Below are 57,671 nucleotides of genomic sequence, written 5' to 3' on the forward strand. Positions count from 1 at the left end.
AGCCTGAGTCAGCTATTTGAGCATACAAAAGATAAGGTATTTGGACTGGCTAACCTGGCCAAATGGCATGAAAAAGTTAGACAAACAGGTTTTAAAGCATTCAAAACTATTTCCAGGTCTATACAGAGTCATTATCAAACGATATTAAACTACTTTGACCGCAGATCTACCAATGCATCAGCAGAATCTTTTAATGCCAAAATCAAGGCATTCAGATCGCAATTCAGGGGAGTCAAAAACATTGAATTCTTCCTTTTTAGGTTAACGCAACTCTATGCGTAAAATCCAAAAATATCCAATTGCTCCACAACTTTTGGCATTGATCCATTTATTGCATATTTTGATATATCCCGTAAAAGAAAAAACCCTGCAATCAATTGATTTGCAGGGTTTTAGTTCCTTTTGATACTATTCTCTGTGATCCCGCTGGGATTCGAACCCAGGACCACTACATTAAAAGTGTAATGCTCTACCAGCTGAGCTACGGAATCAATTAATTCCCTTTGTTTAAGGAGGTGCAAAGATAGAAATTAAATATTAAGATGCAATTAAATCTGAAAATAAATTTAATAAAATCACTCATCTATTTATCCGATTCAACCTAATCACTTGTAAATCAGAAAGGCGGAACAATTCCGCCTTTCAAAATAAAAATACAATAAACTAATCTATCAGCTTACTATTTTAAAATGTACATGATACCATTAATATCATCATTTCCACTATACTGACTCTGTATAGCAATCTGGTAATTTGCAGCATTTGCGGTACGTTCATACTCATGATACTGAAAGCGGCTTGCAATACGGCCACCATTTCCGGTACCCGGACCAGTAGTAAAAGCGGGGATACCCGTACGGCGATAAGTAAAATAAGACTCCAGTCCCGAATGACGGAATAAAGCAAGGTATTTTTGCTGTACAATTTGTGTAAGCGCATTTGCTGTATTATACTTTACAGCAGGCTGATTATAATAAGTATCCCAATTTACATTGATAGTATAAGTATCATAATTGGCAGCCAAAGCAACATTTGTTGAACCCGGGCGGTAGAAATAAGCAGTAAACGTTCCTGTGCCCGTAGGGATCTTATAAGAATCCATAGAACTTTTGATACCTGCAGTATAATAAGTCTCTGCATCACCAGCCGCCCATCCGCGGGAAATCCCTTCAGCAATGTTGAACATCAGCTCGGCATAACCAATCTGGATGCTTGGCTCACCAGTATACGTTGAATAATAACGCTTTCTGTTTAAGAATGAATACTTCTGTAAACCTGCATTGTTATACATAATACCAAGATCCTGCCCGGCATCAGCACCAATAAAAGAAGAGAAATCTGTAGGGCTCTGTTTTAAAGAATCCACCAGGTAACGTGAAGGTTCGGCAGTTACAAATACCCTTGGATCTTTTAGCGTCGTTAATAAGCTGATATAAGTAGCAGAAGTGTTTTTCCTAGACCCGCTCTGCCCGAAGTTATCAGGAGTCTGCGGATAATAGTTCGTCGGAGATATATAAACATATTGCATGTTATCAGCAGCGCTTTCCATGATAGGATACTTAGTATTATTGCTGACAATATCAGAGAATTGTTTCTTTACATTTAGCTGCGTATCATCATCAGCTCTTTTACTTAACTGGATCAGCAAACGGATTCTAAAAGTATTTACAACTTTTTGCCATTTCAGCAAATCACCATTAAAGAAGATGTCTCCCGCAAGTATATTCTCTTTTGCCGCGATTAAAGCTGTTAAATCTGTGTTCGCACTTTCCAATAGCGCCAGAGACTGTAACATCACATTTTTCTGCGTATCGTAAACAGGAGTAAGGTTTGCTATTCCGGCCAGTGCATCAGTCATAGGAATATCTCCCATTTCCATGCTCATTTTAGTGAAGAGATAAGCCTTGAAGAACTTACCGAGCGCAGCATAAGAATTAACAGCAGATCCTGCCTTGGCAGCCTGTTTTTCCATTTCAACCACGTTTTTTAACACCGTATAATAATCATCACCATATTTAAAATCATAGCGGTTATTGCCATAATAATCGTAATTGTTCAGATAATACTGGCTATTTGTTTCTTTAGAACCATCAGGGCCCTCTACCAGGCCCTTGCCAGTTAAGATTCCATTTAATAGCAGAGAAGCCTGTACGGCAGTTGGTTTATTATTATTTATCGTTTTCTCTTCGAAGTCCTTCTTGCAGCCCGAAATGGTAACTACAAGTAAAAGAGGGAGCAGAGAATAAAATTTGAATATCTTTTTCATCAGTATATTTTTTTTAAGAGGTTATGATGCGATCATGATTTTATATCAATTTCATGGTGTGATTTGAAAAATCATGATGATTTCATATTGAAAATTATAAGGTAACGTTGATGTTGAAACCATAACTACGTACTGTAGGTGACTGTAAACCAGTTGCAGGAGTCTCTCCGTTATACTGATCTAAATCAACATCCTTAAATCTTTTGTCTTTGTAGAAGTACAATAAATTACGGCCTACTAAAGAGAAGGAAGCCTTTTGGATGAATGTACCTGCAAGCAATTTCTTCGGAAGGTCAAACCCAATGGTCACTTCACGCAGTTTGGCGAAAGTTTTGCTCATCAGGTTCGCTTCATCGAAATTATAATATTTACTTACATAATCCTGAACGAATACCTTATTCGTATTAGGAGCAAAAGCAAGATCTCCGTAATTCAGGATCGCACCAGTTTTAGAGTCATAATTAATAGAAGCCCCATTTGAGATCACTACACCTTCACCAACATAGGTACCTGTATAACCTTTTTTGCCATAATTAGCCCAGTCCTGGTAACGTGCATCACCCAAAGCACCTTGAGCAGTTTCAATATTTGAACCACCACGCATCGTTTTATTGTGCATATAATCCGTAGTTTTTCCACCTACACTACCATCAAACTGGAAACCTAAACTCCAGCTTTTATAATGGAACTTGTTGTAAATACTCCATGAATAATCAGAATTCAGATTTCCCAGGTATTGATTCGCACCACCATTTACGAGTGGCTTTCCAGCCGCATCATTAATAATCTGCCCTTCTTTAGTTCTTACGAAAGCTGTTCCGTATAACTTATCGGTGCGATCACCTTCCTTGAAAAACGTTTGGTATACATCTTGTCCTTTAGGAAGCTCTTTGTAAACTCTCTTGTAAGTTGACCAGTTCACCAAAACATCCCAGCCAAAACCACCCATATCTTTAATCGGCGTGCCGCTCAGGGAAACTTCATAACCAGTTTTTTTAGTTTTTAAAGCATTCAGATATAATATGTCATAACCTGTAGCAGTAGAAATCTGGTTGGCTAAAACCTGTGGTCCATCTATGTACTGGAAAGCTGTAGCACTTAAGCCTAATCTGTTTCCTAAGAATTTAATATCAAAACCTTCTTCATAATTTACACGTGTCGTAGTTTTAATACCGTTTTGATACAAATAATCCGGGCCATAACCGGCAGCTTGATTATTGTAGGGTTTATTGATATTAAAGGCCGTATTCAAAGAATAGTTTGGCCCATTGTAAGGAGACATATAGGTATTACCATAACCCAGCGGATTGTTCGTCAGGTTAGATCCTGTTTGTCCGCCAAAAGCTGTGATTGAGCTGAAAGGAGCAGGACCGATAGTTGCGCTGGTTGCATCAGTACGCACATTGGAAAACGATGCCCTTGCTTTCAGGAATGAAATGAAATCTGGCATTTTGATATAATCAGAAACTACAGTCGCTAATGATACACTTGGATAATAATAAGTTGTCGGTGTCTGGAAAGCAGACGACTTATCTATTCTGCTTGTTGTTGATAGTGTTGCATACTTACCGAAGGATGCGTCCAAAGAGAAATAACCACTCAACACCATCATGCTCGAGTTAAAACTGGTAGACTGTACTGGATTTTTAGAGTTACTGAAAGAATAAACTTCAGGAACATTCAGGTAATCAGTAGAAGTCCAGCTTGAATTATAAGATAAGGTACGAAGATTCGTTCCCACCAAACCAGAAAGGTTGACAAAGTTTTTGACGTTATAGTTGAAGTTTAATAACAACTCATTGTTGTTTTCAAATAAATTACGTCTGTCTTCCCGATAGTCACCCTGATTTCCTTCACGTCCGTAAGGGTGAGCAGAGAATGGCAGTTTTTCTGTCCTTAAAATGCTGTAAGTATCAAATTGTGAACGAAGTGTTGCGTTTAAATGGTTATCAATTTTGAAGTTTGCAGAAAGATAACCGTACACATCATTTTTATAATGTCCGCGCAACCACTTTTCTGTCATTAGATAAGGGTTATGATAACGTTGATATTCTGCAAATTGTGATTGAATACCTTCCTTACCTGGCTGCCAGATTGCTTTAATGTCCGGGGCATTGACATCCCAGTCTGCTCCGGTCCAGATTGCGGTACTATAGATTAAACTGGAAGGGCCGTAATCTGCATCAGGAAAGTTATCAGTAAACTGTCTGTTGAAATCCAGGTTACCTTCAATTTTCAACCTTGGCGTTGGATTGAAGGAGCCATACATATTGAAATTGACAATGTTAAGGCCGCTATTCGGGATATAGCTTGATTGTTTTGATTGTGAAACTGAAAACCTTGTGGTATAGGTTTCACCATTAGCGCTTAAAGAGACGTTATTATTGGTTTGATAACCAGTTTTTAAGAAGTTCTTTAAATTGTTTTTACCTCTGGCTGTATATGGAGTGGCTTGTCTTACGCCATTAATTACCGGGCTGTCATATTGAGGGATTAGTTGTCCGTTGAAATAAGGGCCCCAGATGTCATAATCTCCATCCACACCGCCTGGTGCGCCACCTTTACCATCAACAAATATATACTGTGTATTTTCACCAGCGCCATATGAACTCTGTAAACGCGGGAAAGTCAAAAATCCACTGTTAACGACCGTACTGCTATTAAAATCAACAGTTAATCCCTTTTTATTCTTATCACCTTTTTTAGTCGTAATCAATATTGCACCATTTACCGCGCGGCTACCATATAAAGCGGCAGCGGCCGGACCTTTTAAAACAGTATAAGTTTCAATGTCGTCGGGACTGATATTCCAGGTATCTGTATTAATAGGAAATCCGTCAATAACATATAAGGTTAACTTATCACCGCGGATCATCACGTTAGGTTCTCTCAATACTTCAGGAGAAGGGCCAACTGATAAACCAGCCACTTTTCCTACTAAACCACCGATTGGATTAGGGTCGCGCGCTTTTAACAAATCCTCACCGTCAACGGTCTGTAAGGCATAACCAATTCTTTTGGTGTCTTTCTTAATCCCTAAAGCGGTAACAACGACTTCAGAAAGTGCTTTGCTGTCACTTTTTAAAACTACATTGATAAGAGCTTCATCACCAACAACGATTTGTGTTTTTTCGTACCCAAGATATTGGAAGGATACAGTTTGCCCTTTCTTTGCTGTGATCAGAAAGTGGCCGTTCATGTCTGTTACTGTACCTTGTTTGGTACCATCAACCAAAACACTTACCCCGGGCAGGGATTGCTTGGTTTCATCACTAACTGTACCGGATATTTTAATTTGCGCCGCTAAGGTCATCGGGGCAAGCAAAAATAACACAACAGTTATTACCTGTTTTAATTGCTTGTAAAGCTGTTTCATTGTTATGGATTTAGGTTGTTATGTGTTTTGATTTCACACAGCAATACTAAACTTTGTTTATTAAAACTAAACCAATTTAGTATTATGTATACTTAAACTTTTATTGGTTTTTTGATATTAAATTATGTCTTTAGCAACAGGTTCGTTACATATCGTTAATGGCATGTTAATGAAGAGTTTACCTTTTGTTGTTAGGATAGCTGAAAAAACCTTTTATCTCTTTGTAAAATGATCAAATGATAACGTTTGATTGATATTATAAGTGGGTGGAAAGAGTGTTTGAGCTGCTTCAGCAAAAAGAAGTTTATTTAAGCATCCTGTAAAAAATAATGTTCACATTTGTCGTTTAATTATAGCGTTATGGACATACTGGTTATTGAAGATGAACAAAGAGTAGCTGAACTGATCAAAAAAGGATTGGAAGAACTCGGATTTCATATCACACTTGCCTTTGATGGAGAAATGGGGAAGAAGCTTGCCTTAACGAAAACTTATGACCTGATTCTCATGGATTTAATTCTTCCAAAGATTAATGGAATTGATCTCTGTAAGGAAGTGCGTGTTGCCCGGCCTGATATTCCTATCATTATGCTCACTGCTTTAGGGACTACAGATGATAAGGTGGAAGGTTTTGATGCGGGCGCAGATGATTATTTAGTTAAGCCTTTTGATTTTAGGGAATTACATGCGAGGATACGTGCTTTAATTAAAAGAAATCAGACGCAGAATAATACTTTCAACCAGGGATTTATTTTACGTTTCGCGGATTTGGAAATGAACTTGGAGACTAAACTGGTTAAAAGAAGTGATGTGCCGATAGATCTCACGCCTAAAGAGTTTCGTTTGCTTGAATATATGATGGGGAATTCTGAACGGGTATTGTCAAGGACGGAAATCGCGGAAAAGGTTTGGGATACGTTTGACTCAGGAACGAATTTCATCGATGTGTATATCAATTATTTAAGGAAAAAGATAGATAAGAATTACGAGGTGAAACTAATTCATACGAAACCAGGAATGGGTTTTATATTTAAAGAAGGATGAAGATAAGAGCGAAACTTTTGTTGTTGTTTTTAACGCTTTTTGGGGCTTTGCTTTTAGCATTTGCGGTGTTTATTTATATTTCTACGGCGCAGAGCAGAAAGGATCAGTATTATAAGCATCTTAAAAGAGAGGCGATTACGAAAGCAAATTTGCTTTTTGATGCGAAAGTCCCTCCAACGGTATTGCAGTTGATTTATAAAAATTCTATAAATTCTTTGTTTGAGGAAGAGGTCGCTGTTTATGATACTTCATTCAATTTACTTTATCATGATGCGGTGCAGATTGATAAGGTTAAAGAGACAAGGGAAATGATCAATCAGATTATTGCGCAGAAGGAAATAACGTTTGAGCAGGGGTCTTTACAGGTTGTAGGTCTTTTATATCTGCATAAGGGGAAAATTTATGTGATTACTGCGGCAGCAAATGATAAGTATGGGTTGACGCGTTTGGAGGAGTTTAAGTATACTTTGATAATTTCTTTTATCATTATTATCAGTTTGACGATTGCTGCGGGTTATTATTTTGTAGGCAAAGCGCTAAATCCGGTTGCTGAGATTGTGGATAGGGTGGAGGAGATTACAGCAACTAATTTGTATAAACGGGTACATGTGAAGAATGAGAAGGATGAGATTGGTGAGTTAGCGATTACTTTTAATAATATGCTGGATAGGATTGAACAGTCTTTTGATGGCCAGAAAAGTTTTGTAAGTAATATTTCTCATGAGCTGAGAACTCCGCTGGCAACTATTGTAGGAGAGTTACAGTTAGCGTTAATCAGAGAAAGAAGTGTTGCTGAGTATAAGGAAGTGATCAGGTTGTCGTTAAGTGATGCGCAAAGGTTGGTGAGGTTATCTAATGGGTTGCTTGATTTAGCGAAAGCAAGTTATGATCAGACTACGGTTAGTATGAAGGTTTTAAGGACGGATGAGTTGTTGATGGATGCCAGGGAGGCTGTGCTTAAGACTTCTGAGGATTATAAGATTGATATTGTTTTTGATAAGGAGATTGAGGATGATAATGAGATTTCTGTGAGGGGAAATGAGTATTTGCTGAAGGTGGCGTTTATTAATTTGATGGAGAACGCGTGTAAGTTTTCTACTGATCATCGGTGTGTGGTCAGTATCAATTTTGATAAGGGGTTGGTTATGCTTGGGTTCAGGGATGAAGGGATTGGGATTGAATTGGAAGAGATTGGTAATATATTTTCTGCTTTTTACAGGGGAAAGAATAAGGGGTTTAGCCCGGGGAATGGGATTGGGTTATCGCTGACGGAAAAGATTGTAGGGATGCACCAGGGGGAGATTAAGGTCGAGTCGGTTGTAGGGGTAGGGAGTGAGTTTACTATTGTTATGGCACATGTTGTTTAGTTAGTTAACTGGCTTTTTAATTATCCGGCTTTTTTGTTACCGGATTTCTTAGTTACCAGGCTTCTTAATAATCCGGCTTCGCGAAAAAAACCGAAACTGTATATTTGACTGGCGCGCCAGAAGAAGGCGCAAGGTCTGCATATACAAGTTTTGGTTTTTTTTCCTTTATCCACCATGTTTGAGGTGTTAATTGGAGGAGAATTAGTTAGTTGCCTTTGCAGATACCTTTTGGAGGAGCTTGTTAATTCCCTCACAAAATCAACTTTTTTATGATTTCTATACTTTTGGCCAGATCTTCCGCAGGAGAAGATGCAAAGCCTAAACGGATGCCATTGGCGTTGTAGTTTGCATATTGATGTGCTTTTCCATCAGGTAAATGTAATCCACGCTGGTAGGCTTTTTTTGCGAGTTCTTCCAGGTTTATTGATTTGTCAAATGTCGTCCATATTGACATACCGCCTTCGGGAATAGTAAATTTTACGGCTTCTTTGAGCTCATTGCCGAGCAGATCGCAAAGGATGTCACGGCGTTGCTGATATATCGGAAGTGTTTTTCTGAGGTAACGCTGAATGGTGCCGTCATTTAACAAATCAGCCATCGCATTGTCCAGAACGTGGTCGCCTTGTCTGTCCAGTAAGATCCGGACTTTTGCCAGGTGTTCAATGACGTTTTCGGAAGCAACCAAATAACCCATGCGGAAAGCGGGAGAAAAAGTTTTGCTGAAAGAACCGCAATAAATGACCATCCCGTTTTCATCAGCACTGGCCAGTGGTAATAGGGGACGGTGTTTGAAATGGAAATCAAAATCGTAGTCATCTTCAAAGATGATGAAGCCGTATTCATTTGCGAGCCTGAGCAATTCTAAACGCCGGTCAATTCTTAGAGAAACTGTTGTAGGATATTGGTGATGGGGAGTTACGTAGACCATCCTTACTTTTTGTTTTCTGCAGATCTTGCGGAGCTCATCTACCATTAGCCCATGTTCGTCTACTGGAACACCAATCCATTTGGCCCCTGCATGCTTAAAATTATGTTCGGCACGCCTCCATCCTGGTATTTCAGAAACGACAATATCGCCGGGACTGATCAGGGCGTTGCAGATCAGGTTAATACCCATTAGGGTGCCTCTTACTGAAAGAATGTTCTCGGCGGTGGTTTTGAGCCCTCTTGTCGCATTGAGATATTCGGCTATGGCTTGTCGATAGGGATAAGGGCCGGCAGGGTTTCCGTAATTACCAAATTTTGGATATAATCCGCTTCTGGTGAGTTGATTGCGGTAAGCGCGGTAAAATTCTTTTAAGGGTGAAAGTTTGGGGTCGGGGTAACCGTCGTCTAGGTGTAAGCCGGGTATGGGTTTTTCTAAAATACTGGTGGGGTAATCCCTGGGATGGAAAATGAAACCTGCAATCTTTGAGGAGGTTGATGTTGTTGCTTTTAAGGTTTCGGGGGGATGGTCTGCCACATGGGCGGAAATAAAAGTACCACGGCCTATTGAACTTTCGAGCCAGCCTTGCATCTGCAGTTCTTCGTAAGCTTTAGCTGCTGTAATCCGATTGATTTTTAAAAGAGCAGCCAGCTCACGGCTGCCGGGCAGCTTTTGACCTGAATGCAGTTGATTACTCCTGATCAATGATAACAGGGCATCTGATAGCTGAAGATATACAGCGCGTTCTGCTGAACGATCAAATGATAGGTTCGCAAATAATTGAGTGATAATCGGACTATTCATTATCTTGTAATTGGACTACAAAGATAATCCAATTGTCATATACTTTTGTTCAGCCAAACTATTAATCAGTTATCCTTATAAAAGTTATGTATATACCTAAACAATTTGAATTTGAGGATGAAGCAGAAAAGATAGCCTTCATGAAGCAATATAGTTTTGCAACTATGGTGACCACGAAGGCAGGAGTTCCGATTGCTACGCAGCTTCCGTTTTTGGTTACACAAAATTCTGGTAAGCTGGTGCTTAGTGCGCATTTTGCTTTAGCTAACGAGCAGGTTGGGTATATTGAGGATAATATCTCCCTGGTCATTTTCTCGGAGCCTCATGCTTACATTTCTCCGGTTCATTATGATAAAAGGGAAAGTGTACCGACCTGGGATTACGTAACTTTACATGCTTACGGCAAGGCGAAAATTGTTCATGATGAGCTTGAAAAAATGAAAGCATTGGAAAACATGATCGTATTTTATGAGCCTGGTTATCTGGAACAGTGGAGCCAGCTGACAGAAAAGTTTAAAAAAGGAATGATGAGGGGAATTGTAGCTTTCGAACTGGAAGTAACCGATTTACAGGCTCAGAAAAAAGTAAGCCAGAATAAAACTGAAACGGAACGGCAAAGGATAGCTGACTATTTAGACAAAAGTGATAGCAGCACTGAAAAAGCAATAGCAGATTTTATCAGAAAAATATAATATGAATCAAATCGAAATCACTGAAGTATCTCTTGATAGTTTTGAGATCCTGCAGACCTTAGGACGGCAAACTTATACAGAGACATTTGCAAATAGCAACACAGAGGCAGATATGGCCAGGTATCTGGAAGAGAGTTTTAGTGCGCAAAAAATAAAAACTGAATTGGCTAATCCGGATTCTATGTTCTTTATTGCCTGGGAAAATGAAAATCCTATAGGTTACTTAAAGGTAAATTCTGGTCAGGCACAAACTGAATTACAGGATGATAGCTCCCTGGAGATTGAACGTATTTATGTGAAAAGTAGTCATTATGGTAAAATGATTGGTCAGCTGCTTTATAATAAGGCACTGGATATAGCCAGACTTGAAAACAAAGCCTATCTGTGGCTGGGGGTGTGGGAAGAAAATCCGCGGGCGATAAGATTTTATGAAAAGAATGGCTTTATCGCCTTTGATAAACACATTTTCAAAATGGGTAATGACGAGCAAACAGATATTATGATGAAAAAGATATTATAATGAAAAAAATACTAACCCCTGCCTTATGAATTTTAGCATCCAACCTCAGTTAGCAAATGAACGGGTAGCGCTCTTGCCGCTGAAAGAAACTGATTTTGAAGAATTATACGCTGTAGCTTCCGATCCAAAGATATGGGAACAGCACCCCAATAAAGACCGCTGGAAGAAGGAAGTATTCCGAAACTTTTTCGATGGGGCGATAAAAATTGGGGGCGCATTTAAAATCATTGACCAAACTACCGGAGCAGTCATGGGAAGCACCAGATTTTATGATTATAATGAAAACGAGAATGAGCTATTAATAGGCTATACGTTTTATGGTACTGCTTACTGGGGAATGGGCATCAATCTTTCTGTTAAAAAGATGATGCTGGATTATATATTTCAGTTCGTATCCAAAGTCCTGTTCCATATTGGAGCAGAAAACATTCGTTCCCAAATTGCTATCGCCCGTATTGGAGCCGTTAAAATCAGCGAGCAGGAAGTTACTTATTTCGGCGAAACTCCGAAACTCAACTTCGTGTATGTCATCGACCGGAATTTATATTAGTTATACTTGTTTGATTTTTTAAACTCCTGATTGTAAATTTTCAAGTTGCTTTTTAACAGTTGGCGTGCCACATGAATTCTCGTTTTAACAGTGCCAATAGGTATATTTAGTATATCTGCAATTTCATGATATTTATAACCTTCAAAGTATTTGATAAATGGGGTGTAATATTCTACGCCCAGCTTTGCCAATGCTTTATTTAAATCGTCACTGATAAATTTATTATCGGCCTGGTTATGAGACGCACTTGTATATAACTGGGCAGAACTGATCTCCTCGGTCGTATCTATAATGCTACGTTGCTTTACAGTCCTTCTATAATCATTTATAAACGTATTTCTCATTATCGTATACAGCCATCCTTTTAGGTTTGTTCCTTCAACATAAAGTTTTGAATAACGAATAGCTTTTAATAATGTTTCCTGAACTAAGTCATCAGCATCGTCTATATTTTTTGTGAAATTCAGCGCGAAACTTTTTAAAGAAGACTTGTGGTCATTAACTTGGTAAGGGAAAGAATTACTGATCATAAGTTATAGAATTAAAGGATAAATGCTGTTGGTTAATTACATTTTTTTTATTCCAACTCTTATACCAATTAATTTATTAATAATAAAAAAAGGTGCTCATCAGAAAGATTATTAAACTGCTGGATTATTGTTTTTGTAAAACTAAAAGATACTTATTTATTCTTTAGGATATTATTTTTGTTTTTTGACTGTTTTTTCTGTCGTTTAAATTGATGGACGGCCTTGTTATGGTCATCGCTTTAAATTAATTCAGTTTGTAAATCCACCATTAATTTGATTTGAAATTCAAATTATACCTTCTTAATAGTGTACTGTTTTTAGTACTATTTATTTTGAAAGGAGTTCCGGAAATCCTGATGACCGATAGCTTTAGGAGTAACGTTATGCTTAATTATGTGCAGAGCGATTTGCTATTGTGTGCAGGGCAATTCTCCCTCGCTGTCTCTAATGAATTTCTAATGAATTTCTGTTTGTCCTCTAACGGCCTTTTCAAAGTGGCCGTTTTATATTTGCAGCAGATTAAGAAAAAGCAAATTATGGACTCAGGCCCCAATTCAAAGGTACTATCAATAGTACCGTCGAAAGCAACATTATCAATTAATTATTTAACCGTCCGCTAACGCTCATAACTTCTGTTATGCCGCTAGTGGCATAAAACAGCGTTATGTTCAATTTTTCAAAAACACAGACAAAATATACCCGCTATATTGTAGATTATGATTATCCAGTGGGTATGGATACCAGACCAACGATTACGTTTGGGGTAGCTGATAATATCTTCAGCAGACAAAATTATTATCAATCTCTTTCTTTCAGACAGCTTTTGTTCAGAGTATATACTTTGATACTAAATGTGATCAGACGAGCTTTCCAGCAAGTCAAAATGTGGGGGGCTCGCTATGACAATATTTGAGTTTACATTAAGGCTTGCCATTGCTTTTACACTGGGTGCAGCAATTGGTACTGAGCGCCAATGGAGACAACGTATGGCCGGATTAAGGACAAATATGCTGGTTTGCTTAGGCGCTTGTATGTTCGTTGCTCTGGGGGTTAAAGTTGGCGGTGATGCTTCGGGAAGAGTGATTTCTTATGTAGTTAGTGGAATTGGTTTCCTGGGTGCAGGTGTGATTATGAAAGATGGCCTGAACGTAAGAGGGCTAAATACAGCAGCCACTTTATGGTGTTCTGCTGCGGTTGGTGCTTCTTGTGGCCTTGGGTTTCTTCCCGAAGCAGCAATTGTGACGGCTTTTGTAATCCTGACCCATGTTCTAATGCGCCCGGTTGGCGTAAAGTTAAGCCGTCTTCCATTGAAGAGCAGTAGAATTCCTGTGGCTTATCTGCTGATTATTAAATGCAGACAAGATGTGGAGAATCATTTGAGAGTGCTGCTGCTCCAGTTTACAAGTAACGATGATAAACTATTGCTCAGATCTCTTAAAAGTACGGATGATGGTGACCCAAGCAAAGCTGTAATTACCGCCGAGATACTCGCTAACAGCAATGAAGATGCAATTATGGAACGGATCGCCGGACGATTAACCATCGAACACGAAGTTTCTGAAGTCAGCTGGAATAAAGCCGGGGATGAAAACGACCTGTAACTGCAGGCAGGCGAAGGTTGTACTCCTTTTCAAATTGATATAATTAATAATTTCCGCTTATCAGTATAGATATAATATCATGACTATTGTAAAAAAAGGCCTGAAAATCAGGGCCCTCACAGACAGCAAAAAAATGATGTCTAATGGCAGCGATGAAGCTGCTGCAACTAAACTTCAGAACGTTTCCCGCTCAGATCAGGATTTTTACCTGGCCATGCTCGATAGTTCTATGGAAGGACTGTCCGCCATGCAAGCTAAAGAGAGGCTAGGCAAGTTTGGACTGAATGAAGTTCATCATGAAAAAGCTCCGGCATGGATTAAACAATTGATTCAAGCCTTTATCAACCCATTTATCGGCATCCTTTTAATTATTGCCGTTATCTCTTTTATACTCGATGTCTGGCTTGCTGGTCCGGGAGAAGCTGATTATAAAACTGTGACCATGGTCGGTATTATGGTGATGGTCAGTTCTTTATTGAGGTTTTTTCAGGAGTACAGAAGCAATAAAGCCGCTGAACAGCTTAAAAGCATGGTGAAAACCACGGCAACTGTGGTGCGGAAAATTACAGGAAAGAAAGAGCTTGATATTAAAAAATTAGTACCCGGAGATCTGATTATGCTGTCGGCAGGAGATATGATCCCTGCAGATTGCCGGATTGTACAATCTAAAGACCTGTTTGTAAGCCAGTCTATGCTCACCGGAGAATCTTTACCTGTAGAAAAAAGAAGTCTCGCAGTACGGGATGCAGAAGAGAAACCACTGGTAGAACTCGATAATATCTGCTTTATGGGAACCAATGTAGTGAGTGGGTATGCAACCGCCATTGTTGTCAATACAGGGAATCAAACCTATTTCGGCTCACTTAGTAAAGTTATTGTAGGCAAACGTGCGGAAACGAATTTCGATAAAGGCGTTAATAAAGTGAGTTACCTGCTCATCAGCTTTATGGTCGTAATGGTGCCTTTAATCTTCCTGATCAATGGATTTGTTAAAGGAAACTGGTGGGATGCACTGCTTTTTGCCATTGCCGTTGCCGTAGGCCTGACTCCCGAAATGCTGCCTATGATCGTTACTGCTAACCTTGCAAAAGGGGCTGTGAATATGAGTAAGCACAAAGTGATTATCAAAAGGCTCAATGCTATACAGAATATTGGGGCCATGGACGTGCTGTGTACCGATAAAACAGGAACGCTGACCATGGATAAAATCGTATTGGAAAGGCACCTGAATATCTTCGGACAAGAAGATGAAGAAGTACTCAAATGGGCCTACCTGAATAGTTTTCACCAGACAGGACTTAAAAACCTGCTTGATGTTGCCGTGCTTGAACATGTTGAATTACATGATTATCTGAAAGTTGAAGAGTACTTTTTAAAAGTTGATGAGATTCCTTTTGATTTTCAAAGACGCAGAATGTCTGTGGTATTAAAACAACGCAACGGAAAACACCTGCTGATTTGTAAAGGGGCTGTAGAGGAAATGCTCGATCTGTGCAGTCACGCTTTTGATCCCGGAGACGATAAAGAATTACATATCGAATCTGATAAAGTGATCCCTATGGATGAAACTATGCGGAATATGATCCTTCAGACCTCGAAAAAACTCAACGCAGAAGGGTTGCGGGTGCTGCTTGTTGCAATCCGGGAATTTGACGACCGTGCATTGAATTACGCGGTTGAAGATGAGAAAAATATGATCCTTACCGGTTTTATCGGCTTTCTTGATCCCGCTAAACCATCAGCCAAAATAGCGATTGAAGCATTGCAGAAATTAGGTGTGAGCATCAAAGTCCTGACCGGGGATAATGAAATTGTCACTAAAAAAATCTGCCGTGATGTAGGTATTGCTTTCGATAAAATTCTGCTCGGTGCGGAAGTAGAGAAAATGACCGATGCGGAATTACAAGAACAAGTAGGAGAGGTTTCTATTCTGGCCAAACTAAGCCCGGTTCAAAAATCACGCGTCGTTAAAATGCTGCAGGCAAAAGGCCATACCGTAGGTTTTATGGGGGATGGGATCAATGATGCCGTAGCCCTCAGGGATGCCGATGTAGGGATTAGCGTAGACACAGCAGTGGATATTGCTAAAGAAAGTGCCGATATTATTTTGCTCGAAAAAGACCTGATGGTTTTGAGAAAAGGGGTGATCTATGGCCGCAGGACCTTTGGTAATATTATCAAATATATCAAAATGACTGCCAGCAGTAATTTCGGTAATATGTTCAGCATGTTGGGTGCAAGTGCCTTTCTGCCGTTTTTACCAATGCTGCCTGTTCAGATCCTGGTTCAGAATCTATTATATGATGTTTCGCAAATCTCCATCCCATGGGACAGAATGGATGAAGACTTTATTGAGCAACCTAAAAAATGGGATGCCTCAGGAATTAAAAGGTTCATGCTTTATATAGGCCCGATCAGCTCGGTATTTGACTATGCCATGTTCGCTGTGATGTTCTTCGTTTTTAAAGCGAACAGTCCCGAACATCAAAGCCTGTTTCAAAGTGGGTGGTTTATCGAAGGATTACTGTCTCAGACACTGATTGTACACATGATCAGGACGCGTAAAATCCCATTTATTCAGAGCTGGGCAACCACACCGGTAGTCGCTTTAACCTCACTGATTATGGTGATCGGGATTTTTATACCGTTTTCTCCCTTCGCTGGTGCGTTAAAGATGGAGCAATTGCCATTAAGTTATTTTCCATGGCTGATTGGAATACTGGCCTGCTACTGCCTGCTCACCCAATATGTTAAAGGATGGTACATTAAAAGATTTAACCAATGGCTATAATCCGGGCAAGCAGAAAATGGATACTGGCCATCGTATTAATTATACTGGTGGTCGTATTCGCAGAATGGTTGGAATACCATTTTCATACCCTATCTAATTTCTCAAACAAAGACAAAGCACAATATGAACTTCAAAAATAACCGTCAGTCGTATCTGACTGGCATTGCCATGGTCGTTATCGGAATGACTGCTTCCTGCAAACAGCAAATCGCTAAAGAGCCCGCCGCTGATTTTACCCTGAAAGGGGATGTGATCACTGTACCAGAAAATTCAGTATTGAAAGGTAAACTGAAGCTGATGACTGTAGACACCGAGCCTTACCGGATGCAAATGATGACTGCCGGAACAGTTAAGGCTATCCCTACGCAGTTTGCAGAAATTGCACCGCCTTTTCAAGGCCGGGTAACTAAAAGTTATATCAAGCTGGGGATGAAGACAACTGCTGAAACCCCCTTATTTGAAATCAGTTCTCCGGATTTTATTGCTGCACAAAAAGTGTTTTTTCAGGAGAAATCTCAAATGCAGCAGGCAGAGAGAACATTGAAACGCCAGAAAGATCTGATGGCTAATGGAGTCGGTACGCAGAAAGATCTGGAAGAAGCACAAACTGGTTATGATGTAGAAAAAAAGGAATATGAAAATGCAGTTATAGGCATCAGAATATTTAAGGCCAATCCAGAGAAATTATCCTTAGGACAAGCGCTTGTTGTATATGCTCCAATTACTGGTGAAGTAATCGAAAATAAAGTGGTTTTAGGGCAGTTTATCAAAGATGATGCTGCCAGTGTAGCCACTGTAGCCAATCTCAATAAAGTATGGGTTGCCGGGCAGGTCAAAGAAAAAGACATTCGTTATATCCACGAAAAGGACGAATGTGAGCTGGAAGTAGCCGCATTACCCGGTAAAAAAATCCAGGGAAAAGTTTACCATGTCAATGAAATTGTTGACGAAGATACCCGCAGTGTACAAGTTTTGATCGAATGTGACAATAGCGACCATACCCTTAAACCGGGAATGTACGTCTCTGTGAATTTTATCGACGCGCCAACATCAGCCGTGCTCATTCCACTGAAAGCCATTCTGCAAATGAATGACGCGAATTTTGTTTTCGTGGTTACCCCGGAAGGTAAATATGTCAAAAGAAAAGTAGAAACAGGCGGTACAGTAGCAGACCGCGTAGTGATTAAAAGTGGTCTGGCCAAAGGCGAAAAGATCGTATCAGAAGGTGGTTTCTATCTATTAGAAGCTAAATAATTACACTATAAGCCAATCATTTATGAAGCAATTAATTTTTACTGCAATTAAAAAACGCTGGCTCTTTGCGGCGCTCTTTATACTCCTGGCTGTATTCGGGTTTTATTCCTGGAAACAGCTCTCTATCGAAGCTTACCCGGATATTGCAGATGTAACTTCTCAGGTTGTTACCCAGGTGCCGGGCCTGGCTGCTGAAGAAGTAGAACAGCAGATTTCTATTCCTATAGAACGTGCACTCAATGGTTTACCGGGAATGCACGTGATGAGGAGCCGTAGTTTATTCGGTTTGTCACTGATCACAATGGTCTTTGAAGATGGTGTCGATGATTATTGGGCCAGGCAAAGGATTCAGGAACGGTTAACCGATGTTAAACTTCCTTTTGGCGCAGTCCCCGGACTTGACCCGCTCACTTCCCCGACTGGCGAAATCTACCGCTATATTATAGAAAGCAAAAATCATGACTTAAGAAAACTTACTGATTTACAGAACTGGACGATTATTCCACGAATTAAACAGGTGCAGGGCGTAGCCGATGTAACGAATTTTGGAGGGATCACTACTCAATATCAAATAGAAATTGACCCTGCTAAATTAGCACAGTATCGTATTACACTAGCCGACGTGCAAACTGCGATCAGTAACAATAACACCAATGCAGGCGGTAGTATTTTAAACCGCGGAGAGCAAGGATATGTAGTCAGGGGAATAGGCCTGGTTAAAGATTTAGCCGCTTTAGGTGATGTGGTTGTCAAATCTGTCAATGGAGTCCCTGTATTTGTCAAAGATTTAGGTGAACTGAAATACGGTACGCTGGAACGTAAAGGTGTATTAGGTTATACCGATCGTAACGTGAATTATTCGGACGGAATTGAAGGAATTGTAGTCATGCTGAAAGGGCAAAATCCTTCGGTCGTGCTCGATGGGATCCATAAAGCGGTGGCGGATCTGAACAAAGGTATTTTACCTGAAGGGGTAACTATTCGTGCTTATCTGGATCGGACAAATTTAGTCAATACCACGCTGGAAACTGTTTCACATACGCTTTTAGAAGGAATGGCGCTGGTGATTGTCGTGTTAATTGTTTTCCTGGGAAGTTGGAGAGGCGCATTAATTGTGGCCATTACAATACCAATCGCCCTGCTGATTGCATTTATCCTGATGCACTTTACAAAGATCCCGGCAAATTTGCTTTCTCTGGGGGCAATTGATTTTGGGATTATTGTCGATGGGGCCATTGTGATGCTCGAAACGATCCTGAAAAAAAGAGAGGCTAACCCGGAAGAGGAACTGGAAGAAGTTTCCATAGGAAAAAGAGCTTTAAGCGTTGCTAAGCCTATTCTTTTTTCTACGATTATCATTATTACCGCCTATCTGCCATTATTCTCTTTCGAAAGGGTGGAGAAAAAGCTGTTTACACCCATGGCTTTCACTGTAGGTTATGCTCTTTTGGGAGCCTTGGCTGTTGCGCTTTTATTGATACCGGGCCTCGCTTATGCCGTTTATAAGAAACCAGGCAAAATCTATCACAATACCTGGCTGGAGAAACTGACAGCATGGTATGAAGGGCGTTTAAGCAAGATCATGGACAAACCGAAGAAAGTTTTTATGCCCTTGGTTTTAGTCCTGATCAGTGCTATTATCTTATCTGTTACTGTCGGAAAGGACTTTTTACCACCGTTAGATGAAGGTTCTATTTGGCTGCAGGTTTCTCTGCCACCGGGAGTGACTTTAGAAAAGTCAAAAGAAATGAGTGATTCGCTGAGAGCAGTGACCATGAAACATCCGGAAATCACCTATGTGAATGTTCAGGCGGGTCGTAATGATGATGGAACGGATTATTTTACGCCTTCACATTTTGAAGTTTCCGTAGGCTTAAAACCTTATAAAGAATGGACGAGCGGCCGGAATAAAGCAGCACTGATCGAAGATTTGTCTAAGGAATATGCCGCTATGCCAGGTTATACCGTCGCTTTTACGCAGCCGATGATTGATGGAGTGATGGATAAAATTGCTGGTGCACATAGTGAACTGGTGGTTAAAGTGTACGGTAATGATTTTAAAGAAACCAGAAGGATTACTGAAAATGTGGTGTCAACTTTAAGAAAAGTGAAGGGTGCTGTTGATATTGCCATCGATCAGGAACCTCCTTTGCCGCAATTACAGATCAGGGTAAACCGGGATGCTGTAGCCAAATACGGGCTGAATATGAGCGATGTAGCTGAACTGGTCGAGGTAGCCATTGGTGGTAAAGCGGTTTCACAGGTCTTTGCAGGAGATAAAGTTTATGATGTGATTTGCCGTTATAAAGAAGAAAGCCGGAATACGCCTGAAAAAATAGCGAACCTCTTGCTGACTTCTTCAACCGGGGCCAGAATTCCATTGTCACAGATTGCTGAAGTGAAAACTGATTTAGGAGAAAGTTCGATTTCCAGGGAAATGAACCGCAGACAATTGACGGTCAGGTTAAACTTAAGAGGGACAGATTTAAGTTCATTTCTGAAGGATGCACAGGCAAAGATAGCGCAGCAGGTAAAATATGACCCGGAAAAATACAAAATAGAGTGGGGTGGCCAGTTTGAAAATCAAAATCGGGCTTATGCTAAATTAGCCGTTGTAGTGCCTTTAGCTTTAGCGATTATGTTCTTGTTGCTTTACGGCGCATTTGGGAAATTCAGACAGGCGGGCTTGATTTTAGGTATTGTTCCACTTGCTTTATTTGGTGGAATGTTAGCGTTGAATGTCAGAGGGATGACTTTGAATGTGTCTTCAGCGGTAGGTTTTATCGCGCTGTTTGGTGTCGCTATTCAAAACGGTGTGATCCTGATTTCCCATATTAACGAGCTTCGCAAAAAAGGATATGATTTGCTTAAAGCAGTTGTAGATGGCGCAAAACATCGTTTCAGGCCCGTTCTGATGACCGCAACCGTGGCTGCATTAGGTCTTTTACCGGCTTCTTTAACTACAGGGATCGGTTCTGATGTTCAAAGACCGCTGGCTACAGTAATAGTTTATGGCCTTTTTGCCGCAACAGCAATTACGCTATTTGTTTTGCCGGCACTTTATTATCTGCTGGAAAGTAAATGGGGAAAGCATGATTTTCAGCCATCAGAAACAGTTAATCAATAAATCCATTGCAATTCAATACTAAATAGATGAAACTAACAAAATATATTTTGTCCTGGTGCCTGCTTACAGGTATAGCCTTGAATGGACAAGCGCAGGTAGATACGCTGTCTTTAAAATCAAAAATATCTGTGCTTCAATTTTTGAATCGTGTAGGGAAAGAAAATCTGGGTTATGCTGCAGCGCAATACGATGTGAGTATTGCGCAGGCAGGTATCGAAACGGCAAAGATCTTTCCTGATCCTGAGTTTTCGGCAGGTGCATTTGATAACCAGCAAGCTAAATTGAAACTGGGACAGGGCGTAACGCTGGGTCTGGGAACGACAATTGAGCTGGGCGGAAAAAGAAGAGCACGGATCAACCTGGCGAAAAGCGAAACTGAGCTGAACAAGGCATTGTTACTGGATTACTTAAGAAATCTCAGGGCAGATGCCGCACTTGCTTATTACAATGCAATTCAGCAGCACGAACTGCTGCAGGTACAGCAATATTCTTATCAAATGATGAAACAGTTGGCTGATGCAGATGCGGTCCGCTATAGATTAGGTGCAATTACGGAGACTGATGCCAGGCAATCGAAATTGGAAGCCAGTAATTTACAAAACAGTGTATATCAGAATGAGGCCGACTGGAAGGGATCTCTGGTTAAGCTGAGTGCTTATCTCGGTAAAAAAAGTGCTGATATGCTGGTCATACCAGATGGTGATTTTGAGAACCTGGTACGTGATATAAACTATCAAAGTTTAATCAGTAATGCACAAACGATCAGGGCCGATGCCGTAGCTGCATTGAACAGTAAGACAGTAGCTGAAAGAAGTCTGGCCCTGGTAAAAGCAAACAGGAAAGTAGATTTAGGAGTTAACGCAGGGCTGCAGTTCAATGGTGTTTCGACCAATGTAGATGCGCCAACGCCTTATCACCGTACTTTCAACGCCGGGTTTAGTGTTCCGCTGAAATTCTCGAATCATTACAAAGGGGATTTGAAGGCCGCACAGTTTACGATTAAACAAGCAGGAGTTCAATATGAACAGGTTCAGCAGCAGATTCAGGTAGAAGTAACACAAGCTTATTTTAATTATACCGCGGCCCAGAAACAGGTTCAGCAATATAAAAACGGGCTGCTGACTGAAGGAAAGAAGATTTTAACGGCTAAAATGTATAGCTATAAACGCGGAGAAACTTCACTGCTGGAAGTTTTAAATGCGCAAAGGACATACAATGAAGTACAACAGGGATTTTATGAATCTCAATCAAATTATGCGGCTGCACTGATTGAATTAGAGCGGGCTGCGGGGATCTGGGACATTAAATAACCGGGTAAAAAAACTAAGTTGGTTAGGTAGCAATATTCCGCCGGTTTGATTCTATATTTAAGAATCGGGCTGGCGGTTTGCTTTTTTACAAAGCAGGTAGGGATTCTGGACGGTTTTGAAAGTTATGTGTTGGAAATCAATGATTAACTGAGTAGCTTCAGTTTATCAAATCTATCTTTCATGAATTTACCCTTCAAAGAAGCAAGGAAAAAGATAATAGGCGGAGATTTTTCGGGATTATTTAAGCCGGGTCATCAAACTGGCTATATTCACCCTTCAGAGGTTGCACAGCTCTTTATTTCTATTCCCGCAGACAAAGCTATTGATGCCTATAATTCCTTCAACGCGGAGCAGCAATTAAATGTCTTACCTTATTTAGATGTACAGCTTCAAAAGAAGATTATTAAGAGTATATCAAAAGATAGTGCATCATATATCCTTAATCACCTGAAATCAGATGACCGGACTATCTTTTATTCTGCTTCTAAAGGAATGGAACTCTCCCGTTTTCTGGAATATTTAAATACAGGAAACAGGAATGAGGTTGCAAATTTATTAGGCTATTCTGCGAAAAGTGTTGCCCGGATCATCAATACAGATGTGGCTACGGTAAGTCCTGAAATGACCATTGCAGAAGCAACAGAACATTTACGTCTGCATCATAAAGATACAGAAGCAGCCAATGTTATTTATGTAGTTGATGATCAGGACAGGTTAATTGATGATGTTCCTGTTCGCAGATTGGTTTTAAATGAGCGCTCTAAAAAGATCATGGACATTGTAGATGGGTTTTGTATCACGCTAAAGATTAATGAAACTAAAGAGGATGCGGTGCAGAAGTTTAAAGAATATGACCGGGTTGTATTACCTGTAATTAACGATGACCATATTTTGCTCGGGGTAGTGACCATAGATGATGTGATGGATGTGGCTGAACAAAAAGCGACTGCAGAGATCCAGAAATTCGGAGGGATTGAAGAACTGGATTTTCCGTACGTGAAAACTCCTTTTTTCTCTTTGCTGAAAAAGAGGGCAGGTTGGTTGATTGTCCTGTTTTTAGGGGAAATGTTAACTGCTACAGCCATGGGATATTTTGATGGGGAGATCTCAAAAGCTGTAGTACTCGCATTATTTGTTCCTTTAATAATTTCCAGCGGAGGAAATAGCGGATCTCAGGCCGCTACTTTGATTATCAGGGCAATGGCACTGAAAGAACTGAACCTGAAGGATTGGTGGTATGTGATGCGGCGGGAAATTTTATCGGGATTGGTTTTAGGGATCATATTAGGGGCGATAGGTTTCATCCGGATTGCCATATGGCAGAGTTTGCATTGGTATAATTATGGGGTTCACTGGTTTTTGCTGGCAGTGACGATCTTTTTTTCATTAATCGGTATCGTCATGTGGGGTACATTGAGTGGCTCTATGGTTCCTATGGTACTGAAAAAGTGTAAGATTGACCCGGCAACATCTTCCGCACCTTTTGTCGCTACATTAGTGGATGTTACGGGGCTGATAATTTATTTTAGCATTGCAGCAATCTTTTTGAAGGGAACTTTGTTATAGTAATGTAATTTACACTACCAAATCCAAAGAAAAATGAAACCATCATGATTTTTCAAATTACAAAACGAAATATAAAATCATGATAGCTTCTTCACCATTAAAAAAAAATATATTCTTATGAAAACAACAAAACTATTTATGAGTGCGGCTGTAGCCGCAACGCTGTTTTTTGCAGCTTGTTCACCAAAGGATGGGGACATTCAAACCGCTGTAAAAGCTAAAGAAGCTGCTGAAGTTAGTGTAGCTGTCACAAAGGGTGAAGTTACTTTAACTGGTGAAGTTGCTGATGAAGCTGAAAAAGCTAAAGCCGAAACAATTGCTAAAGCTGAAAAAGGCGTAAAATCGGTAGTGAACAATCTGACTATTAAACCCGTATTGTCTTCAGCGCCTGTTGTAATCGCAGATGATTCAACGCTGATTAAAAATGTAGCTGACGCAGCTAAAGATTTCCCTACAGTTCAAACCTCAGTTAAAGACGGAGTAGTTACTTTAAAAGGTGAAATCAGCAAGTCTTCACTGGTGAAATTAATGCAACAGTTGTCTGTATTAAAACCTAAGAAAATCGATAACCAATTAACTGTTAAATAAGCTGAACCATGGCATTACAAGATAAATATAAGGCATTAACTGACGCTGCAACTGCGGCTGGAATTTCTGATCTTGCGGTACGTGAGCAGGATGGCGTATTGTATATAGATGGAACTGCGGCTGATGGCGCAACTAAAGATCATCTTTGGGATGTTTATAACCAAATCGATCCCAATTTTGCGGGTGGAGATTTAGTTTTGAATGTAAATGTTGCAGTTGATGCAGCAGTAACCCAGGCTAAAGTGATTACAGAAAGCAGTAACCTGAATATCCGTAAAGGACCAGGTACTGATCAGCCAATAGTTGGTAAGGCGGCACACGGAGAAGTGATTACACTGGTTAACAGAAGTAATGATTTATGGTGGCTGGTACGCACCAATGATGGGGAAGAGGGTTATTGCTATGCAAAATACCTGGAGCCTCAGGCTTAAGTTTTAAAAAAGGAAAGAGCCGTCTCATTTATTTGAGACGGCTCTTTTGTATAATGGGTTTTGATAGTTTATGAAATTATCACCTGTTACTGATTAAAATAATTATAATTTCTAATTAATCCATCATAACCGCTATCTAATTCTTCAATAGCATTACTGGTCAGCTTACCGCTTTCTCTGGCATCACGTAGCGTTTTCTTCGTGCGAAGTAAAAGATTATGGAAGCTTTCATAAAAGTTTTTATAATTTCCTTCCTTATTTGCCTTTTTAGCATTCTCCATGTTCAGAGTCGCATTTTTTGTCTGTGCGCTTTCTAAAGCTGCAAAATCGGCCTGTGCCTTAGCACTGATCTTTGTATAACTATTTGCATTATCTGATAACAAATCAACAAAATTGCGGATGTTCTTCATATCAGTTTTCATCGCAATAATGTATTCTTTAAGCGGGCTATCTTTTAATACAACGATTTCTGCAGCATCAGCAATTTCATTCACCTTTTTCATGAGCACTATTTTTCCGGTATATAACTCTTGTACTGTGCCTCTGATCGTATCAATTAACGCATAACCTTTAGCACCTTTATCATCTTTGTAATCCTGTGCTGTCAGGTAATCCCTCAATTGCTTATAATCGGTATTCATTTTCTCAAACTTCGTGTTGTACTGTGTTACCTGCATTTTAAAATAAGCCTGGTTTTCTTTTCCCAATTCAGGAACCGGGTTTTCAATGGTCACACCATTCATATTGTTAACTGTGAATTTTACCACATGAGGATGAATGATTCCGAGGAACCCAAATTTATCTTCCGGATTTTTTAAAGCGCTTTCGATTTTTTCTGTGTTTCCGAGAATATTTTTTAAGTAGGCATTATGGCTGTTAGCCATGTCTACCACAAGGTTCGTATACTCAATAACACGGCTTGCAGTATCTGCCGCACCAAATTTTGCAGTCTCCGATGTGGAGTCCTGGGTATTCTTGTCTTTTTTCTTTTGGTCTTTACAAGAAACTGTCGTGAGCAGTAGTGCTACACAATAGGATGTATAAATAATAGTTTTTTTCATAGGGTAAATGATTGATGAATGGCAAGGTAAAGATATTTTTCTATACCAATAAATTGGGTGGGTTAAGGAAAATGATAACTCGTCTCTAAAGTTTTTAATGTATTACAATTATAATAGCTTAATAGAATTCATGTTATTTTAATGATAGTATTATAAGCCGGACATTTGTCGTGTTAAACAAATGATATTATACAAAATGGAACGTAAAAAATTTATACAGGCAGCAACTCTTGGTGCTGCCGCAGTACTTACAGGCAGTGCAATTTCTTTAAATGCTAAAACTAAAAACATGGAAAATACATCTTCAAAAAATAAAGGATTCAGCAGAGCTAATCATGTGGGAATCGTAGTTGCAAATCTTGACCGGTCTATAGCTTTTTATGAAGCACTGACAGGTCTTAAAGTAAATAATGTCGATCAGATTGGAGGAGACAGGATGGCACAGGTACTGGGTTTGAAAAAAACATTGATTCGTTATGCTAATCTTCATCTTGAAAATATCAACATGGATTTATTGGAATATGAGCAGCCTGAACCTGTTAAAGCGCATTATGATAACAATCAAATCAGCGCGATGCACTTATGTTTTGAAGTTGATAATATTCAGGATGCAGTGAAACGTTTGAAAGATGCAGGAATAAAACTATCCGGAGAGCCTATAATTTTTGAAGCTGCTGATGGTTTGAAAGCTGGTTTTGGTACTGCAGTAGCTTATTTTGATGATCCTGATGGGACACATCTGGAGATCATTGAGCCACAAGGCCCTTTCAAAAGAGCACCAATGCAGCGTCAAATGCTATAACAGCTGGCTTTGATGGCGTAGAGCTTCATGGGGCAAATGGATATTTGATAGAGCAATTTTTGAATCCGTTCATTAATGATAGAACAGATGAGTATGGTGGTTCAATAGAGAACCGGAGCCGATTTTTACTGGAAGCGATTGATGCAAGCATTACTGAAATTGGTGCAGAAAAGGTAGCGGTACGGTTAACTCCTTATGGTGGTTTACATGAATTACCACAATATGATGAAATAGAAGAGACTTATGCCTATCTGGCTGCGGAACTTGGAAAACGTGGAATCATTTATATTCACCTGATGGATCAGAAAAGCCGGGGTAGTTTTGCTTTGCCAGATGGGTTTTTAAAACGTTTCAGAACAAATTTTAATGGGATTATTATCCTGGCAGGAGGGATGGACAAGGAGCTTTCTGAAAAATATATTAGGGAAGGTTTGATTGATCTGGCTGCTTTTGGGGAAGCATTTATTGCTAATCCTGATTTAACAGACAGGTTAAAGTATGGTTATGAACTTGCTTTACCAAACCGTGATTTACATTATGGTGGTGCGGAACACGGCTATACAGATTATCCTGTTTACGCAGGAAAAAGTTAATGCTAACAAAGCATAGTTAGTTATATAAATTCTATTTTAATATAAAATTGATAAGGGCCGGTTTTTATTGACAAAACCGGCCTTTTATAATCTTATTAGTTCTTGCAATTATAAGAAAATGAGGAAGGGGTATAGGTATTAGCAGATCCTGGATTTAAATGATATAACTTGATGATATTTCCTTTTTTATCCAGTTCATAAGTATAAATATTTATATTTTTTGGAGAGGCAATGATTTTGGATACCAGGTTTTTCGAGCTTTTCCCCATATATTTGAGTACTACAGGTGATACATCATCACCTGGTGGTATATATTCATAGGCGATAAAGAAGTTTTCTTTGAAACCCATATCATTGTATTCGATGGTGATATTTCCATCAGGAAGAACAATACCGTTTTTTTCAGTTTCAATGACTTTAGTTAAGTTCCCTCCGGTATAAACCAGTTCCCTTGAATATGCTAACTGATTTCTGACAAAATAATTAATCTTGCTAAGATACCCGTCCTTATTATAACTATAATACAATTGAAATTCTCCGGAATAGTTATTGGATTCAACGATTCTGCCTTGATTATCTAATTTGTAGATTTTGGTGAATTTTGATCCCCCGGTATTTGTGAATGTTTCAATAATCTGGCTGTTACTGTAAGTGAATGTAGCGCTGCTTTCTTTGAGAGGTGCATATTTACTGATCATCTTTATCACTCTTCCCTGATCATCTGATTCGAATGTTTTATCAGCAGGGAAATAATAATCGTAACCAATTTGATGATTGCTTTGTGTCAGGAAGCAGCTTTCTGCTTTTAAAGGTGGCTTTTCTTTTTTGCAGGAACTTATTATAAAAAAGAAAATTATAAAGATTGACAGGTGTATTTTATTCATCCGTAGTTAAAATATTTGATGCCAAAGATGCGTTTTTAAATCTTGAACTCAAATTTTCAACGATTATTTTAAGCTGGTTGCTGATTGACTTTAAAATTGTCAATTGTAATAATTTTGAGGCATTAAGTTTTTTTTAATGTGATAGAATAATCTTTTAATACACCTTTTTTCATAAGGGTAGAATTATGGTTTCTTTAAATGTCCACCAATACACTAGATTAAAGGAAATGCTTAATTTACATGAAGTTATAGCCTGATTTTTGTTTAGGTTTTTGCGTAAAAGTGTATACGGGTCAAGCTTTGTTTTTAGGAATAAAATTGGAATATTTAAGAGATATAACCAATATAAAGGACATGTGTGCTATGAAGAGATACCTAAACATGTTTCAGAATGCTCCGGTTGCTATGGCAATACTGGATGCAAAAACCCTAAGGCTCGATTCGGCAAATTCTGCTATGCTGCAACTTTTGAGGAAAGAGAAATCTGTAGTGGGCAGAAAACTGCTCGATTTTCTTCCTGAAATTGCTGAACAACCCTATCCGGAGCTAATTTATGAGGTAATCCGTACCGGGAAAGCACATAGCGAAATAGGAGCTAAGTTCTACTCTGTGCACAATGGCAAGGCCGAGACAGTTTTTGTAGATTACAGTTACACACCAATTTTGGGTAAAGATAGTAAGGTCGTCTCAGTTTTGGTGGTCGGGACAGATGTGAGTGAGCGGGAAATGAGCAAACAGTACAGGTTAGAAGCAGATCGTAATTTACGCGCACTTGTGATGTCGGCCCCTGTAGCAATGGCTGTATTCAATGGTTTTGATTTTCAGATTCAATCTATCAATGCCAGAATGCTGGATTTATGGGATAACAATCATAAAACGTGCATCAGAGAGTTAGAACATGTTTATCATAACGGTGTATCTTTTACTTCAGAAAGTAATCAAATATGCTATAGTTATACCCCTTTGAGGGATGACAAGGGTAATACAACCGGGGTGGTCATGGTTGGGAACAAAAAAGAATAAGCGGGTCCGGTGGTTATCAGATTTTGAGTAACGCTGATGTTTTTATTATCTATCAGATTTTCAATGGTTATCAGATTTTCAGTAGTTCAAGATAAGGATCACCGGTCAGCTTCAATAACCGGGCAAAGGCGGGCTCTGTTTTATAGCCTTGTTCTTTGAGTTTAATAATTTCTGCTCTGAATGATTCACCGTATTCAATCAGCAATTTATTTTCAACCAGCATATGCCGGTAGCCTGCCTGTTCACGGGTAGGTATAGTTTGTCCGAATATTTCGATTTCCCAGTCGCCAGCAATCAGTTTAGCCAGAACCACTTCCTGATTATTCACCACTTTTTCCTCCAAGCTGAAATTTTTGAATAGTGAAAAAGAATCAGCTAATAACTTCTTAAACTCTTTTTTATCCTGATAACAACAGATAATATCAAGATCGCTGCTGCTGATAGCTATGGCAATCGGAACAGTTCCAACCAGGATAGGATCATAGGATTGAAGGATTTCGAGAATCAAATGCTCTTTAAGTACCGCATAAGCATCTTTCTGCCGCACATTACCAGTTGCTAAATAAGAAATGGAATCAAACTTCATAGGAGCTGGGATTAAACTTTATAAGCTGGCTCAAAGCTATCATTAATGCGGAAGGTTTTTAAAAGGTTGCAGACATAATAGTTCGCTTAAAAGGATAAAATACCGGCGATTCTTTAAATTCCTTTCTTAATCTTGCTTTATAAGTCGCAATAAAGCTTTGCTTAATGTCTTCAGATAGCTTTTCTACATAAGGAAGCATGGCTGTCCCGGAAACCCAGTCAAATAAGGCATCTGCATCTTTTAATATATGGGGATATATCTTTTGATAAACGGTAATTTCAGTGCCTCCATGGTTGAAAAATAATTGACCGTATTTCTGGATGTCGAGCACTGGGGATACCCTTATAAAGCCGTTTAATGCGGATGCAAATGGTGGGGTGGTGGCAATATCTATTAACGTAGTATGGGTGAAATGGGTATGGTTTGAGGGGATTTGTACCACGAGCTGTCCACCTGGTTTAATACAGGAAATGATTTTCGGATACAGCTTTTCATGATCACCGACCCATTGTATAGCTGCATTGGAAAAAATCAGGTCAAATTTTTCTCCTGTGGCAAGCTGCTCCTCTATGGAACTTTTCTTAAAGCTCACCTGGTCATTTTGGAATTCGGCAGCATCGTTCAGCATTTCCTGCGAAGAGTCTATTCCGACAACTGTTGATCCTGGTAAAGCGTCTGCGAGTTTCCTGGTCAGTTCTCCGGTTCCACAACCCAGGTCTATTACTTTTAAAGCTGGCTTAACTTTGACCAACTGTATTAAATCATAAAAAGGGCCAAAGCGTTCTTGTTTGAATTTGTTGTAAACATCCGGATTCCATGCCATAATAAGTTGATTAAAATTATATAATCATAACGTAATTGATTTCTGTTTTCGTGTTGATTTGATATTATTAAATGTTTCGCCCCGTTGGGCAGGATTAAATATACCACGCATTTTAAGTAACGGATGTTAACAGGCTCTAAAATTTGACATTATCAATAGGAAGATAAAAAGCGGTGAATTGATCTTTTAAGTACCTTGGGAAACCCTTCAGGGGGAATTCTATTATACACAAACGAAATTATAATATATCATGAAATTTTTTATAAATGAACCCGATCAGATTGTAAATGAAGCTATCAATGGATTATTAACGAATCCTAAATTAGCGAGGTTAGATTCCTTTCCTGAGATACGTGTTGTCATTCGTAAAGATTGGGACAAGTCAAAAGTGGCGGTTATTTCTGGTGGTGGCTCTGGCCATGAACCAGCACATGCAGGTTTTGTAGGCAAAGGGATGCTGACTGCTGCAGTATGCGGAGATATTTTTGCTTCACCTACTGTGGATGCTGTTTTATCAGCTATTTTAGCGGCGACAGGGCCAATGGGTTGTTTGTTGATTATTAAAAATTATACAGGTGACCGTCTTAATTTTGGCCTGGCAGCAGAACAGGCGCGCGCTTTAGGTTATGAAGTGAAAACAGTCACTGTTGATGATGACATCGCCCTTGGCCAGGACGTGAAAAAGCGCGGTTTGGCAGGTACTTTATTTGTACATAAAATTGCCGGACAGTTAGCTGAGGAAGGAAAGTCATTAGCGGAAATTGCTGAAATTGCTCAGCAGGTGATTGACCGTACAGCTTCTATTGGCCTTTCGCTTACTGAATGTCAGCATTTAGGGCAGCAGACGACCTCCCGTTTAACGGATGAGCAGGTAGAATTAGGTTTGGGAATTCATGGAGAGCCAGGCATAGAGGTAATCCCTTACGCTCCGGCAGATCATTTAATGGCCCTGGCTATTGAAAAACTGGAAGCTGGTTTACCTGTTGATAACAGCAGATATGCAATGATATTTAATAACATGGGCAGTGTAAGCCCTATCGAAATGAGCTTACTGGTCAATTCTTTTAGCCATACCAAATTAGCGGCTAAAGTAGATTATATGGTAGGGCCCGCGGCTTTAATGTCTTCTATTAATATGAGTGGTTTCTCAGTTTCGGTATTGCGGTTGAATGAGGAAATTGAAAAGGCGTTACTGGCAGAGTCAGAACCTTCTGCATGGCAGATTCAAGCTTTTCAGCAGCCAGCAGAAATCAGCAGTCCTGAGCTTCCGGAAACTATTCCTTACGAAGCTTCTGCAAATGCAAAGGTTAAGCAGCTGATAGAACAGACTGGTGCTTTACTGGTTGCGATAGAGAAAGAAATTAACGGGCTGGATGCTAAAGTTGGGGATGGTGATGCAGGGTCTACTTTCGCTTTAGCGGGTAAACGTTTATTACTGGTTGCAGATAAACTTCCGCTGAATGATACAGGCAGGTTGCTGCTCACTATTGGCAGGATATTATCCAGAGAAGCTGGCGGATCAAGTGGAGTTCTATTGTCAATTTTATTTACGGCTGCGGGTAATTCTTATTCAAAAGATCCTGATTTGGGAAAAGCACTTTTGCAGGGTTTGCAGAAGGTGAAAGATTATGGTGGGGCAAAAGTAGGTGACAGGACTATGATTGATGCTTTAGAACCTGCATTTGAAGCGCTGGCTAAAAATGAATCTGTTTCCGCTGCTGCTGAGCAGGCGCGTAAAGGAACTGAATATACAAAAACGATCACGAATACTAAATTTGGAAGGTCTTCGTATCTTTCTGAGGCAGTACTGAAAAATATTCCTGATCCGGGTGCGGAAGTGATTGCCAGAGTTTTTGAAAAAATCGCTTCACTAAAATAAGACAGTATTAGAGTTTATTAAAGAATCTGATCCTGATAAGCAGGATCAGATTCTTTAATGTCTTAAATTGCGGCTGCTTTTTATAACCATTTTACCATGCACCAGATATTAAGGGAACATATAGAAAAGATCGTACCGCTGAGTGAGGATGAGTTTGCCTTTGTGTGTACCCATTTTACTGTTAAAAAATTTAAGAAACATCAATTCCTGATTCAGGAAGGTGAAGAGGTAAAGTATTCTTATTTTGTGATTTCCGGACTTTTAAAATTGGTGCATACTGATGATACGGGTAAAGAGCGCGTTGTTTCTTTTGCGATGGAAGACTGGTGGGAGAGCGATTATTATGCTTATTTCACGCAGACAAGGGCGACCATGTCTTTAGAATGTCTGGAAGATACCGAAGTCTTATGTCTTTTACTCGAAGACTATAAAAAGTTATGTGATGATTTGCCGAAGATGCAGCGTTTCTTCCTTGAAAAAGCGAATTATGGTTTTATCGGCTCACAACGGCGTATTATATCCTGGTTAACGTCTAATGCGAAAGAGCGTTATGAACAATTAACTAAACAATATCCTTCACTTATCCAACGCGTACCCAAGAGTCTTCTTGCTGGTTACCTGGGCGTTTCGCGCGAAACCTTAAGCAGGTTATCTCCTTAGTGTGACTTAGCTCACTTTTTAATCGTGAGGTTTGTCAAGAGTCAATTCCGGGTGTTATTCACAAATTTGCAGTACAGATTTAAACTGCAATGATGAAGAAAGGCAACATACTATTAGCATTTCTATTGATAACTGGTGTACCTGTATGGGCACAAACTCAAAACACAACTCAAATGGAGAAAAGAATTATTAATCCCTGGAAATGGCAGGATGAACGCAGTTATGTACAAGCTGTTGAAGTGAAAAATGTAGAAAGTACACTTTATGTTTCAGGACAGACGGCTATAAGTGCAGATGGAATATCGAGCAACGAAGACATGAAGTCTCAGTTAATTCTGGCCTTACAGAATCTGGAAAAGGTTATTGGCGAGGCCGGATACGAATGCAAGGGGATAGCCCGGTTAAATATCTATACCACTTCTACAGCAGAGCTATGGCCGCATTTTGATATTTTTCAAGATTGGATAGCCAAACATGGTGTTAAGCCTGCGCTTACGTTGTTAGAAGTGAAAAGCCTTTTTGAAACTTTAAAGGTTGAATTGGAAGCGACAGTGGTGAAATAAGAAGTTAAAATATGGATCGTAAAAAGAGGTTGTATCATTTATCTTAAAATGATACAACCTCCTTAAGATAAATGATACCATCTTTTTTATGATCTGTCATAATCATAATTGATCATCCACTGAACGCCAAACTGATCATTGAACATTCCAAAGAAAGCACCCCAGAAAGCTTTTTCCAGAGGCATGGTAACTATTCCGCCCGCTGAAAGGCCATTGAATAATTTGGTAGCTTCTTCTTCACTTTCTGCTTGAATAGCAACATAAGCATTGTCACCTTTGTTGATTGGCCCATATGATTTCGGTCTGTCACTTCCCATTAAAATACTTCCAGGACCAATTGGTAATGAAATGTGCATGATTTTATTGAGTTCGCTTTGATCAGGCTGATATTCTTGCGGCATTGCATCAAATCTGGATACGACACTAAATTCACCGCCAAATACTGATTTGTAGAAATTAAATGCTTCTTCGGTATTCCCGTCAAAGTTTAAATAAGGATTAACTGCTGCCATGGTTTATGATTTTAGATTTGTTTGTTGTATCACAAATGTAAAAGCATTTTTATGTTTTGATAGGGTATGAATTAGCCAATATTAGTGGTTGTTTGCGACTAAGAATTCAAGTATATTGTAGTTGGATCAATAACAACTACTGAGATGGAAATGACTGGTTTTTTGGAAAAGTATAGACCCACAGCTACAGAAGTGGTTAATGAAGAGTTAGTTAACCGCTATGCTCACGTCCTTCCTTCGAGTATGATTGAATTGTGGAGAACAAAAGGGTTGGGCAAATACAATGACGGATTGATTGAAGTCATCAACCCTGATGATTTTCAGGATGATCTGGAACGGACGCTGGGCAGGAAAGCTTCAAATTATGTTCCGATAGCGATCAGTGGTTTCGGGGAATTATTTTATTACAGAAAATTAACAGCTGTGGATGAGGATGTTTGTGTCTTCGATCCGCATTATAATCAGATTGAAACCTGTGTCTGGAGCCTGACGGATTTTTTTAACGGGTATTTATGTGATGATGATATTATAAAAGAGGTACTAAGGCTGGAACTGTTTAAAGCTTCACTCCAAAAAGAAGGGACGCTTGCTCAAAATGAGATCTTCTTTTTTGTTCCTGCATTAGCATTGGGCGGGGCAGAAAGCATTGAGTTTGTACAAAAGGGGAATTGCCAGGTTCATTTAAGCCTCTTATTTCAAGCTTAACCCATTAAATATAGCTACAGCTTAATATAAAGTGTAGTCAATAAAAAGAATACCTGATGTTCGTTTTGTTTCTTACATTGCGCTATTAATAATAGTTATGAGAAAATTTATTGCTGCTTTTCTGGTTGTAACCTGCGTTACTTTGTCGGCTTTTAGTCAGTCATCAGTTCCTGATGAAGCTTTTGAGCAATCTTACCAGGTTTCTATTCAATCGGTTATAGCTGCTTACAACAGGAAGGATTATGTTGCATCGAACGCAGAACTTGTTAGGTTTCTTCAAAAATTCAAGGTACTTTCTGCTGATATAAAGCAAAAGTATAAGGGGGCGCTTGTCAATCAATATTATAGTCTTTCTTGTGTCAATGCTTTGAGTGGCAATAAAAATAAGGCAATATTATATTTAGATAGTGCAGTACAGAACGGTTTTGGCAATTATAAAAATATGATGGCCGATACTGACCTCGATGGTTTGCGTGGCGATACACAATTTAAAACAGTTGTAGAGAAAATCAGGGCAAGGGGGGATTACAGTTATATCCTTCAAAAATCGGGTATGTATGACCAGAAGGATAAAAGGGTAGCACTGAAGTTTACCTATCAGGATTCGAATGCACCTGAACTGGTTAAATTCAGAAAAAATTATAAGCTGGATTCTGTTAGTGGAAATGGCGATGAAACATCCAGGTTCAAGAACCTGTTATTTTGGGTGCATAATTCAGTAAAGCATGATGGTAGTATTGATAATCCAAAAAATAAAAATGCAGTGGATCTCCTGGAGATTTGTAAAAAAGAAGACCGGGGATTGAACTGCAGGATGATGGCGACTATACTCAAAGATGCTTACCAGGCAATGGGGTATAAATCCAGAATGGTTACCTGCATGCCCAAAGATACAACCGATCTGGATTGCCATGTAATTACGATAGTCTGGTCTGAAAAGATGGATAAGTGGGTATGGATGGACCCTACATTTAATGCTTACGTGAGCGATGCTCAGGGGACGCTCCTCAATGTAGAAGAAGTAAGAACGAAATTAATTGCAGGGGAGCCACTGGTTTTAAACGAGGATGCAAACTGGAACAATAAGAAGAAGTATACCAGGGAATATTATCTGGATTATTATATGTCAAAGAATTTATACTGGATTAGTTGTGACGTTAAAAATGAGTGGGACGCAGAGACGCGGAGCGCAGGAAAACCACTTATTGAGGATATTCATTTATATCCGGGTGGATTTAGCAAGATCAAAGGAGATAAACTGAGTGACCAGACCGGGATCACTTATGCCACCAGTAATGCAGCATACTTTTGGGCTAAACCCGGCAAATAAACCGAACTGCTGTAATTGTTCCATTGTTTGATATTTGCTATGATCTGTTTGATTTGAGCAAACAGGAGCATGCCATGCTGTAGTACTTTTATGGAATTATTCCTTAAAAACAAAACAGAATGGATTTAACAAATTACAGAACCCTTGGTAAATCGGGGTTAAGAGTAAGTCCGCTTACTCTTGGAACAATGACATTTGGCGAAGAATGGGGCTGGGGTTCAACTCCCGCAACTGCTGAAGCCATCCTGTCGAAATATATAACTTCTGGTGGAAATTGTATTGATACAGCCAATATTTACACTAAAGGACATTCAGAGAAAATCATTGGTGACTATTTAAAGCAGGCAGATGTTCGCAGAGATCAGTTAGTGCTTTCCACTAAATTTTACTGTAACCTGTATCCGGGTGATCCTAATGCGGGCGGTTCAAGCAGAAAAACAATTATAAGCTCTTTGGAGAATTCACTGAGAAGGTTGCAAACTGATTATGTGGATTTATACTGGATGCACGCTTTTGACCCCTTTACGCCAATAGAGGAAACCATGTCTGCGCTAAATGACCTGGTTACCGCTGGAAAGGTTCGCTATATCGCAATTTCTGATACGCCTGCCTGGAAGGTTGCACAAGCTCAAATGATTGCCCGGTATCGCGGCTGGTCTGCGTTTACAGGATTACAAATTGAATATTCTCTGCTGGAAAGAACTGTGGAGGGTGAATTAATTCCGATGGCTCAGGATCTTGGGTTGGGAGTGATGCCGTGGTCACCTTTGAGAGGAGGTATTTTAAGTGGAAAATACACAAGGGCCAACCAGGGAGAAACCCAAAGCGGGAGAAATAGTCTGGAAGGAGGTACTGTCTTTGATGAAAATACTTACCAGATCATTGATCGTTTAATGGAGCTTGCAAAAGAAAAAGAAACTACTCCGGCCAGCGTGGCTTTAGCCTGGGTAGTGAGCAGACCCGGAGTAACTTCTACTATAATTGGTGCACGTACTATGGATCAGTTAGACCAGAATCTTCAGTCTTTAGCAGTGTTGTTATCAAATGATGAAATCACGTCGCTGGATCTGCTTTCAAAGCCTGTATTGAATTTCCCCATGGATATGATTAATAACCGTGCAGCCCATCTGGCCCAGGCAGGTACAACTGTAAATGGGGTCGGGTCTTCGGTACTTCCTTTATCACCACAAAATATTCAGGAGGTGTATTAAATTTTATAAGTTCTTTACTGTGATTATCAGCCCGTATTGTATAGTGCCCCCTAAAAGTTAAATAGGGCACTTTACAATGCAGGTCTTTCATAGGTAAAGTTAAAATATCAGTTAGAAGAGTAGTGTTTTATAGATTTGGAACAGTGGGTTTCTGAGATAATTCAAGGATAATTCCATGTTCAAAGTGTTTAGCCCAATGTGGCTCTGTGGTCATGATTCTGCAATCAAAACCTGCAAGATTAGCAAAAAATACAATGTCCTCTGTACTGTAAATACGATCTGATGAAGTGAATTCTATAGTGTCTGTCCGGTGTGAGGAGCCAATAAGAAATTGTACAGGTACTTGTGCGATGTAAGTATAAGGGTCCCACTGAATTTTACCACTTGGCCAGGCATATTTAATGAGTTCACCTTTTTCATTGGTAACCTCAGTATAAACGACCTGTGGATTAGAGATATACTCCATAATATAAGTGATGTTATGAAGTTCAATGAACATCTTCCCTTCACTGCTTAATTGTTGCTTACAGTACGTAAACAGCTGATGTACTTCTGTATTATTCAGATTACTTAATCCATGGTACAAACAAGTGATACAATCGAATTTAACATTTTCAATCTTTAACATAGCTTCAGGAAGATCTGCCACTATATACTGTGCAGGATTATGAAATCCTTCAGCCAGTGCAAGCTGCTTCATTTCGGAACTTGAATCTATTGCCCATACGTCTATGTCTGGTTTTTTTTGTGCTGCTATACTGTGCAAGGACTGTCCTGCAAACAATTCAAGTATAGATTTACAGGGACTGTCTGTGTCAAAAGCACTCAGCATAAGATCCAGCTGGCTTTTAAAATCTCTGTCATTGGTTACAGCTGCATAATAACTTGCAAACTCCTTATATAATTTATTCTTCATGCTGATAGGGTTTATATTGATCCGCGGTAATGTTTCTTAGGCAAACCTTTGAATGCGGAAGCAATTTAACTTGGATTCGCTTATTATTTTAGGGTCAAATGACCCTAAATGTCTTCAGGAATTCCAGCTGTGCAATACTTATAGCGTGTGTAGTGCTTGTTTTATAGCGCTTTCCACTTTCTGCCTAAACGGTAACCCCATTTCTTCTCATAATAAATGTCTTGTTTCCACATTAGCTCGTTGAAACGCTCTGGTTCCTGCTTGTTTAAAGTGGTATGATCCAGGTGATCTACCAGGGAAGAAGTAACCAGAACGTGGCTTAAATTTAATGCCGAGAGCAAATGCGTATAATCGTGGGAGGCATGTCTGAATATAAAATTCTCATCTAAATGACCTATTATACTAAGCATACTGCGTTTAAAAAAGAGGCACCAGCCCGAAACTTCTACACGTTCTCTATAGCCTTGCAGTAACCCAATATTCGGCTCCATACCCAATTTGGTATGATGAATAGTGCACATGGGAGAAGCGCTGAATAAGTTCCAATATTTATTAAAGGGCTTTAATATTTCTGTTGCCCATTGCGGATGGAAAAGTAAATCATTATTACATAAGCAGATATAGGGCGCTGATGTCATTGAAATACCAATGTTCATATACCGGTTATAGCCAAATGACTGATCCGGATAAACCGTTTGGCCATATTCGTATTGAAAGGGTTTCAGCTCTTTTTGAGATTCGATTACGATGATATTAAATTGAATCAATTCAGGGTCTTCAGATGCCATTAAAGAAGTGAGGCAGTTAGCGGTAACCTGCTTTAATTCATCTGTTTGCGCATAGCTTAAAATAACAATATCTATTTCCGTAATTTTTGATCCCATATTTTATGAATTAAGTTTAACTCAACCATCAGGTTCAGCCATTTTCTAAAATATGACAATCTTAGCGGATAATTCAGGGTCAATAGTCCCAATTTATAATCAGGTTAACGGACGATTTGCAGCAGGACTGGTCCTATTAATCCTGAGGATTGTAATTTCACGGCGGGATCATAACAGTCATAATAAGTGGATGTTATCCTTTTGTTTTCAGGCAATTGATGATCTCCGGTCAGCCGGTTTATCCAGTTGTTGACTACTTTAATTTCCAGTTCGTTTTTGCCCGGTTTTACTGCTTTAGTAATATCGATTTTGTAAGGAGCAGTCCATACCCCGCCAATGGCTATTCCATTTAGTTTAACTTTTGCAATAGCGATAACATTTCCCAGATCCAGCAGTACATGTTGTCCCTTTTTAACTTTTGATAATTCAAAGCTATTTTGATAGTAAGCGGCTCCGGAGTAATATTTGATAGCCTCATCTTTATTTTCGGCCCAGTCTGTTAATTGTTTAAAAACAACGGGTTTAACAGGCCCGCCAAGCTTAGGGTCGAAGTTAACCAGCCATTGACTTGTGATGGGAATACTCTTGATTATTTTCGGGTAATTTAAGCTTTCGTTTTGCTGAACAGGGCTGGATTTTCTGAAGATTACAAATGCACTTTCATAAGGGGCCAGTTTTAAGGGAACCAGGGTAGTGTTAGCTGTTTGAGTATACGCAGGAAGATCACGTACTTTACCTGTAGTAGCATCCCATAATTCAGGACTTTTCCCGGAAATACGAAATTCGGGTTTTAGCTGTATAGCCTCATTTTTTTGATTGGAGATAAAATAAATTGCACCATCCTTTAGTTCCCTGTGTATAAAAAGTGCAGAATCGGCTATAGTGGTTTTGAAATCAGGAATAACATTGATCAATTTCAACGCATCCCCGAGGCTCATGCCGTCAAGCACCATCCCTTTTCCATAATGATTAACTTTTATGGTGGACGTATTGATATTTCCCCAGAGTTCAGCTGTGAGCTGCTGAATCTCCAGATCTGCTTTTCCAAGGTTTTGTAAGCTTGGTGAGCTGGATGGTTTTGGGCCTAAAATTACTGCACCCTGAGAAACCAGTTCCTTGAGCTTTATCAGCAGTTCTGGTCGCATAGTTTCTAGTTTTGGTAAAACTAAAATCCGGTATTGCATTCCATCAGGCAGAACAAGATTACCGTCTTTGACTGTTAGCCTTGTTTTAATCACCTCGCCATTGATATAGTCAAATGAATAGCCATGCGGAAGGGCAGGCTCTTGTATTCCTGTCATTTTTGGTGCGTCTTCGCTGATGAAATAAGCAACATCAGCTACATATTTACCTTGTTGCAAGAGTAAATTACATCTTTTAATATAGCTTAAAAAATCATCCATGTCATTAAACCATGTATTTTTGCGGTTAAATTCGGTTCCGAAATAAGCGTTCATCCCTGGCATTTTATCTTCCTCAGGCTGCTGAATATAAACGTGCAACAGGGTGTTGTTAATGCCTTCAGTAAAGGAACGGTCGGCACGTTGTTTCAATGTCGCAGGATAATTCATGAAATAACGGTCTGTAGTTGTAAAAGATTCGGCAGAAACTTTAGTTTTTCCATAAATATGTGCACAGGATGAAGCTGCTCTGTTTTCCAGATTACCTTTAATTCCTTCATTCCAGAATTCGCCGCTAACTTCATCGGATTGCCCTCCATACTGTAAAAATTCTCCGGGAAAACCGTAGTGACCATAATTTTCCAGCCAGGTAGTTAATCCGTTTTTATGGCTGATCTCTCTAAGTCCGCCAACATAGTCACTGGCTACTTTATCGGCTATAAAACGCCTGAGATCCCATAAAAAGCGATCGGAATGGTCAGCACTTCCCACAACTTTCCCCTGAAATACCGGGAGATAGGGAAGCGGATCATAACCATAAGCCGATTTAAATGTTGTAATAAACTGGTCGCTCCAGTTTTGACTGCCGGTTTCATAGCTGTCTCCAACAACAATTTTCCATGTTTTACGGTCTTGTGCTGGAATACGGCGTTTAATTTCTCCTAAAAAGGCATCAAAGTGAGCTGCAATATGTGTTTTACTCATTTTATCAGTTTCAAGTCCTGTTCCTTCGGGAGCAGCATGCGCATTATGAACTTGTGTCGGTGTTATTCCGCTGCGTTGAATAATCCATTTGCCTGCGGGAACCTGCCAGGCTAATGTGCCATCAGCTAACATATACTCCGAAATATCTAAAACCTGGCCCGGATCAATCACGTAGGCTTTATCATTGATAACTGGTTGCGGTTGCCATTGATAGGCGGGCCAATAGACATATCCGTCGGGCCACATCTTGGCGAGCGTCTTTTCCAGATAGTCCTCTACTAAAGGAACAGGGGAGAGCTTGATTTCTGCAATTCCACTGTTTGCGGTAAAGTCAGTAAAGACCAGCCGGAAATCTTTGGCCGTAGTTGCAGGAATTGAAATTGTTGCAGGGCCATAAGAGAGGAATCCGTTTTTTAAATTTGGGTTTGTACGGTCTATGACAAAATGTTTGATAGTTTGATAGGTCTGGTTAATCTTTACCTGTATCTCTCCTTCTAAACGGGTAGGGCTATGTGCTGTATAAATGACCAGACTGCGGGCTGTACCTGGTTTTTCTGTAGATAAATCCAGTAAAAAAGGTTTTGCTGCGGGAAGATGGATAATTGTTTCTTCTTGATGGTCTGTTAAGTTACCGAGGTCTTTTAATGAAGGAGTAGAGTTGAGCTTCAATTTCAGTTCACCGCTGGTTGTACCGTAGTCTTTAGGCGCAGGGTAAGCGATCACTTTTACATCCTGAAAAATTGGATTTGGCTGTTCCAGTTTTTGATGAATTAATAACGGGCCATTGATAACCGTCTCTGAAGAACTGAGATAACGCATAGATTGTTCTGGTTTAACCCATGGCCCTCCAGACTGGCTCCATCCGGGGCAATTAAATATCCCGATTTCAATGCCCAGTTTCCCGGCAGTTTTTAGTGCGGTATGTAACACCTCCCACCAGGCTGCTGTAAACAATTTGATGGGACCCGCGTTTTTCTCCCCCCAGGTAACATTCGCAATAAATGCACGGTTGATTCCCACCTTTTTCATAGCCTCCAGATCTTTGATAACACCTTCTTTGGATATATTCCCAGATACCCAGTACCAGTAAACACTGGTTTGAATGCTGTCCGGAACCTGATGAAAGCCCGTTTCCAGTGCAGCCATTTGAACCGGTAGCTTAGGCTGCGCTTGTGTTTGAAATGTGGTAAAGGCAAGAAATGTGGTGAAGGCAAATAATAGCCAATAAAGGCAGGTCATTTGAAAAGTGAAAACTAATTTAGTGATCATAGAGTTTATCGCCGTTCTTTATTTTTTCAGTTCATTTTTATAAATAGTTCCACCCTTCATCACAAAAGGAATTTGCTCCAATACAGTAATATCCAGAATTGGATCATCTTTAACTGCAATCAGGTCAGCATATTTGCCTTTGCTGAGGGAACCGACTTTATTTTTCCAACCCAGCAGGTCTGCTGCATTCAGGGTCGCGGCTTGTATAGCTTGCATCGGGGTCAGCCCGAATTTGACCATATATTTAAATTGTTTGCCATTCCATCCGTGTGGATAGACTCCTGCATCTGTACCAAATGCTATTTTTACGCCTGCTTTAACTGCACGCTGAAAACTTAAGCGCTGTTCTTTACCAACCAGCTTTTCTTTATTGATAATGACCTCTGGTGTCCCGTGTTTTGCATAATCACTAAGAATATATTCATCATTGTAAATATCCGCAACAAGGTAAGTGCCGTGTGCTTTCATCAGTTGTATGGCTTCGTCATCGAGAAAACTGCCATGCTCTATGGACGCTACACCTGCTTTAACGGCCATTTTTATAGCGACTGTACCATGAGCATGGGCACAGGCTTTCAGTCCCCATAAATGGGCTTCTTCAACAATTGCATTCATTTCTTCTTGTGAGAATTGAGGTGCACCTACGCTTGTTTCTTCTGTCAGTACGCCTGCACTTGCACCAAATTTGATTACTTCTGCACCATATTTTATATTGTAACGGACTTGTGCGCGTACGCCTTCTACGCCATTGGCGACACCGGTCATTTGTTTTGGGCCTATCCAGTCTATATACGGCGAAAATCCGTTCAGATCACCATGGCTTCCGGTACTTCCGATAAATAGGGTAGCAACCAGCAGTCTGGGGCCGGGTATATCGCCCCGGTTGATTGCATTTCTTAAGGATACATCGATGAATGCGGAGGCACCCACGTCTCTGCAGGTTGTAAATCCGGCTTCTAAAGTTCGTTTTGCGTAGATGGGGGCAACCATAGCCAGGTCTACTGGTGTGCGGCGGAAAATATCTTCATAATAATTATCGCCGGGCTGGAAGGTCAGGTGGGTATGACAATCAATCAATCCGGGCAAAACAGTTGCATTGCTCAGGTCTATAATAGTTGCCCCAACTGGTATGGCCAGGTTAGGCCCAATGCTTTTTATCGTGTCATGGTCGATTAGAATGAGCTGATTGGTTAAGGTTATTCCTTTTTCTACATCAATCAGGTGTCCGGCCTTAATCACTTTTACTGAATCGTTTTGCTGTTGCGCAAAGCTATTAAATGATAAGATTAGCAAAGTTAAAGTGATGATTTTTACACGAAATTGAGTCATATATTAGCGTATTTGGTTTAGCACCAGCAATATATGAAATTATAATATCTGTAATCAACTGGATTTGACAGGTATTTTAATCAATTAAAATTGACTTTTAGCCAGCTTATCGCGGCATTGATTTTTTCATCACTGTTGATGTTATTGAAGTTATCCATGCTTTTATTCAGGATGTCTGGCTGAAGCGCCTCTTTGTATACTTTTCCATTGCTGTCTACGCCATAACCTGTAGAAAGGTTGAAGGAAGTGAATTTATTAATAGTAAAGCCACTATTTGCAGTGACATAACCCGCAGTTTCCGCTCCTAGTAAAATGGTGTTTTTTCTTCCTTTGAAAGCGATGATAAAAAACTCACCTGAGCTTCCGGTTGCTGGGCCGGTGAGTATCACCACTGGTATCTTTTCTGCTGTAATACTGCATTGAGGAGTTATACTGGAAAGCATAGTCGTATCGGTGAAAAACTGGTGATCTTTTATAAACCATTCTTCTTTTGTCTGATCCTGAAAAGAGCCGAGGTGCCCCTTAGGTAATAGCTGCTCTACACCTAATATCATAGGGAACATAGCGCCACCGCCATTTAATCTCAAATCCAGGATAATACCTTTGATACCTTTTGTTAATAAAAGACACAGACTATCATTTAATCCCTGGGCTTTTTTACTGAACTCAGCAACGGAAGTCCCGGACATAGGTGGAATTCTTAAATAGCCGATATTACCTGCAAGAAGTTCTATTTTGGGCTTTACTCCTTTTTTTAATTCCTTTTTGATACTATCTGAAATAATTAATGGACTGCGTTTCCATCTGAATGTACTATCGCGGTAAAAGAATTCTCCATGAAAATCATTGATAGACTGGTATAGTGATCTTATGGCAGGCCCTAGCTCATAAGGGCTGTTTAGTTGAATAGCTTTGGTGTAAGCCTCTTTCTTTAATTTGTTCCAGTTCACCTGGTTTGCGTGAATTGAATTCTTTTTCATCAGGAGAATAGTCGTGTCTAATATTATCTTGACTTCCTGACTTTTAAAGGACTGTGCAGTAACTTTGTTTGTGTTTAACAGGGTAAATAGAAGGATGGAGAGCGCTAGTTTTTGCAACATATCTGGTAGGTATAGTTTAAGGTGTTTTATAGTAAATAGTGAAAAAAATACTTATTAAAAAACAAATATATACTGATGAAAGATATTAAATTAGGCAAGAATAAAAAAGAGTTGATGAATAAAGAAATCAGAATATTGCATACTGCTGGATTGGTAGTCATTAAAGAAGGAAAAATTCTTTTGGCTTTTAGTGGAAATAAAAAAGCCTGGTATCTTCCGGGTGGAAAAATTGATAGCGGAGAGACTTCGCATCAGGCTGTGCAAAGAGAGATATATGAGGAACTGGATATTAAAATGAATCCGGACTTGTTAACTTTCTATTGCCATATCACAGCACCAGCTTTTGGTGAGGAAAATAACCTGGTCATGGAACAGGATTGTTTTATTTATAACTTAACGGAAACAATAGCTGCCAGTAATGAGATTGATGAAGTTGGTTATTTTGATCTGGAGGCTTATTTGAAAGAACCAGCACAGGTTCCGGGGGTATTGACGCTTTTCGCGAAGCTGGAAGAGGATGGTTTATTGAACAGTGTGCTAAGTAAATAGTATGAAACCAAAGAAGCCGTATTGGGATACGGCTTCTTTAGCTGATTACAAAGTCTCCAATGTAGTTTTGATAGTTTTCTCTAAAGCGCTTACGATTGAATCTTTATAGGCGATAAAGTTATGCTGACGTGATTCATCTGAATCACTTTCCTTAACTGCTTTTCTACTTTCTTTTACTTCTTGTAATTCATTTTTGTATAAATCACCGAATGTATCAGGTTCTTTGTTTTTTAATATCCTGACAGTATGTGAATATTTTTCATGGCTGTCAACGAGATTAGCTAAACTCTTCTCATCATAAGTAGTTAAACCAACGATTCTTGTTAATAGCTTCTCAAGCTTTCCTCTTTCTTTTGCGTAACCCATAATTGTGGCAAATATACCAGAATTATACTATTTATAATAGTTACTTTATTATTTTACAGCTGAGTGCGCTCACATGCGTTGAAATATGAATAGTTATATCCCTTTTTCTTTTTTTAGCTTGAAAATTTCATCAGCTGCTTTTTCATAACCACCAGCCTGGATAAAAGAATCGCTGATCTTATTGATGTTTTTAAGATAGTCTGGATTAGTCTGCACTTGCTGAACGGCATCTTTTAAAAGCCCGGTACTGAGGTTGTGGATGTCCAGAACGATAGTTGCGCCTAATTCCTGAGCTCTGTTGGCCAGATAAAACTGGTCAGCACCTAAAGGAATGGCGACAAAAGGTATTTTGTTGTATAACAGATCACCAATGCTGTTCATTCCTGAATGCGTGATGGCTACTGAAGTATACTTTAATATCTCCAGCTGCGGTACATATTCCCTGATGATAAAGTTTTCGGGGATCTCATATCCGGAAAGATCTACCTGATAGGCAGCCATGACAACTACGCCATCAAAATCTGCAAAGGTTTTAAGGAACAGGTGATTAAGTTCTGTAGAATAATTGCTGAACATAGTGCCCATGGAGATATAAATCACCTTTTTTCCTTCCAGCTTTTCAAATGGAAAATCTACGGCATATTTTTTATTGTAGATAGGAGGGCCTATGAAAATATAACTATCATCATAGTTTTCAAGATTAGGAATGAAGTATTTCGAAGTATAAATGATGTTCAGATCTCCTTTGTTGAATAAAAGTTTGAACATATCTTCGGCTATTTCTACCTGATATTTATCGATTAAGCTTTGGCGTACGCCTTTAAATTCTTTCATCACTTCCGGGGTAATCCCCATAGGCCCCTTGTCTTTCTTTAATGGTGCTTCAGCTAAATTATGTTTGGGAAGCAACTCTTTTAAAGTGGCGAAAACGGCGAAAGAAGAGACTGCCGGAATTTTCAAGATCTGGGCTATTGCATTGGCATATGGATATGCTGCGGAATAAACGATATAATCAAACTTATAGCCCCCGATCTGCTCCAGAAGATCAAAGATGAATTTTTTAGGCTGCAAAAAAGCAGAAACGAGGCCTCCTGACGATTTTTTTTGAAATACATTTAAATCTTCTTGATAACATTTGAATTCAGCACCAATTTCTTCAATTGCGGTCCTGAATTCTTCTGCGCTGAAAAATGTGACTTCTTCACCTTGACGAACCAGCTCTGCGGCTAAACCTAATATAGGGTTCATGTGTCCGTGAGAAGGTATACTTAAGAATAATACTTTTGACATGGCTTGTTTCTTTTGTTTAATATTTAAGACAAAATTACTTTTCTGTAATCGGTTAAAATATCTATATTCATTCAATAAATAGTCCATAACAGTATTATGAAGTTTGAATCTAAGACTACAAGCGGAATAGGTTTAATAACGGCTTTGTCAGAATTAACAGGTGGTGAACTTAAAGATGGAAAAGTTACTTTTCCCGAAACGTTTGGCAAGGGATATATGAAGTTTTTTGATCTCGGCCCGCTCATTAAAATGATGGTCAATCAATCTCAACTGAAAGAGGAACTCGTGCTTAGAAGAAAGGGATCAGAATTAAAAAGAAATGAAATCATTTTTAGCTTTCGCAATATATTTCCAACAGGGGATAGCCGGTTAATGCCCGCAGTACAGGTATCTTCGTCAGATATTGACATTGAAATTTCTATTCCGGCGGGAACAAAAATAAATACGATTATGGTCATTGTCCATGCCGATTTATTAAAAGAACTGATCAATAAAGGAACAGAGCATCTGCTGCTGCAAAATATTATATCAGGAAATCAACCTTATTTATATGATGAAATTATCTCACCAGAAATACAGGCCATTGCGGCAGAGATTATTGCATTGAATGAAAATAGCCCGCTTGGTGACTTTTACCTGAAACTCAAAGCTGGTGAAATGATCTATTTGTTTTTTTTAGAGCTGTTAAAACGCCAAAACAAAGCTGGCTACCCTTTGAATGTTTCGGATGTGAAAAAGATGTATTTAGTCAGGGACAAAGTGGTTTCAGATTTAGGCATACCTCCAGATCTTACAGAGCTGACCAGGTTGTCGAATATGAGTGAGAGTAAGCTAAACCGCTTGTTCAGACAGATTTTTGGCAATAGTATTTATAATTATTATCAGACTTTAAGAATGAACGAGGCGGCTTACCTGATCAAAGAAAAAAAGCTCTCCGTATCTGAGGCTGGTTATCGGCTGGGATTTACGAACCTTAGTCATTTCACGAGAATTTTTGAGCGGCACCTGGGGCTTAAACCTAAAAAGTATGCACAGCATAATGCTGCGCTATAAAATGAAATAATACGGCTCTCCAATTATGGCAATCAATTTATCACAACAGATCTTTTTCCGCTGCTGATAACTTAATTGCTGAATTAAAGGGTACTCTTCTGGCATAAACAGTTTCTGTTCAGCTATAATACCAATCTGATTATTTCCTGAGAACTGTTTGACTGTTTTAAATACTGTTTCTTCATTGGTGATCAGATAATAATTTTTAGCAAAGTCTTCCTGTAGAAAATATTCTACCAGGTTAGCGAGAAATGGACTGGCACCTTCGCCTGAATATATAAGTGCAGAGGCAAGCTTACCTTTTGTCTTATTTTGAAGTATTGCAATGTGCTCCTCGCTGAATATGGATTGGTAATACAGGAATTCTTCAAAAAAAGGGCCGCTGGCTATTAATTCCTGATTCACAGCATTAATAGAAATCTGGTATTTATTTTTGAAATAGTTATTGAGCCATGCACACATGGCCGGGCCATATTCCGGATCTCCGAAATATCCGCTGGTTTGAAATCCGGCATAATATTCGGGATGAAAACCTGTGAAATTTGCTTCAATGATATAATACTCATTTGCATTGGTTACTCCAATGTCCCAGCCGATCAAAGTTCCCTGCAATAGGGTATCTGGTAAGGTAGCTAAGGTTTTTTGCACAAATATTTCTGCAGTAGTGCTTTTAGAAGAGTCTGAGCCGGCCATAATAAATGTCAGGCCATATATTAAATCTCTGCCAAAAGTATGAATCCTGAACTCTTCGTTAAGATCCAGTCTTTCCTGCAGTATCCATTGTTCTGTTTGCCCTTCTTTTTCCTGGTTTTCTTTTCTTTGATTTTTCTTTTCCTGGTGAAGTTTGATAATGTCTTCCAGCTCAGCTGTTCTGTCAAAACTATTGGCCTGTCCTGTACGGTGTCCTAAAGTGCACTTGATAAAAAAACCACTTTCACATAATTCTCTGATTTTCTCAGGCCCGTTGTTTTCTGCCAATAGTTGTGAAATACCAATGGTCCTGGCTACCGAACCGGGAAAATAGTGATTTAAAACCTGGTATTGTCTGTACTTATTATCCAGTCTCCATCTGAAAACATGGTGTTCATTCACATTTAATTTATTGAGGATGGCCCTGACAAACAACGCGCCGATATTACCGGCCAGGTTAACAGTTAAAGCAGGATCACGCCACAGCTCAAATGTCTCGTTTACTGGTTTCTTTTCAATAACCTGGGCTGTGGAATTTTCAATATCACTGATCAGGCTTTCTAAGACATTATCATGTTGCTCCATAAAATTCTTGTAATTTCATGAAGCTACAAACAATATCGTAGCTGAATATGGGTCAAAGGTTACAAAATGCAGTTTAATATTTACAGGTTCAGTGTATCAAAAATCTCTCCCCTGGTCAGTTTATCGTTGATTTTTGCAATCACTTCTACTTTAGCTTTCAGGCATAAAGCTTGATCTGATAACCTAAAAATATCTTCAAAGAATACCAGTTTTACGCCTTGTCGTTCAATTCTTAGTTTTACCTGGAAAATGTCCCCGGAGGTGAGTGATCTTTTAAAGTCCATTTCTATTCTGGAAACCATCAGCAGGATAGCTTTTGCGGTAAGCTCTTTAAAGGAGATCATTTTCGACTGCAGATATTCGTGCCGGGCATGTTCCAGATAACCCTGATAAACTGCATTGTTTACGATGCCTTGTATATCGCATTCGTAATCTCTTACCTTAAGCTGAATTTCAAATATGTAGTCTTGCATAGTTGGTTGCAAAGATAAAATAATTGAGTTTTATGCCGATTTTAAATTGATTTGTGTGCGTATATATTTTAGTGCATGCGTAATTTGGTTTTCTACGGTAAATTTTGAGATTCCAAGAAGCTCAGCGATCTCTCTATTTACCAGGTGTTTGACCCGGCTAAGAAAGAATATTTCAGCACATCTTTTGGGCAGTTTTTCAAGGTACGAGTTTAGCTCTGTTTCGAAATCTTCCTGAAGCAATTTCTCGGTAATTTCAGACGCAGTTATTTCAGATTTATTCTCGGTGTAGGCCTCTACATAGTCAATAGGAGATGTCTTTGCTGCTTTTAGTTTTTTAAATACATGATAGCGTGCCGTCACGTGGATATAACTTCGAAAGTTTTTAATTTTCAGGAATTCTCGTCTATCCCAAAGAACTACGTAAATATCATGAACAATTTCTTCGGCGATGGATTTGTCTTTCAGATAAAAGTATGCAGTCTGGTGAAGCTTGCTCCAATGCCGGTTATACAAAACAACAAAAGCATTGCAATCGCCAGCTGTTACTTCAGCCCACAGTTCTTGATCTGATAAACTACTTTTAGTCATATTTGGTTTCTAAACTTACCAATATTTTTTGTAATGACTTAGTAGCTAAAATGTTTTATTTCAGTCAAAATGCTAAATTTTTTGAAAAGTGTGTGTGTGCTGTCCGGGTTTTTACCTCTATATAGAAAATAACCAAATACTTATATATGCTGAATAATAGATGCTACCGTATGAACCATACATTTCCACTTTACACCTTGTTTTTTTTGCTGACGGTACAGGTTGTCCATGCGCAAAAAAAGAAATCAGTTGCCTCTTCTGACAATAAAGCAAACAGGGTGAGCCTTGATTATAAACAGGCCACTCAGCTGATTTATAAGAACATCAATGCCAATTTTTATGAGCCTTCAACAGGTTTGTACACGGAAACAAATTTGATAGCCAATAATCCGAATAAACATTCCTGGTTATGGCCTTTGTGTGGATTAATACAAGGTACTAATGAAATGGAAGTGCTTGAGCCGGAAAAAGATTATATGTCAAGGGTGGCTGGAGCAATCGATCAATATTATTCAGCAGTTCCTCCGTCGCCGGCTTATCAGGATTATGTAACTGCAGAAAGACTGAGTTCCAGGTTTTTTGATGATAATCAATGGATAGCGATTGCTTATCTGGATGCTTATCACAGAAATAAAAAACCTGTTTACCTGGAAAAGGCAAAAATGATTTATCAGCATATGGTGAAAGCTGGCCTGGATACTGTTGCCGGAGGAGGTTTATATTGGAAAGAAGGGGAGCTAAATAGCAAAAATACGTGTTCCAATGGCCCGGGAATCCTGGTTGCCTTGCAATTGTACAAAGTTACCGGTGACAAGCAATATCTTGAGCTGGCTTCAAAGCTATATAGCTGGACTAATAAACATCTGCAGGCTCCGGATGGTCTTTTTTATGACGCTATCAAAATTCCTTCTTTAAAAGTAGATCAGACATTATATACTTATAATACTGGATCTATGCTACAAAGTAATGTGCTTTTATACCAGGTAACAAATGATAAGAAGTATTTGAATGAGGCTTATCGGATTGCAGCAGCGGGTAAAAAACATTTCTTTAAGAATGGTAAGCTTCCTGGTAACTATTGGTTCAATGCAGTAATGCTGAGAGGCTATGCCGAATTGTTTCAGATAGATCATAATCAGGAATGGATTGGGTTTTTTAAAGATGATGCTGACCGGATATGGAGAGAAGAAAGAGATGGAAGTAACCTGTTGGGGACGAAACCAGTTAAGGAGTTAATTGATCAGGCAGGAATGCTGGAAATTTATGCAAGACTATATAAATTGATAAAATAAAATTTAAAAATGCAATCAAAGCAAAGCCTCTGCAGACTTCATGTTTGCAGGGGCTTTGTTTTGACCTCAAAGTTTGTAACCCTCCCTGGCATATTCATCTGTCCGACAAAATGGCTTAATAAATAGCAAAGATCTGGTAATAATGAACATAGGCATTCCTATAACTTTATGGGAATAGCATCATGTATTCTTATTTAAAATCTATTTTTCTTAAAGTTAATTGACTCATAACACTCTCGAAATAAGGAAGTAATAGATGTAAGGTCTGATGTCTGCTAACCTAACCAAACCAAATTAAACTTATGAGTATGACCAAGTTTTTCATCTTGAAGCCCGTGGGCCTGGCTTTACGCCAAAAAATCATTTGCTTTTCAGTCGCATTATGTGTGGTAACATCCATGCAGTTAAATGCAAAAGATCTTAAAGAAGTTTATCATTATGCTGCAGTGCCTCCGATTGATGTTCGGGGTAAAGTAGTGGATGAACAGGGTGTCGGGATACCGGGAGTGAGTATAAAGGTAAAGAATACTGTAAAAACAGCAACAACCGACCCTAATGGGAATTTTAGCTTAAAAGGCCTGCCTGATGATGCAATTTTAGTGGTTTCTTACATGGGTTATGCCACGCAGGAGGCAAAGGTGAGTGCTGGAAACATGGTGATTAAATTAGTACCAAAACTTCAGGATTTAGATGAGGTCGTAGTTGTTGGCTATGGAACGGCCAAAAAATCGGATTTAACCGGGGCCGTAGGAACTGTAAAAGCAGAAGCGTTGCAGGAACGTCCGGCTTCGTCGTTAAATCAGAGTTTATCAGGACGGGTATCCGGAGTTAATGTATCTTCAAATTCGGGCAGACCAGGTGGAAGAGCAAACATCCGTATCCGCGGGGTGAGTTCTTTAAGTGTTTCAAACAATCCTTTATATGTAATTGACGGGGTTATACTCAACGCAGTAGACTTACGAAATGGCAGCAGTCCGATTGACTATCTGAATCCAAATGACATCGCTTCAATTGAAGTGTTAAAAGACGCGTCTTCAACAGCGATTTATGGGGCACGCGGAGCTAATGGTGTAATTATGGTAACCACAAAACGCGGAACTTCTGGTGGTGGAAGTATAACCTATGATGCAGATTTCAGCATCGGTGTATTGCCAAGAAAGTTGGAAGTATTGAACTCAAAGGAGTTTTTAGCTGTAGAGGATCTCGCTTATGCAAATGCTGCGAAATATGATCCGATTGGCTGGGCCACCGGAACAAAATATACTGATCCCAAAACCAAGCGCACTAACCCAAAGCTATTCGACGCAGGGGGAAATCCTTTGTATGATACAGATTGGCAGGAGGAGACATTTCAAAAGGCCTTCACTCAAAATCATCAGCTTGGAATTACCGATGGAAATGAAAAAGGCAGTTTTGGTGCTTTTATTAACTATCGCAATCAGGAGGGGCTGGCAAGAGGTTCCTGGCAAAAAAGATATGCTGGCCGTTTTGTGTTTGATAGCCAGATTAAGAGCTGGTTAAAAGTGGGGGGTACAATGGGATATACCGATCAGAATGAAAAACAGGTCGATCAGCTTGATGGCGGCGGAATCACGATGATGCGACAGGTGTTAGAGGCACTTCCTATTATTCCTGTAAAATATGCGGATGGATCCTGGGCAAGTAACAGGGATTATCCGGGAATGGAAGGTGGGGACAGTCCGCTAAGGGTAGCTGCGGACAGGTTGTCTTTTTTAAGGACACAAACATTTCTGGGGAATATGTATGCGACAATTAACCTGGCTCCGGGGCTGGACTTTAAAACAACAGTTGGAACAAATATCATTACCCAGAGAGAAGATTATTTTGCGGCAAAGGGGATGCAATATATTTCTGATAATGGGGATGCCAGTGTAAATAATAACAAGTACAACTCGTGGCAGTTTGAAAATTACCTTACCTATACTAAGCAATTCTCGAAAATACATTCAATCAGTGCAATGGGAGGGGTATCCTGGCAACATATTGATCGTTTTGAAAGTCAGGCGACTACGCAGGGTTTCAGCGATTCGTACTTTTTATACAACAATCTGGGTGCAGGATCAAGCCCTCAGGCACCTTCTTCCATCGGATTGGCCTATGGGCTGAATTCTTACTTTGCCCGTATCAACTATGGTTTGATGAACAAGTATTTATTGACTCTGACGGGTCGTGCGGATGGTTCTTCAAAGTTTGGAAAAGAGAATCAATATGCCTTTTTCCCTTCTGCCGCCCTTGCGTGGAAGGTAATGGAGGAGGATTTTATGAAGAGTATACCTGTCATTTCAAATTTGAAAGTACGCGCCAGTTATGGGGCTACGGGGAATTCTGAAATTCCGGCTTACCGGGCCCTTGCTGGCTTAGGTAACTATAACGTGATTTTTGATGGGGTACGTAATATCGGGATAGGAACCGACCGGATGGCGAACTCTAATTTACAGTGGGAAAAGACGAAACAGCTTGATTTCGGCCTGGAAGTAGGCTTATTTGCTAACAGGTTGAATTTCGAGCTCGACCTTTACCGTAGAAGGGTAAATGGGATGCTGCTAGATGCACCTTTACCTTATAGCAGCGGATATGGCAGTATTTTCTCTAATGTGGGAAGTATGGAGAACAGGGGGATTGAATTTAGTATCAATTCGACAAACATTAAAAGCGATAACTTTTCCTGGAGCACCACCTTCAATATTTCTGTCAATAAGAACAAAGTGCTTGCTTTAGCGAGTGGTGATATATTTTCTGGTAACGGGATCATCAGGGTGGGAGAGCCTGTGGGATCTTTTTTTGGAAGGGTAAACCTTGGAACATGGGGCAGCAACGAGGCTGAAGAGGCAAAGAAGTATAATATGCTGCCTGGTGATATTAAATATAAGGACCTCAATAATGATGGCAAGATCAATGATCTGGACAGAACAATTATTGGAAAGGGAATTCCTGATGGTTATGGTACGCTGCTAAACACGTTTCAGTATAAGAACTGGTCACTAACGATGGATTTACAGTATATGTATGGTAATGATGTGCTGGACAGAAGTATCCACTCTGGTGAGGACAGGCAGGGTATCGCCAACAGTTATAAAACGGTATTGAATGCGTGGACGGAAACGAACCAGAATACTTCTATCGCACAGATCCGGCCAATTAACGCCTATTATACCACCAATAATGACAGCCATAAGGTGACCGATGGATCTTTTATCCGCGGACGTAATCTATTACTGGCTTATACTTTTCCGGCAAAGACTGTTTCTGCCTTAAAACTAAATCGTTTGAGGGTATATGGGTCTGTTCAGAATTTTTTCCTGTTGACTAAATACAAGGGATATGATCCGGAAGTTTCTAACTCTGGCGCTCCTTTCGATCAGGGATTGGCATTGTACGATTATCCGAAGCCAAGGGTATTTATGCTAGGGGTTAATATTGGATTATAAGACTATCATTGAGCACCGTTAAAAAATATAAACAGATGAAAACGATATTAAAAAAATATGGGTTGCTGGCGCTGATAGCTGGTACATTAGGCTTCACGGGTTGCAAAAAGTTCCTGGATGAATCTGATCCGGGCAATTTTACCGTGGAGAATTACTTTACTAAACCTGAGCATGCAAGAAGTTCAGTAAATGCGATTTACGCAAGCTTGCGTGAGCCGATGTCGAGTGGTTTTGGCGGCGGGGCATGGACCATGACAGAATTTGCTACCGGGCAGGCAGCTACTGATTTAGGACAAGCGGTGGACAGTTATTTTATAAAGGATCTGCAAAACACTGCTGACAATAGTTATGGCCTGAATTACTGGCAGAATTATTATAAAGGGATAGGCAATGCGAATCTTTCGATTGCAAAAATACCTGGCATTGCCATGGACGGAACAGAAATGAAAAGGTTGTTGGGAGAGGCTCATTTTCTACGTGCCTGGTATTATTTTAATTTAGTTCAGCTATTTGGTAATATCCCATTAATTACAGAGCCTGTTGATTTGAAATCAGAACAGTTAAGACCGAAACAAGCAGCTCCTGAAGAGGTTTATAAATTAATTATAGCAGATTTAAGCACTGCAGAGGCTGCTGGATTACCTTGGGTTGACGTTACTGGAAAGGCGGGTTTGGGAGCGGTCAAATCATTGCTTGCCAAAGTATATCTGACAATGGCAGGTTATCCTTTACAAAAGGGGAATGAATATTTTAACCTTGCGGCAAAGAAAGCGGAGGAGGTGATTGATGCTAAGCAGTTTAAATTATTCGATAATTATGGTGATCTGCATAACCCTGCGAAGAAAAATGTGGAGGAGAACATTTTTATGATCCAATATAAAACACAGATCATCCCGGCAAACTGGCAGGAGTTGATTATTCCTTACAATAAGAATATTTCTGCTTATTCTTCGGAAACAGGTGGTATTTATGCGACGGCAGATTTTGTAAAGTCTTATGATCCGGCAGATCTGCGTGCAAAAGAAGGCCAGTTCTTTTTTACAAAGTTTACCAATCAGGACAATAGAAATCAGGAGGTAGAGTTGGGCGGATATTTTTTGTATAAGCTTTTTGATGTAGTGGCACAGACAACAACGGCAAATAGTGATCTTAACTGGTCGCTGATCCGTTATGCTGATGTGTTACTGATCTATGCTGAGGCTTCGAATGAAGTTAGCGGCCCTGGAGCAAAAGCATATGAATCGATTAATCTCATTAGAAAAAGAGCCCGGTTGCCAGAGCTGTCAGGTTTATCTGCGAGCCAGTTTCAGGAAGCGATCTGGCGTGAACGGTGGTATGAGCTTTGTTTTGAAAATATTACCTGGTTTGATATGGCCCGCTTACATAAGGCTTTTAATCTGAGCACTAAAGGGTTCGATAATTATGTTGGCCATAAATTCACCTATGGGCCTGTTTTGACAGACAGAGAACTTTTATTTCCAATCCCAAGCAGAGAGTTGAGAAATAATACGAACCTGATCCCAACAAAAGGATATTAAGTATTTGCAAAACTTGTATAAACCACTGCTCATAGTATCCGTGCAATGGTTTATACAAGTCTTTATCATTTTTATTCGGGCTATACTTTAAGACCACCTTCAATGGAATCATCCAATGTTTTGCCTACAGCTGCTCCAATCACCATTTTAATCCCGGCAATTACATTTCCATGTTTGTTATCCCAGTAATAACCTGTTTCTGGTGAAACCCTGATAATGGCAATGCGATGATCGTTTTCGCCTTCGGTAAACCATGTTTTCATCACAGGGTTCCATAATTCTTTAATTCTATCCTGATCTGCCGAAAGTATTGCGTCTCCTTCAAGAAATAAAAAATCAGAATGTGCGGAGCCTTGAAAGTATAGTTTCACTTTAGAATTAGCACTGATGTCTTGATAGGTATGGCTATCATTTGCAACCAGGAACCAGATTGTACCTTGATCATCTACATCCTGAACACTCATTGGGCGCGTGCCGTTAGATTCTCCAGCGGATGGTTCCGTACATAGAAAACAGGTTTTAGCAATTCCGGTTAATTCTTTGATCTTCTCAATAGCGGATTCGCTATTCAGATTTTCGTGATTCTGCTCAGTTTGGTTTTGATTAATGCTGTCCATAAATTTATATTTTATGGGAACAGTACAATTAATAGAATTATTTGTTTTGATTTTAGAATAATGAGTTCATAATTTTAGTATTATCTGCGGCATTAATTTATCCTGATTGTTGGGATAAATCCTAAAATGATGTTTGTGAATTTCTGTTGCGAATAGCTTCTTCGGTTCTTGGAACAAGCATTTCTAATCCAAATTTTACTGCGC

Annotated in this window: 50 protein-coding genes and 1 tRNA gene (1 of these 51 running past the window's edge); 29 read left to right on the forward strand and 22 right to left on the reverse strand. The window is 39.5% G+C overall.

The features are described 5' to 3' along the window. On the forward strand, positions 1-282 hold a 282-nt coding region (locus tag LY11_RS18630), incomplete at its 5' end, for a transposase (RefSeq protein ID WP_146610874.1). 136 nt (positions 283-418) lie between these two features. Here the strand turns inward: LY11_RS18630 and LY11_RS18635 are convergent. The 3 genes from LY11_RS18635 to LY11_RS18645 all read right to left on the reverse strand — a co-directional run bounded on the left by LY11_RS18635 (position 419) and on the right by LY11_RS18645 (position 5,642). Beyond that, positions 419-491, reverse strand: a tRNA-Lys gene (locus LY11_RS18635). 188 nt (positions 492-679) lie between these two features. Beyond that, positions 680-2,266 carry a SusD/RagB family nutrient-binding outer membrane lipoprotein gene (locus LY11_RS18640; protein WP_111635156.1) on the reverse strand — a complete coding sequence of 529 codons (1,587 nt, stop codon included), beginning with the start codon at positions 2,264-2,266 and terminating at the stop codon, positions 680-682. 94 nt (positions 2,267-2,360) lie between these two features. Further along, a complete protein-coding gene (locus LY11_RS18645; RefSeq protein WP_111635157.1) occupies positions 2,361-5,642 on the reverse strand; it encodes a SusC/RagA family TonB-linked outer membrane protein in 3,282 nt (1,093 codons plus the stop codon). Between the two features lie 360 nt (positions 5,643-6,002). On the opposite strand from LY11_RS18645, the gene LY11_RS18650 reads away from it, so the two are divergent. Beyond that, entirely contained in the window at positions 6,003-6,686 is a 684-nt protein-coding gene (locus LY11_RS18650) for a response regulator transcription factor (protein WP_111635158.1), read from the forward strand. Next, the gene (locus LY11_RS18655) at positions 6,683-8,053 is read left to right on the forward strand and encodes a sensor histidine kinase (protein WP_111635159.1); all 1,371 of its coding nucleotides are present in this window, start codon (positions 6,683-6,685) and stop codon (positions 8,051-8,053) included. Before LY11_RS18650 ends, LY11_RS18655 begins: the two co-directional genes overlap by 4 nt. A 250-nt stretch (positions 8,054-8,303) precedes the next feature. Here LY11_RS18655 and pdxR read toward each other — a convergent pair whose 3' ends face one another. Beyond that, a complete protein-coding gene (pdxR, locus tag LY11_RS18660) occupies positions 8,304-9,782 on the reverse strand; it encodes a MocR-like pyridoxine biosynthesis transcription factor PdxR (RefSeq protein WP_111635160.1) in 1,479 nt (492 codons plus the stop codon). 86 nt (positions 9,783-9,868) lie between these two features. On the opposite strand from pdxR, the gene LY11_RS18665 reads away from it, so the two are divergent. Genes LY11_RS18665 through LY11_RS18675 form a run of 3 tightly spaced genes read left to right on the forward strand, consistent with a single transcriptional unit; the run spans position 9,869 to position 11,544 of the window. Next, on the forward strand, positions 9,869-10,474 hold the full coding sequence (locus LY11_RS18665; protein ID WP_111635161.1) for an FMN-binding negative transcriptional regulator: 606 nt from the start codon (positions 9,869-9,871) through the stop codon (positions 10,472-10,474). 1 nt (position 10,475) lies between these two features. Next, on the forward strand, positions 10,476-10,994 hold the full coding sequence (locus LY11_RS18670; RefSeq protein ID WP_111635162.1) for a GNAT family N-acetyltransferase: 519 nt from the start codon (positions 10,476-10,478) through the stop codon (positions 10,992-10,994). A 25-nt stretch (positions 10,995-11,019) separates the two neighbouring features. Beyond that, complete coding sequence (locus LY11_RS18675) at positions 11,020-11,544, forward strand: GNAT family N-acetyltransferase (RefSeq protein WP_111635163.1); 525 nt, start codon at positions 11,020-11,022, stop codon at positions 11,542-11,544. Here LY11_RS18675 and LY11_RS18680 read toward each other — a convergent pair. Further along, positions 11,541-12,074 (reverse strand): RNA polymerase sigma factor, encoded by a 534-nt coding sequence (locus tag LY11_RS18680; protein WP_111635164.1) that lies wholly within the window; start codon positions 12,072-12,074, stop codon positions 11,541-11,543. The genes LY11_RS18675 and LY11_RS18680 overlap by 4 nt on opposite strands. Before the next feature lie 899 nt (positions 12,075-12,973). Here LY11_RS18680 and LY11_RS18695 point away from each other — a divergent pair. The 9 genes from LY11_RS18695 to LY11_RS18730 all read left to right on the forward strand — a co-directional run bounded on the left by LY11_RS18695 (position 12,974) and on the right by LY11_RS18730 (position 24,742). Next, entirely contained in the window at positions 12,974-13,675 is a 702-nt protein-coding gene (locus LY11_RS18695) for an MgtC/SapB family protein (protein ID WP_111635167.1), read from the forward strand. A 79-nt stretch (positions 13,676-13,754) separates the two neighbouring features. Beyond that, positions 13,755-16,466: a magnesium-translocating P-type ATPase gene (gene mgtA / locus LY11_RS18700; RefSeq protein ID WP_111635168.1), complete on the forward strand. Its 2,712-nt coding sequence runs from the start codon at positions 13,755-13,757 to the stop codon at positions 16,464-16,466. Next, positions 16,457-16,606 (forward strand): hypothetical protein, encoded by a 150-nt coding sequence (locus LY11_RS26755; RefSeq protein ID WP_170132720.1) that lies wholly within the window; start codon positions 16,457-16,459, stop codon positions 16,604-16,606. Before mgtA ends, LY11_RS26755 begins: the two co-directional genes overlap by 10 nt. Further along, on the forward strand, positions 16,590-17,720 hold the full coding sequence (locus tag LY11_RS18705) for an efflux RND transporter periplasmic adaptor subunit (protein ID WP_111635169.1): 1,131 nt from the start codon (positions 16,590-16,592) through the stop codon (positions 17,718-17,720). The genes LY11_RS26755 and LY11_RS18705 overlap by 17 nt, the downstream gene beginning before the upstream one ends. A 22-nt stretch (positions 17,721-17,742) precedes the next feature. Next, positions 17,743-20,847 carry an efflux RND transporter permease subunit gene (locus tag LY11_RS18710; RefSeq protein WP_111635170.1) on the forward strand — a complete coding sequence of 1,035 codons (3,105 nt, stop codon included), beginning with the start codon at positions 17,743-17,745 and terminating at the stop codon, positions 20,845-20,847. Positions 20,848-20,873: 26 nt separating this feature from the next. Then, positions 20,874-22,157, forward strand: a complete 1,284-nt coding sequence (locus LY11_RS18715; RefSeq protein WP_111635171.1) for a TolC family protein — start codon at positions 20,874-20,876, stop codon at positions 22,155-22,157. Between the two features lie 180 nt (positions 22,158-22,337). After that, complete coding sequence (gene mgtE, locus LY11_RS18720; RefSeq protein ID WP_111635172.1) at positions 22,338-23,723, forward strand: magnesium transporter; 1,386 nt, start codon at positions 22,338-22,340, stop codon at positions 23,721-23,723. Positions 23,724-23,840: 117 nt separating this feature from the next. After that, on the forward strand, positions 23,841-24,311 hold the full coding sequence (locus LY11_RS18725) for a BON domain-containing protein (RefSeq protein WP_111635173.1): 471 nt from the start codon (positions 23,841-23,843) through the stop codon (positions 24,309-24,311). 8 nt (positions 24,312-24,319) lie between these two features. Next, the gene (locus LY11_RS18730; protein WP_111635174.1) at positions 24,320-24,742 is read left to right on the forward strand and encodes an SH3 domain-containing protein; all 423 of its coding nucleotides are present in this window, start codon (positions 24,320-24,322) and stop codon (positions 24,740-24,742) included. Between the two features lie 86 nt (positions 24,743-24,828). Here LY11_RS18730 and LY11_RS18735 read toward each other — a convergent pair whose 3' ends face one another. Then, the gene (locus LY11_RS18735) at positions 24,829-25,803 is read right to left on the reverse strand and encodes a hypothetical protein (RefSeq protein WP_111635175.1); all 975 of its coding nucleotides are present in this window, start codon (positions 25,801-25,803) and stop codon (positions 24,829-24,831) included. Between the two features lie 181 nt (positions 25,804-25,984). On the opposite strand from LY11_RS18735, the gene LY11_RS18740 reads away from it, so the two are divergent. Next, positions 25,985-26,605, forward strand: a complete 621-nt coding sequence (locus tag LY11_RS18740; protein WP_245952830.1) for a VOC family protein — start codon at positions 25,985-25,987, stop codon at positions 26,603-26,605. Next, positions 26,602-27,198, forward strand: a complete 597-nt coding sequence (locus LY11_RS18745; RefSeq protein ID WP_111635176.1) for an oxidoreductase — start codon at positions 26,602-26,604, stop codon at positions 27,196-27,198. The genes LY11_RS18740 and LY11_RS18745 overlap by 4 nt, the downstream gene beginning before the upstream one ends. Positions 27,199-27,293: 95 nt before the next feature. Here the strand turns inward: LY11_RS18745 and LY11_RS18750 are convergent, their stop codons facing one another. Further along, positions 27,294-28,082 carry a DUF4595 domain-containing protein gene (locus LY11_RS18750; RefSeq protein WP_111635177.1) on the reverse strand — a complete coding sequence of 263 codons (789 nt, stop codon included), beginning with the start codon at positions 28,080-28,082 and terminating at the stop codon, positions 27,294-27,296. 363 nt (positions 28,083-28,445) lie between these two features. Between LY11_RS18750 and LY11_RS18755 the strand changes: the two genes are divergently transcribed. Then, complete coding sequence (locus LY11_RS18755; protein ID WP_170132721.1) at positions 28,446-29,105, forward strand: PAS domain-containing protein; 660 nt, start codon at positions 28,446-28,448, stop codon at positions 29,103-29,105. A 70-nt stretch (positions 29,106-29,175) separates the two neighbouring features. On the opposite strand, the gene LY11_RS18760 is transcribed toward LY11_RS18755, so the two are convergent. Both LY11_RS18760 and LY11_RS18765 read right to left on the reverse strand, forming a co-directional pair. Continuing rightward, positions 29,176-29,691, reverse strand: a complete 516-nt coding sequence (locus tag LY11_RS18760; protein WP_111635179.1) for a DUF4269 domain-containing protein — start codon at positions 29,689-29,691, stop codon at positions 29,176-29,178. Positions 29,692-29,749: 58 nt separating this feature from the next. After that, entirely contained in the window at positions 29,750-30,514 is a 765-nt protein-coding gene (locus tag LY11_RS18765) for a methyltransferase domain-containing protein (RefSeq protein ID WP_111635180.1), read from the reverse strand. Between the two features lie 250 nt (positions 30,515-30,764). Here LY11_RS18765 and LY11_RS18770 point away from each other — a divergent pair, with 250 nt between their 5' ends. The 3 genes from LY11_RS18770 (at position 30,765) to LY11_RS18780 (ending at position 33,616) form a co-directional block, all read left to right on the forward strand. Continuing rightward, the gene (locus LY11_RS18770) at positions 30,765-32,393 is read left to right on the forward strand and encodes a dihydroxyacetone kinase subunit DhaK (RefSeq protein WP_111635181.1); all 1,629 of its coding nucleotides are present in this window, start codon (positions 30,765-30,767) and stop codon (positions 32,391-32,393) included. Positions 32,394-32,489: 96 nt separating this feature from the next. Further along, positions 32,490-33,053 (forward strand): Crp/Fnr family transcriptional regulator, encoded by a 564-nt coding sequence (locus LY11_RS18775; protein ID WP_111635182.1) that lies wholly within the window; start codon positions 32,490-32,492, stop codon positions 33,051-33,053. Positions 33,054-33,142: 89 nt separating this feature from the next. Next, entirely contained in the window at positions 33,143-33,616 is a 474-nt protein-coding gene (locus tag LY11_RS18780) for a RidA family protein (RefSeq protein ID WP_245952832.1), read from the forward strand. Between the two features lie 86 nt (positions 33,617-33,702). Here LY11_RS18780 and LY11_RS18785 read toward each other — a convergent pair whose 3' ends face one another. Continuing rightward, positions 33,703-34,128, reverse strand: coding sequence for a VOC family protein (locus LY11_RS18785; protein WP_111635183.1), 426 nt, complete (start codon positions 34,126-34,128; stop codon positions 33,703-33,705). Between the two features lie 162 nt (positions 34,129-34,290). Here LY11_RS18785 and LY11_RS18790 point away from each other — a divergent pair, with 162 nt between their 5' ends. From LY11_RS18790 to LY11_RS18800, 3 genes are all read left to right on the forward strand, one after another. Then, positions 34,291-34,833, forward strand: a complete 543-nt coding sequence (locus LY11_RS18790; RefSeq protein WP_170132722.1) for a T6SS immunity protein Tdi1 domain-containing protein — start codon at positions 34,291-34,293, stop codon at positions 34,831-34,833. A 97-nt stretch (positions 34,834-34,930) separates the two neighbouring features. Then, positions 34,931-36,163, forward strand: a complete 1,233-nt coding sequence (locus LY11_RS18795; RefSeq protein ID WP_111635185.1) for a TPR end-of-group domain-containing protein — start codon at positions 34,931-34,933, stop codon at positions 36,161-36,163. 119 nt (positions 36,164-36,282) lie between these two features. Further along, on the forward strand, positions 36,283-37,374 hold the full coding sequence (locus LY11_RS18800) for an aldo/keto reductase (RefSeq protein WP_111635186.1): 1,092 nt from the start codon (positions 36,283-36,285) through the stop codon (positions 37,372-37,374). 127 nt (positions 37,375-37,501) lie between these two features. On the opposite strand, the gene LY11_RS18805 is transcribed toward LY11_RS18800, so the two are convergent. The 5 genes from LY11_RS18805 to LY11_RS18825 all read right to left on the reverse strand — a co-directional run bounded on the left by LY11_RS18805 (position 37,502) and on the right by LY11_RS18825 (position 44,977). Beyond that, a complete protein-coding gene (locus LY11_RS18805) occupies positions 37,502-38,290 on the reverse strand; it encodes a class I SAM-dependent methyltransferase (RefSeq protein WP_111635187.1) in 789 nt (262 codons plus the stop codon). A 161-nt stretch (positions 38,291-38,451) separates the two neighbouring features. Then, positions 38,452-39,174, reverse strand: coding sequence for a glycosyltransferase family 2 protein (locus LY11_RS18810; RefSeq protein WP_111635188.1), 723 nt, complete (start codon positions 39,172-39,174; stop codon positions 38,452-38,454). Between the two features lie 104 nt (positions 39,175-39,278). After that, positions 39,279-42,548 (reverse strand): glycosyl hydrolase, encoded by a 3,270-nt coding sequence (locus LY11_RS18815; protein WP_111635189.1) that lies wholly within the window; start codon positions 42,546-42,548, stop codon positions 39,279-39,281. A gap of 18 nt (positions 42,549-42,566) precedes the next feature. Beyond that, positions 42,567-43,877, reverse strand: a complete 1,311-nt coding sequence (locus tag LY11_RS18820; RefSeq protein ID WP_111635190.1) for a Xaa-Pro dipeptidase — start codon at positions 43,875-43,877, stop codon at positions 42,567-42,569. Between the two features lie 80 nt (positions 43,878-43,957). Then, positions 43,958-44,977, reverse strand: coding sequence for a S41 family peptidase (locus LY11_RS18825; protein WP_111635191.1), 1,020 nt, complete (start codon positions 44,975-44,977; stop codon positions 43,958-43,960). A gap of 75 nt (positions 44,978-45,052) precedes the next feature. On the opposite strand from LY11_RS18825, the gene LY11_RS18830 reads away from it, so the two are divergent. Then, a complete protein-coding gene (locus LY11_RS18830) occupies positions 45,053-45,526 on the forward strand; it encodes an NUDIX hydrolase (protein WP_111635192.1) in 474 nt (157 codons plus the stop codon). Positions 45,527-45,571: 45 nt separating this feature from the next. Here the strand turns inward: LY11_RS18830 and LY11_RS18835 are convergent, their stop codons facing one another. Together LY11_RS18835 and LY11_RS18840 are read right to left on the reverse strand one after the other, a co-directional pair. Next, entirely contained in the window at positions 45,572-45,892 is a 321-nt protein-coding gene (locus LY11_RS18835; RefSeq protein WP_111635193.1) for a hypothetical protein, read from the reverse strand. Positions 45,893-45,985: 93 nt separating this feature from the next. Further along, entirely contained in the window at positions 45,986-47,182 is a 1,197-nt protein-coding gene (locus LY11_RS18840; RefSeq protein WP_111635194.1) for a macrolide family glycosyltransferase, read from the reverse strand. 96 nt (positions 47,183-47,278) lie between these two features. Here LY11_RS18840 and LY11_RS18845 point away from each other — a divergent pair, with 96 nt between their 5' ends. Continuing rightward, on the forward strand, positions 47,279-48,235 hold the full coding sequence (locus LY11_RS18845; RefSeq protein WP_111635195.1) for a helix-turn-helix domain-containing protein: 957 nt from the start codon (positions 47,279-47,281) through the stop codon (positions 48,233-48,235). Here the strand turns inward: LY11_RS18845 and LY11_RS18850 are convergent. The 3 genes from LY11_RS18850 to LY11_RS18860 form a co-directional block, all read right to left on the reverse strand. Then, entirely contained in the window at positions 48,230-49,510 is a 1,281-nt protein-coding gene (locus LY11_RS18850) for a hypothetical protein (protein WP_111635196.1), read from the reverse strand. The two genes, LY11_RS18845 and LY11_RS18850, sit on opposite strands and share 6 nt — an antisense overlap. An 80-nt stretch (positions 49,511-49,590) precedes the next feature. Beyond that, a complete protein-coding gene (locus tag LY11_RS18855) occupies positions 49,591-49,983 on the reverse strand; it encodes an acyl-CoA thioesterase (RefSeq protein ID WP_111635197.1) in 393 nt (130 codons plus the stop codon). A gap of 30 nt (positions 49,984-50,013) precedes the next feature. After that, a complete protein-coding gene (locus tag LY11_RS18860) occupies positions 50,014-50,571 on the reverse strand; it encodes a sigma-70 family RNA polymerase sigma factor (protein WP_111635198.1) in 558 nt (185 codons plus the stop codon). A gap of 170 nt (positions 50,572-50,741) precedes the next feature. Between LY11_RS18860 and LY11_RS18865 the strand changes: the two genes are divergently transcribed. The 3 genes from LY11_RS18865 to LY11_RS18875 all read left to right on the forward strand — a co-directional run bounded on the left by LY11_RS18865 (position 50,742) and on the right by LY11_RS18875 (position 56,850). Further along, positions 50,742-51,863, forward strand: coding sequence for a glycoside hydrolase family 76 protein (locus LY11_RS18865; protein WP_111635241.1), 1,122 nt, complete (start codon positions 50,742-50,744; stop codon positions 51,861-51,863). A gap of 308 nt (positions 51,864-52,171) precedes the next feature. Continuing rightward, positions 52,172-55,312, forward strand: a complete 3,141-nt coding sequence (locus tag LY11_RS18870) for a SusC/RagA family TonB-linked outer membrane protein (protein ID WP_211321597.1) — start codon at positions 52,172-52,174, stop codon at positions 55,310-55,312. A gap of 35 nt (positions 55,313-55,347) precedes the next feature. Further along, positions 55,348-56,850 carry a RagB/SusD family nutrient uptake outer membrane protein gene (locus tag LY11_RS18875; protein ID WP_111635242.1) on the forward strand — a complete coding sequence of 501 codons (1,503 nt, stop codon included), beginning with the start codon at positions 55,348-55,350 and terminating at the stop codon, positions 56,848-56,850. Positions 56,851-56,930: 80 nt separating this feature from the next. Here the strand turns inward: LY11_RS18875 and LY11_RS18880 are convergent, their stop codons facing one another. Beyond that, a complete protein-coding gene (locus LY11_RS18880) occupies positions 56,931-57,467 on the reverse strand; it encodes a pyridoxamine 5'-phosphate oxidase family protein (RefSeq protein ID WP_111635200.1) in 537 nt (178 codons plus the stop codon). Positions 57,468-57,588: 121 nt separating this feature from the next. Beyond that, positions 57,589-57,671: the 3' portion of an FAD-dependent monooxygenase gene (locus LY11_RS18885; RefSeq protein WP_111635201.1), read on the reverse strand. It continues 1,039 nt past the right edge of the window; the window shows 83 of its 1,122 coding nt (coding positions 1,040-1,122); the start codon falls outside the window, past its right edge; it ends in the stop codon at positions 57,589-57,591.

The organism is Pedobacter cryoconitis, assembly GCF_003259615.1.
GTDB classification, from domain to species: domain Bacteria; phylum Bacteroidota; class Bacteroidia; order Sphingobacteriales; family Sphingobacteriaceae; genus Pedobacter; species Pedobacter cryoconitis.

What these genes read in the sequence shown, in the direction of transcription:
- LY11_RS18640 (WP_111635156.1), bottom strand. Translation starts at nt 2,266, where the DNA reads ATGAAAAAGATATTCAAATTTTATTCTCTGCTCCCTCTTTTACTTGTA.
- LY11_RS18645 (WP_111635157.1), bottom strand. Translation starts at nt 5,642, where the DNA reads ATGAAACAGCTTTACAAGCAATTAAAACAGGTAATAACTGTTGTGTTA.
- LY11_RS18650 (WP_111635158.1), top strand. Translation starts at nt 6,003, where the DNA reads ATGGACATACTGGTTATTGAAGATGAACAAAGAGTAGCTGAACTGATC.
- LY11_RS18655 (WP_111635159.1), top strand. Translation starts at nt 6,683, where the DNA reads ATGAAGATAAGAGCGAAACTTTTGTTGTTGTTTTTAACGCTTTTTGGG.
- pdxR (WP_111635160.1), bottom strand. Translation starts at nt 9,782, where the DNA reads ATGAATAGTCCGATTATCACTCAATTATTTGCGAACCTATCATTTGAT.
- LY11_RS18665 (WP_111635161.1), top strand. Translation starts at nt 9,869, where the DNA reads ATGTATATACCTAAACAATTTGAATTTGAGGATGAAGCAGAAAAGATA.
- LY11_RS18670 (WP_111635162.1), top strand. Translation starts at nt 10,476, where the DNA reads ATGAATCAAATCGAAATCACTGAAGTATCTCTTGATAGTTTTGAGATC.
- LY11_RS18675 (WP_111635163.1), top strand. Translation starts at nt 11,020, where the DNA reads ATGAATTTTAGCATCCAACCTCAGTTAGCAAATGAACGGGTAGCGCTC.
- LY11_RS18680 (WP_111635164.1), bottom strand. Translation starts at nt 12,074, where the DNA reads ATGATCAGTAATTCTTTCCCTTACCAAGTTAATGACCACAAGTCTTCT.
- LY11_RS18695 (WP_111635167.1), top strand. Translation starts at nt 12,974, where the DNA reads ATGACAATATTTGAGTTTACATTAAGGCTTGCCATTGCTTTTACACTG.
- mgtA (WP_111635168.1), top strand. Translation starts at nt 13,755, where the DNA reads ATGACTATTGTAAAAAAAGGCCTGAAAATCAGGGCCCTCACAGACAGC.
- LY11_RS26755 (WP_170132720.1), top strand. Translation starts at nt 16,457, where the DNA reads ATGGCTATAATCCGGGCAAGCAGAAAATGGATACTGGCCATCGTATTA.
- LY11_RS18705 (WP_111635169.1), top strand. Translation starts at nt 16,590, where the DNA reads ATGAACTTCAAAAATAACCGTCAGTCGTATCTGACTGGCATTGCCATG.
- LY11_RS18710 (WP_111635170.1), top strand. Translation starts at nt 17,743, where the DNA reads ATGAAGCAATTAATTTTTACTGCAATTAAAAAACGCTGGCTCTTTGCG.
- LY11_RS18715 (WP_111635171.1), top strand. Translation starts at nt 20,874, where the DNA reads ATGAAACTAACAAAATATATTTTGTCCTGGTGCCTGCTTACAGGTATA.
- mgtE (WP_111635172.1), top strand. Translation starts at nt 22,338, where the DNA reads ATGAATTTACCCTTCAAAGAAGCAAGGAAAAAGATAATAGGCGGAGAT.
- LY11_RS18725 (WP_111635173.1), top strand. Translation starts at nt 23,841, where the DNA reads ATGAAAACAACAAAACTATTTATGAGTGCGGCTGTAGCCGCAACGCTG.
- LY11_RS18730 (WP_111635174.1), top strand. Translation starts at nt 24,320, where the DNA reads ATGGCATTACAAGATAAATATAAGGCATTAACTGACGCTGCAACTGCG.
- LY11_RS18735 (WP_111635175.1), bottom strand. Translation starts at nt 25,803, where the DNA reads ATGAAAAAAACTATTATTTATACATCCTATTGTGTAGCACTACTGCTC.
- LY11_RS18740 (WP_245952830.1), top strand. Translation starts at nt 25,985, where the DNA reads ATGATATTATACAAAATGGAACGTAAAAAATTTATACAGGCAGCAACT.
- LY11_RS18750 (WP_111635177.1), bottom strand. Translation starts at nt 28,082, where the DNA reads ATGAATAAAATACACCTGTCAATCTTTATAATTTTCTTTTTTATAATA.
- LY11_RS18755 (WP_170132721.1), top strand. Translation starts at nt 28,446, where the DNA reads ATGAAGAGATACCTAAACATGTTTCAGAATGCTCCGGTTGCTATGGCA.
- LY11_RS18760 (WP_111635179.1), bottom strand. Translation starts at nt 29,691, where the DNA reads ATGAAGTTTGATTCCATTTCTTATTTAGCAACTGGTAATGTGCGGCAG.
- LY11_RS18765 (WP_111635180.1), bottom strand. Translation starts at nt 30,514, where the DNA reads ATGGCATGGAATCCGGATGTTTACAACAAATTCAAACAAGAACGCTTT.
- LY11_RS18770 (WP_111635181.1), top strand. Translation starts at nt 30,765, where the DNA reads ATGAAATTTTTTATAAATGAACCCGATCAGATTGTAAATGAAGCTATC.
- LY11_RS18775 (WP_111635182.1), top strand. Translation starts at nt 32,490, where the DNA reads ATGCACCAGATATTAAGGGAACATATAGAAAAGATCGTACCGCTGAGT.
- LY11_RS18780 (WP_245952832.1), top strand. Translation starts at nt 33,143, where the DNA reads ATGATGAAGAAAGGCAACATACTATTAGCATTTCTATTGATAACTGGT.
- LY11_RS18785 (WP_111635183.1), bottom strand. Translation starts at nt 34,128, where the DNA reads ATGGCAGCAGTTAATCCTTATTTAAACTTTGACGGGAATACCGAAGAA.
- LY11_RS18795 (WP_111635185.1), top strand. Translation starts at nt 34,931, where the DNA reads ATGAGAAAATTTATTGCTGCTTTTCTGGTTGTAACCTGCGTTACTTTG.
- LY11_RS18800 (WP_111635186.1), top strand. Translation starts at nt 36,283, where the DNA reads ATGGATTTAACAAATTACAGAACCCTTGGTAAATCGGGGTTAAGAGTA.
- LY11_RS18805 (WP_111635187.1), bottom strand. Translation starts at nt 38,290, where the DNA reads ATGAAGAATAAATTATATAAGGAGTTTGCAAGTTATTATGCAGCTGTA.
- LY11_RS18810 (WP_111635188.1), bottom strand. Translation starts at nt 39,174, where the DNA reads ATGGGATCAAAAATTACGGAAATAGATATTGTTATTTTAAGCTATGCG.
- LY11_RS18815 (WP_111635189.1), bottom strand. Translation starts at nt 42,548, where the DNA reads ATGATCACTAAATTAGTTTTCACTTTTCAAATGACCTGCCTTTATTGG.
- LY11_RS18820 (WP_111635190.1), bottom strand. Translation starts at nt 43,877, where the DNA reads ATGACTCAATTTCGTGTAAAAATCATCACTTTAACTTTGCTAATCTTA.
- LY11_RS18825 (WP_111635191.1), bottom strand. Translation starts at nt 44,977, where the DNA reads ATGTTGCAAAAACTAGCGCTCTCCATCCTTCTATTTACCCTGTTAAAC.
- LY11_RS18830 (WP_111635192.1), top strand. Translation starts at nt 45,053, where the DNA reads ATGAAAGATATTAAATTAGGCAAGAATAAAAAAGAGTTGATGAATAAA.
- LY11_RS18835 (WP_111635193.1), bottom strand. Translation starts at nt 45,892, where the DNA reads ATGGGTTACGCAAAAGAAAGAGGAAAGCTTGAGAAGCTATTAACAAGA.
- LY11_RS18840 (WP_111635194.1), bottom strand. Translation starts at nt 47,182, where the DNA reads ATGTCAAAAGTATTATTCTTAAGTATACCTTCTCACGGACACATGAAC.
- LY11_RS18845 (WP_111635195.1), top strand. Translation starts at nt 47,279, where the DNA reads ATGAAGTTTGAATCTAAGACTACAAGCGGAATAGGTTTAATAACGGCT.
- LY11_RS18850 (WP_111635196.1), bottom strand. Translation starts at nt 49,510, where the DNA reads ATGGAGCAACATGATAATGTCTTAGAAAGCCTGATCAGTGATATTGAA.
- LY11_RS18855 (WP_111635197.1), bottom strand. Translation starts at nt 49,983, where the DNA reads ATGCAAGACTACATATTTGAAATTCAGCTTAAGGTAAGAGATTACGAA.
- LY11_RS18860 (WP_111635198.1), bottom strand. Translation starts at nt 50,571, where the DNA reads ATGACTAAAAGTAGTTTATCAGATCAAGAACTGTGGGCTGAAGTAACA.
- LY11_RS18865 (WP_111635241.1), top strand. Translation starts at nt 50,742, where the DNA reads ATGAACCATACATTTCCACTTTACACCTTGTTTTTTTTGCTGACGGTA.
- LY11_RS18870 (WP_211321597.1), top strand. Translation starts at nt 52,172, where the DNA reads ATGACCAAGTTTTTCATCTTGAAGCCCGTGGGCCTGGCTTTACGCCAA.
- LY11_RS18875 (WP_111635242.1), top strand. Translation starts at nt 55,348, where the DNA reads ATGAAAACGATATTAAAAAAATATGGGTTGCTGGCGCTGATAGCTGGT.
- LY11_RS18880 (WP_111635200.1), bottom strand. Translation starts at nt 57,467, where the DNA reads ATGGACAGCATTAATCAAAACCAAACTGAGCAGAATCACGAAAATCTG.